Origin of the sequence: Hydrogenophaga borbori, from assembly GCF_003417535.1 — a bacterium.
In the GTDB taxonomy this organism is placed as follows: domain Bacteria; phylum Pseudomonadota; class Gammaproteobacteria; order Burkholderiales; family Burkholderiaceae_C; genus Hydrogenophaga; species Hydrogenophaga borbori.
This window is the reverse complement of sequence record NZ_QVLS01000006.1, coordinates 1-54,288: the sequence shown is the minus strand read 5'-3', so window position 1 is coordinate 54,288 and position 54,288 is coordinate 1. Positions and strand designations below refer to the sequence as shown.

Annotated in this window: 58 protein-coding genes and 3 tRNA genes (1 of these 61 only partly in view); 38 read left to right on the top strand and 23 right to left on the bottom strand. The window is 71.3% G+C overall.

Features of this window, described 5'->3' with window-relative positions; all coding sequences use genetic code 11:
- From DY262_RS10815 to DY262_RS10790, 6 genes are all read left to right on the top strand, one after another.
- On the top strand, positions 1–741 hold the 3' portion of the coding sequence (locus DY262_RS10815) for an aldolase/citrate lyase family protein (RefSeq protein ID WP_116958889.1). It extends 87 nt beyond the left edge of the window; only the last 741 of its 828 coding nucleotides appear in the window; its start codon lies off the left edge, out of view; its stop codon occupies positions 739–741.
- Positions 742–778: 37 nt separating this feature from the next.
- Complete coding sequence (locus DY262_RS10810; RefSeq protein ID WP_116958888.1) at positions 779–1,573, top strand: class II aldolase/adducin family protein; 795 nt, start codon at positions 779–781, stop codon at positions 1,571–1,573.
- Positions 1,570–2,589, top strand: coding sequence for a 2-dehydropantoate 2-reductase (locus DY262_RS10805; RefSeq protein ID WP_245980933.1), 1,020 nt, complete (start codon positions 1,570–1,572; stop codon positions 2,587–2,589). The genes DY262_RS10810 and DY262_RS10805 overlap by 4 nt, the downstream gene beginning before the upstream one ends.
- Before the next feature lie 60 nt (positions 2,590–2,649).
- Positions 2,650–3,474, top strand: coding sequence for a response regulator transcription factor (locus tag DY262_RS10800; RefSeq protein ID WP_116958886.1), 825 nt, complete (start codon positions 2,650–2,652; stop codon positions 3,472–3,474).
- 130 nt (positions 3,475–3,604) lie between these two features.
- On the top strand, positions 3,605–4,696 hold the full coding sequence (locus DY262_RS10795) for an aromatic ring-hydroxylating oxygenase subunit alpha (RefSeq protein ID WP_116958885.1): 1,092 nt from the start codon (positions 3,605–3,607) through the stop codon (positions 4,694–4,696).
- Positions 4,697–4,719: 23 nt separating this feature from the next.
- On the top strand, positions 4,720–5,739 hold the full coding sequence (locus tag DY262_RS10790; protein WP_116958884.1) for a TRAP transporter substrate-binding protein: 1,020 nt from the start codon (positions 4,720–4,722) through the stop codon (positions 5,737–5,739).
- A 22-nt stretch (positions 5,740–5,761) separates the two neighbouring features.
- Here DY262_RS10790 and DY262_RS10785 read toward each other — a convergent pair whose 3' ends face one another.
- The 3 genes from DY262_RS10785 to DY262_RS10775 are packed head-to-tail and all read right to left on the bottom strand — an operon-like array spanning position 5,762 to position 7,648.
- Entirely contained in the window at positions 5,762–6,382 is a 621-nt protein-coding gene (locus DY262_RS10785) for a MarC family protein (protein WP_116958883.1), read from the bottom strand.
- Positions 6,383–6,419: 37 nt separating this feature from the next.
- A complete protein-coding gene (locus tag DY262_RS10780) occupies positions 6,420–6,899 on the bottom strand; it encodes a MaoC family dehydratase (protein WP_116958882.1) in 480 nt (159 codons plus the stop codon).
- Entirely contained in the window at positions 6,899–7,648 is a 750-nt protein-coding gene (locus DY262_RS10775) for an SDR family oxidoreductase (protein ID WP_116958881.1), read from the bottom strand. Before DY262_RS10775 ends, DY262_RS10780 begins: the two co-directional genes overlap by 1 nt.
- Before the next feature lie 91 nt (positions 7,649–7,739).
- On the opposite strand from DY262_RS10775, the gene DY262_RS10770 reads away from it, so the two are divergent.
- The 4 genes from DY262_RS10770 (at position 7,740) to DY262_RS10755 (ending at position 10,703) form a co-directional block, all read left to right on the top strand.
- The gene (locus DY262_RS10770) at positions 7,740–8,339 is read left to right on the top strand and encodes a 2-hydroxychromene-2-carboxylate isomerase (protein WP_116958880.1); all 600 of its coding nucleotides are present in this window, start codon (positions 7,740–7,742) and stop codon (positions 8,337–8,339) included.
- Between the two features lie 33 nt (positions 8,340–8,372).
- On the top strand, positions 8,373–9,059 hold the full coding sequence (locus DY262_RS10765; protein WP_116958879.1) for a dienelactone hydrolase family protein: 687 nt from the start codon (positions 8,373–8,375) through the stop codon (positions 9,057–9,059).
- Between the two features lie 97 nt (positions 9,060–9,156).
- Positions 9,157–10,044 (top strand): amidohydrolase family protein, encoded by an 888-nt coding sequence (locus tag DY262_RS10760; protein ID WP_245980931.1) that lies wholly within the window; start codon positions 9,157–9,159, stop codon positions 10,042–10,044.
- Positions 10,041–10,703, top strand: a complete 663-nt coding sequence (locus tag DY262_RS10755) for a glutathione S-transferase family protein (RefSeq protein WP_116958877.1) — start codon at positions 10,041–10,043, stop codon at positions 10,701–10,703. The genes DY262_RS10760 and DY262_RS10755 overlap by 4 nt, the downstream gene beginning before the upstream one ends.
- Positions 10,704–10,706: 3 nt before the next feature.
- Here the strand turns inward: DY262_RS10755 and DY262_RS10750 are convergent, their stop codons facing one another.
- Both DY262_RS10750 and hemB read right to left on the bottom strand, forming a co-directional pair.
- The gene (locus tag DY262_RS10750; RefSeq protein WP_116958876.1) at positions 10,707–11,816 is read right to left on the bottom strand and encodes a magnesium transporter CorA family protein; all 1,110 of its coding nucleotides are present in this window, start codon (positions 11,814–11,816) and stop codon (positions 10,707–10,709) included.
- Positions 11,817–11,829: 13 nt separating this feature from the next.
- The gene (hemB, locus tag DY262_RS10745) at positions 11,830–12,831 is read right to left on the bottom strand and encodes a porphobilinogen synthase (RefSeq protein WP_116958875.1); all 1,002 of its coding nucleotides are present in this window, start codon (positions 12,829–12,831) and stop codon (positions 11,830–11,832) included.
- A 212-nt stretch (positions 12,832–13,043) separates the two neighbouring features.
- Between hemB and DY262_RS10740 the strand changes: the two genes are divergently transcribed.
- Positions 13,044–14,165 carry a sensor histidine kinase family protein gene (locus DY262_RS10740; RefSeq protein ID WP_116958874.1) on the top strand — a complete coding sequence of 374 codons (1,122 nt, stop codon included), beginning with the start codon at positions 13,044–13,046 and terminating at the stop codon, positions 14,163–14,165.
- 83 nt (positions 14,166–14,248) lie between these two features.
- On the opposite strand, the gene DY262_RS10735 is transcribed toward DY262_RS10740, so the two are convergent.
- Together DY262_RS10735 and DY262_RS10730 are read right to left on the bottom strand one after the other, a co-directional pair.
- The gene (locus DY262_RS10735; RefSeq protein ID WP_116958873.1) at positions 14,249–16,447 is read right to left on the bottom strand and encodes a malate synthase G; all 2,199 of its coding nucleotides are present in this window, start codon (positions 16,445–16,447) and stop codon (positions 14,249–14,251) included.
- Positions 16,448–16,484: 37 nt separating this feature from the next.
- On the bottom strand, positions 16,485–17,180 hold the full coding sequence (locus DY262_RS10730; RefSeq protein ID WP_116958872.1) for a haloacid dehalogenase type II: 696 nt from the start codon (positions 17,178–17,180) through the stop codon (positions 16,485–16,487).
- A gap of 106 nt (positions 17,181–17,286) precedes the next feature.
- On the opposite strand from DY262_RS10730, the gene DY262_RS10725 reads away from it, so the two are divergent.
- On the top strand, positions 17,287–18,492 hold the full coding sequence (locus DY262_RS10725; RefSeq protein ID WP_116958871.1) for a CaiB/BaiF CoA transferase family protein: 1,206 nt from the start codon (positions 17,287–17,289) through the stop codon (positions 18,490–18,492).
- 5 nt (positions 18,493–18,497) lie between these two features.
- Positions 18,498–19,427, top strand: a complete 930-nt coding sequence (locus tag DY262_RS10720; RefSeq protein ID WP_116958870.1) for a LysR family transcriptional regulator — start codon at positions 18,498–18,500, stop codon at positions 19,425–19,427.
- Here the strand turns inward: DY262_RS10720 and DY262_RS10715 are convergent.
- From DY262_RS10715 to DY262_RS10705, 3 genes are read right to left on the bottom strand one after another with little or no spacing between them, the layout of a single operon-like run.
- Complete coding sequence (locus tag DY262_RS10715) at positions 19,384–20,142, bottom strand: nitrilase-related carbon-nitrogen hydrolase (protein ID WP_116958869.1); 759 nt, start codon at positions 20,140–20,142, stop codon at positions 19,384–19,386. The genes DY262_RS10720 and DY262_RS10715 overlap by 44 nt on opposite strands.
- Before the next feature lie 4 nt (positions 20,143–20,146).
- A complete protein-coding gene (locus DY262_RS10710; RefSeq protein ID WP_116958868.1) occupies positions 20,147–21,808 on the bottom strand; it encodes a flavin monoamine oxidase family protein in 1,662 nt (553 codons plus the stop codon).
- A gap of 5 nt (positions 21,809–21,813) precedes the next feature.
- Positions 21,814–22,440, bottom strand: a complete 627-nt coding sequence (locus DY262_RS10705; RefSeq protein WP_116958867.1) for a LysE/ArgO family amino acid transporter — start codon at positions 22,438–22,440, stop codon at positions 21,814–21,816.
- 104 nt (positions 22,441–22,544) lie between these two features.
- Between DY262_RS10705 and DY262_RS10700 the strand changes: the two genes are divergently transcribed.
- The 10 genes from DY262_RS10700 (at position 22,545) to DY262_RS10655 (ending at position 32,501) form a co-directional block, all read left to right on the top strand.
- Positions 22,545–23,477: an HTH-type transcriptional regulator ArgP gene (locus tag DY262_RS10700; protein WP_070400281.1), complete on the top strand. Its 933-nt coding sequence runs from the start codon at positions 22,545–22,547 to the stop codon at positions 23,475–23,477.
- A gap of 9 nt (positions 23,478–23,486) precedes the next feature.
- On the top strand, positions 23,487–25,160 hold the full coding sequence (gene argS / locus DY262_RS10695) for an arginine--tRNA ligase (protein WP_116958866.1): 1,674 nt from the start codon (positions 23,487–23,489) through the stop codon (positions 25,158–25,160).
- A gap of 8 nt (positions 25,161–25,168) precedes the next feature.
- On the top strand, positions 25,169–25,846 hold the full coding sequence (locus tag DY262_RS10690) for an SPOR domain-containing protein (RefSeq protein ID WP_116958865.1): 678 nt from the start codon (positions 25,169–25,171) through the stop codon (positions 25,844–25,846).
- Between the two features lie 78 nt (positions 25,847–25,924).
- Entirely contained in the window at positions 25,925–26,545 is a 621-nt protein-coding gene (locus DY262_RS10685) for a thiol:disulfide interchange protein DsbA/DsbL (protein ID WP_116958864.1), read from the top strand.
- Between the two features lie 142 nt (positions 26,546–26,687).
- Positions 26,688–27,311, top strand: coding sequence for a lipopolysaccharide transport periplasmic protein LptA (lptA, locus tag DY262_RS10680; RefSeq protein WP_116958863.1), 624 nt, complete (start codon positions 26,688–26,690; stop codon positions 27,309–27,311).
- Complete coding sequence (gene lptB / locus DY262_RS10675) at positions 27,308–28,102, top strand: LPS export ABC transporter ATP-binding protein (RefSeq protein ID WP_181936470.1); 795 nt, start codon at positions 27,308–27,310, stop codon at positions 28,100–28,102. The genes lptA and lptB overlap by 4 nt, the downstream gene beginning before the upstream one ends.
- Entirely contained in the window at positions 28,102–29,730 is a 1,629-nt protein-coding gene (locus DY262_RS10670; protein WP_116958862.1) for an RNA polymerase factor sigma-54, read from the top strand. The genes lptB and DY262_RS10670 overlap by 1 nt, the downstream gene beginning before the upstream one ends.
- A 172-nt stretch (positions 29,731–29,902) precedes the next feature.
- Positions 29,903–31,189: a THUMP domain-containing class I SAM-dependent RNA methyltransferase gene (locus DY262_RS10665; protein ID WP_116958861.1), complete on the top strand. Its 1,287-nt coding sequence runs from the start codon at positions 29,903–29,905 to the stop codon at positions 31,187–31,189.
- A gap of 2 nt (positions 31,190–31,191) precedes the next feature.
- Positions 31,192–31,617 carry a putative toxin-antitoxin system toxin component, PIN family gene (locus DY262_RS10660; protein WP_116958860.1) on the top strand — a complete coding sequence of 142 codons (426 nt, stop codon included), beginning with the start codon at positions 31,192–31,194 and terminating at the stop codon, positions 31,615–31,617.
- The gene (locus DY262_RS10655) at positions 31,614–32,501 is read left to right on the top strand and encodes a toxin-antitoxin system YwqK family antitoxin (protein ID WP_116958859.1); all 888 of its coding nucleotides are present in this window, start codon (positions 31,614–31,616) and stop codon (positions 32,499–32,501) included. The genes DY262_RS10660 and DY262_RS10655 overlap by 4 nt, the downstream gene beginning before the upstream one ends.
- A 9-nt stretch (positions 32,502–32,510) precedes the next feature.
- Here DY262_RS10655 and DY262_RS10650 read toward each other — a convergent pair whose 3' ends face one another.
- Positions 32,511–34,133 (bottom strand): FMN-binding glutamate synthase family protein, encoded by a 1,623-nt coding sequence (locus DY262_RS10650; RefSeq protein WP_116958858.1) that lies wholly within the window; start codon positions 34,131–34,133, stop codon positions 32,511–32,513.
- Positions 34,134–34,290: 157 nt separating this feature from the next.
- Between DY262_RS10650 and DY262_RS10645 the strand changes: the two genes are divergently transcribed.
- Positions 34,291–34,494, top strand: coding sequence for a hypothetical protein (locus tag DY262_RS10645; protein ID WP_070400291.1), 204 nt, complete (start codon positions 34,291–34,293; stop codon positions 34,492–34,494).
- A gap of 104 nt (positions 34,495–34,598) precedes the next feature.
- The gene (locus DY262_RS10640) at positions 34,599–35,393 is read left to right on the top strand and encodes a UPF0149 family protein (RefSeq protein ID WP_116958857.1); all 795 of its coding nucleotides are present in this window, start codon (positions 34,599–34,601) and stop codon (positions 35,391–35,393) included.
- A 53-nt stretch (positions 35,394–35,446) separates the two neighbouring features.
- Here the strand turns inward: DY262_RS10640 and DY262_RS10635 are convergent, their stop codons facing one another.
- From DY262_RS10635 to apaG, 10 genes are all read right to left on the bottom strand, one after another.
- Positions 35,447–36,109, bottom strand: coding sequence for a glutathione S-transferase (locus tag DY262_RS10635; protein WP_116958856.1), 663 nt, complete (start codon positions 36,107–36,109; stop codon positions 35,447–35,449).
- Between the two features lie 19 nt (positions 36,110–36,128).
- Entirely contained in the window at positions 36,129–36,545 is a 417-nt protein-coding gene (locus DY262_RS10630) for a DUF3597 domain-containing protein (protein WP_116958855.1), read from the bottom strand.
- Positions 36,546–36,649: 104 nt separating this feature from the next.
- Positions 36,650–37,792: a DNA alkylation repair protein gene (locus tag DY262_RS10625; protein ID WP_116958854.1), complete on the bottom strand. Its 1,143-nt coding sequence runs from the start codon at positions 37,790–37,792 to the stop codon at positions 36,650–36,652.
- A gap of 18 nt (positions 37,793–37,810) precedes the next feature.
- Complete coding sequence (locus DY262_RS10620) at positions 37,811–38,293, bottom strand: CinA family protein (protein WP_116958853.1); 483 nt, start codon at positions 38,291–38,293, stop codon at positions 37,811–37,813.
- 2 nt (positions 38,294–38,295) lie between these two features.
- Positions 38,296–38,802 carry a phosphatidylglycerophosphatase A family protein gene (locus DY262_RS10615; RefSeq protein ID WP_116958852.1) on the bottom strand — a complete coding sequence of 169 codons (507 nt, stop codon included), beginning with the start codon at positions 38,800–38,802 and terminating at the stop codon, positions 38,296–38,298.
- Between the two features lie 99 nt (positions 38,803–38,901).
- Positions 38,902–39,537, bottom strand: coding sequence for a hypothetical protein (locus tag DY262_RS10610; protein WP_116958851.1), 636 nt, complete (start codon positions 39,535–39,537; stop codon positions 38,902–38,904).
- A 13-nt stretch (positions 39,538–39,550) separates the two neighbouring features.
- Positions 39,551–40,123, bottom strand: a complete 573-nt coding sequence (locus DY262_RS10605) for a hypothetical protein (protein ID WP_116958850.1) — start codon at positions 40,121–40,123, stop codon at positions 39,551–39,553.
- Between the two features lie 183 nt (positions 40,124–40,306).
- Positions 40,307–41,275, bottom strand: coding sequence for a thiamine-phosphate kinase (gene thiL, locus DY262_RS10600; RefSeq protein WP_116958849.1), 969 nt, complete (start codon positions 41,273–41,275; stop codon positions 40,307–40,309).
- Complete coding sequence (locus DY262_RS10595; RefSeq protein WP_116958848.1) at positions 41,268–43,262, bottom strand: site-specific recombinase; 1,995 nt, start codon at positions 43,260–43,262, stop codon at positions 41,268–41,270. Before DY262_RS10595 ends, thiL begins: the two co-directional genes overlap by 8 nt.
- Positions 43,263–43,283: 21 nt before the next feature.
- A complete protein-coding gene (gene apaG / locus DY262_RS10590; protein ID WP_116959244.1) occupies positions 43,284–43,682 on the bottom strand; it encodes a Co2+/Mg2+ efflux protein ApaG in 399 nt (132 codons plus the stop codon).
- 115 nt (positions 43,683–43,797) lie between these two features.
- Here apaG and rpe point away from each other — a divergent pair, with 115 nt between their 5' ends.
- Both rpe and gph read left to right on the top strand, forming a co-directional pair.
- On the top strand, positions 43,798–44,475 hold the full coding sequence (gene rpe / locus DY262_RS10585; RefSeq protein ID WP_116958847.1) for a ribulose-phosphate 3-epimerase: 678 nt from the start codon (positions 43,798–43,800) through the stop codon (positions 44,473–44,475).
- The gene (gene gph, locus DY262_RS10580; protein WP_116958846.1) at positions 44,475–45,146 is read left to right on the top strand and encodes a phosphoglycolate phosphatase; all 672 of its coding nucleotides are present in this window, start codon (positions 44,475–44,477) and stop codon (positions 45,144–45,146) included. The genes rpe and gph overlap by 1 nt, the downstream gene beginning before the upstream one ends.
- Before the next feature lies 1 nt (position 45,147).
- On the opposite strand, the gene DY262_RS10575 is transcribed toward gph, so the two are convergent.
- Positions 45,148–46,269 (bottom strand): ABC transporter substrate-binding protein, encoded by a 1,122-nt coding sequence (locus DY262_RS10575; protein WP_116958845.1) that lies wholly within the window; start codon positions 46,267–46,269, stop codon positions 45,148–45,150.
- A gap of 106 nt (positions 46,270–46,375) precedes the next feature.
- On the bottom strand, positions 46,376–46,984 hold the full coding sequence (locus DY262_RS10570; RefSeq protein ID WP_116958844.1) for a chalcone isomerase family protein: 609 nt from the start codon (positions 46,982–46,984) through the stop codon (positions 46,376–46,378).
- A gap of 398 nt (positions 46,985–47,382) precedes the next feature.
- On the opposite strand from DY262_RS10570, the gene trpE reads away from it, so the two are divergent.
- The 11 genes from trpE to DY262_RS10515 all read left to right on the top strand — a co-directional run.
- On the top strand, positions 47,383–48,882 hold the full coding sequence (gene trpE / locus DY262_RS10565) for an anthranilate synthase component I (protein ID WP_116958843.1): 1,500 nt from the start codon (positions 47,383–47,385) through the stop codon (positions 48,880–48,882).
- A gap of 5 nt (positions 48,883–48,887) precedes the next feature.
- Complete coding sequence (locus DY262_RS10560) at positions 48,888–49,472, top strand: anthranilate synthase component II (RefSeq protein WP_116959242.1); 585 nt, start codon at positions 48,888–48,890, stop codon at positions 49,470–49,472.
- Entirely contained in the window at positions 49,469–50,545 is a 1,077-nt protein-coding gene (gene ltaE, locus DY262_RS10555; RefSeq protein WP_116958842.1) for a low-specificity L-threonine aldolase, read from the top strand. Before DY262_RS10560 ends, ltaE begins: the two co-directional genes overlap by 4 nt.
- Before the next feature lie 14 nt (positions 50,546–50,559).
- On the top strand, positions 50,560–51,207 hold the full coding sequence (locus tag DY262_RS10550) for a LysE family translocator (protein ID WP_116958841.1): 648 nt from the start codon (positions 50,560–50,562) through the stop codon (positions 51,205–51,207).
- A gap of 11 nt (positions 51,208–51,218) precedes the next feature.
- On the top strand, positions 51,219–52,265 hold the full coding sequence (gene trpD, locus DY262_RS10545) for an anthranilate phosphoribosyltransferase (protein WP_116958840.1): 1,047 nt from the start codon (positions 51,219–51,221) through the stop codon (positions 52,263–52,265).
- Between the two features lie 10 nt (positions 52,266–52,275).
- Positions 52,276–53,076 carry an indole-3-glycerol phosphate synthase TrpC gene (gene trpC / locus DY262_RS10540; protein ID WP_116958839.1) on the top strand — a complete coding sequence of 267 codons (801 nt, stop codon included), beginning with the start codon at positions 52,276–52,278 and terminating at the stop codon, positions 53,074–53,076.
- On the top strand, positions 53,073–53,762 hold the full coding sequence (locus DY262_RS10535) for a uracil-DNA glycosylase (RefSeq protein ID WP_116958838.1): 690 nt from the start codon (positions 53,073–53,075) through the stop codon (positions 53,760–53,762). The genes trpC and DY262_RS10535 overlap by 4 nt, the downstream gene beginning before the upstream one ends.
- Positions 53,763–53,825: 63 nt before the next feature.
- A tRNA-Tyr gene (locus DY262_RS10530) sits at positions 53,826–53,911 on the top strand.
- A gap of 30 nt (positions 53,912–53,941) precedes the next feature.
- Positions 53,942–54,015: transfer RNA gene (locus DY262_RS10525), tRNA-Gly, on the top strand.
- A 58-nt stretch (positions 54,016–54,073) separates the two neighbouring features.
- A tRNA-Thr gene (locus tag DY262_RS10520) sits at positions 54,074–54,148 on the top strand.
- Between the two features lie 47 nt (positions 54,149–54,195).
- Positions 54,196–54,288 (top strand): GTP-binding protein (locus tag DY262_RS10515; protein WP_018003793.1); only part of this gene is annotated, 93 nt, incomplete at its 3' end.

Genomic DNA, 54,288 nt, shown 5'->3' with positions numbered 1-54,288 from the left:
AGCACCGAACTCATCGCCGGCACGGGCTACGACTGGCTGCTGCTCGACGGCGAGCACGCGCCCAACGACGTGCGCAGCACGCTGGCGCAGCTGCAGGCGGTGGCCAGCGCCCAGCAGGGCTTCGGCGACCTGCGCTCGCACCCGGTGGTGCGGGTGCCCGTGGGCACCGGCGACGTGGGCACCGCGCTCATCAAGCAGTACCTGGACATCGGCGCGCAGACCCTGCTGGTGCCCATGATCGACACGCCCGAGCAGGCCGCCCAGGTGGTGGCCGCCACGCGCTATGCGCCGCAGGGCGTGCGCGGCATGGGCAGCGCCCTGGCGCGCGCCTCGCGCTGGCAGGCGCACGCGCGCTACGTGCACGAGGCCGACGAGCAGGTCTGCGTGCTGGTGCAGGCCGAGACCGTGACGGCCATGAAGCACCTCGACGCCATCGCCGCCACGCCGGGCGTGGATGGCGTCTTCATCGGCCCCGCCGACCTGAGTGCGAGCATGGGCCACCGCGGCAACGCCGGCCACCCCGAGGTGCAGGCCGCCATCGCCGACGGCATCCGCCGCATCCGCGCCGCGGGCAAGGCCCCGGGCATCCTGGCCACCACCGAGGCCGGCGCGCGCCAATGGCTGGACGCCGGCGCGCTGTTCGTGGCCGTGGGCGCCGACAGCATGCTGCTGGCGTCCGCCGCCGCGCAGCTGCTCGCGACGTTCAAAGGACCGCGCGAGCAGGGCCCGAACACCTACTGATCCCACACCCGATCCCCACAGACCCAGGAGACGAGACATGAACGCTGCCCTGCAAACCAGCACCGTGCTGCCGCCCGGCATGCACGCCGACGAATGGGCCGCGCGCCTGGAGCTCGCCGCCTGCTACCGCGTCTTCGCCATGCTGGGCTGGACGGAGATGATCTACAACCACATCACGCTGCGCCTGCCCGACAGCGTGACCGGGGGCGAGAAGCACTTCCTCATCAACCCCTTCGGCCTGCACTACAGCGAGGTCACGGCAAGCAACCTGGTGAAGATCGACCTGCAGGGCAAGGTGCTCGACGGCTCCACCCACCGCGTCAACCCGGCCGGCTTCGTGGTGCACGCGGCCATCCACGACGGCCTGGAAGGCGCGCACTGCGTGATGCACACGCACACCACGGCCGGCGTGTCCGTGGCCTGCCTGAAGGACGGCTTGCAGCAGACCAACTTCTACACCGCGCAGCTGCACGGCCTGGTGGCGTACCACGACTTCGAAGGCATCACCATCCACGCCGACGAGGGCCCGCGCCTGCTGCAGAGCATCGGCGACAAGCCCGCGGTCATCCTGCGCAACCACGGCCTGCTGGCCTGGGGCGGCACGCTGCCGCAGACCTTCGCCATCCTCTGGACGCTGCAGCGTGCCTGCGAGATCCAGCTCGCCACCTTCAGCATGGGCGGCCCGCAGGCCGCGATCCCGGTGTCCGAGGCCATCGCCGCCAAGTGCACGCGCGACTCCTTCCAGTTCGACCCCAAGCACGGCGCCGGCCGCGACGTGTTCGACGCCCTGGTGCGCCAGGTCGACCGCATCGATTCGAGCTACCGGGCATGAGCGACACGATGAACCTGCCCACCGAGATCCGCAGCGTGGCGATTGTTGGCGCCGGCGCCATCGGCGGCTGGCTGGGCACGCGCCTGGCGCGTTCGGGCCGCCCGGTCAGCGCGCTGGCGCGCGGCGACACGCTCGCCGCGCTGCGCGCGCACGGCCTGCGCCTGCAACAGGGCGGCGAGCTGCTGCAGGCGCCGGTGCGCGCGTCCGAGCGGGCCGACGAGCTCGGCGCGCACGACCTCGTCGTCCTCGCGGTGAAGGCGCCCGCGCTGCCCGGCATCGCGCCCGCCATCGGGCCCTTGATCGGCCCCGGCACGGTGGTGCTCACGGCCATGAACGGCGTGCCCTGGTGGTTCTTCGAAGGCTTCGGCGGTGCCTTGCAAGGCACGCCGCTGCCCGTGGTGGACCCGGGCGGCGCCATGGCGCGCGCCGTGCCCGGCCGCCAGGTGCTGGGCGGGGTGGTGCACGCCAGCTGCTCGCTCGACGCGCCCGGCCTGGTGCGCCACCACTTCGGCAACGGCCTGCTCGTGGGCGAGCCCTCCGGCGAGCCGAGCGCGCGCGCCCGGGCCGTGGTGGCCGCGCTGGGCGAGGCCGGCGTCGAGGCCAAGCTGTCGCCGCAGATCCAGAAGGACATCTGGTACAAGCTCTGGGGCAACATGACGGTCAACCCGGTGAGCGCCATCACCGGCGCCACCACCGACCGCATCCTCGACGACCCGCAGGTGCGCGGCTTCATCAGCGCGGTGATGCTGGAGGCCAAGGCCATCGGCGCGAGGCTGGGCATCCCCATCGACCAGCAGCCCGAGGACCGCCACGCCGTCACGCTCAAGCTCGGCGCCTTCAAGACCTCCATGCTGCAGGACGTGGAGGCCGGGCGCCCGGTGGAGCTGGACGCCCTGGTGGCCGTGGTGGCCGAACTGGGCCGCCTGACCGAGGTGCCGACCCCCTTCACCGAGGCGCTGCTCGGCCTGGCGCGGCTGCGCGCGCGCACGTTGGGCCTGTACCCGGCGCCGGCGTAACGCACGCCGGCAGGGTTAGCCCGCTGGCGCGGCGGGCGGGCGTGTTTCCAGAATGGGTGCATGCCTGCCATCTGGTCCTTCGATGCCCCCGCGCCCGGCCAGGCCCTGAGCCCAGCCGCGGTCTCGGCCCTGCTTGACTGCGCGAGCGCGCCGCCCAGCGCCGCGCGGCTGCTGCGGGCCATCGACACGGTGGTGCCGGTGGAATACCTCTCGCTCGTCAACTTCCGGCGCGACACGCCCGAGCTGATCGAAGGCAGCTCGCGCCATCCCCACGAAGGGCACGGCCGCGACGTGGTGGCCGAGTGCTTCGCCATCTACCGCCGCAGCTACTGGCGCGCCGACGCGGTGATGCGCCTGGCCGACCGCGTCTCGCAGCGCCCGGCGCGCGAGGTGGCGGTGTTGCACTGCCGCGCCGACGAACTGCCGGTGGCGGGCTGGCGCAACGAGATCTACAAGCGCGAGCGCCTGACCGAGCGCTTCACCCTGCTGCACGCGCCGGCGCGCGGGGCCGTGCAGGCCATCCACCTGTACCGCGACGAGCGCCAGGGCCTGTTCCGGCCCGATGAGATCCAGCGCCTGCTGGGCCTGGCGCCGCTGCTGCGACAAGCGCACCAGGCGGCCCTGAACGCCGAGGGCGTGGCGGCCGACCGCGAGGCGCAGGTCGCGCTGTCGCGGCAGCGCCTGGCGCGGTTGGTGCCGGCGCTGTCGCCGCGCGAGGCCGAGGTGGTGGCGCGCATCGCCCACGGGCTCAGCGCGGACGGCATCGCGGCCGAGCTGGACGTGGCGCCGTCGACCGTGGTGACGCTGAGAAAGCGGGCCTACGCCAAGCTCGCCGAGGCGGGGCTGCCGGCGGACCGGCTGCGGCTGGCGCGCTGGCTGGGCTGACAAGGCGCGGCCTGCCAGCGGCGCGGCGTGGGCTTCCGCAATCCCCCGTCCATCCCCTTCGCAGGGGACAGGCCGTCCCCCGGCGCCTCCTAGCATGGCCTTCCCATCCCCACGAGGAGGAGACAAGGCCATGTGGCTGCGCAACTGCTGGTACGTCATCGCCTGGGACCACGAGATCCCGCCGGCCGATTCGCCCACCCTGTTCACGCGCACCGTGCTCGGCGAGCCGGTGCTGGTCTACCGCACGCAGGCCGGCGAACTGGTCGCCCTGGAGGACCGCTGCTGCCACCGGCACGCGCCCCTGTCGGTGGGCCGGCGCGAGGGCGACTGCGTGCGCTGCGGCTACCACGGCCTCATGTTCGATCGGATGGGGCAGTGCGTGGAGGCCCCGGGCATCGAGATCATCCCCGCCAAGGCGAAGGTCAAGCGCTACCCGCTGGTGCTGCGCAACAAGTGGGTCTTCGTGTGGATGGGCGACCCCGCGCTGGCCGAGGACGCGCTGCTGCCCGACAACTTCAGCTGCGACTCGCCCGACTGGCAGAACCAGCCCGGCTACCTGCACTACGACACGCCCTACCTGCTGATCTGCGACAACCTGCTCGATTTCTCGCACCTGAGCTACGTGCACGAGAAGTCGCTCGGCGGCTCCACGCGCATCGCGCAGGCGCGCCCCACCATCGAGCCCGTACCCGGCCCGAACGCCGACTGGCCGCAGCTGGGCATCAAGGTCTCGCGCCAGGTGAACGACGTGCCGGCGCCGCCCTTCTACCAGCGCTTCCGCCGCTTCGACACCCACCTGGACCGCTGGTTCGTCTACGAATTCCTGCTGCCCGGCACCCTGCTCATGCACTCGGGCGGCCGCCCCACGGGCAGCGCGCCCGACGCGCCCGGTCCTTCGGTGCGCCTGCATTCCTGCCAGACGCTCACGCCCGAGACGGCCACCACCACGCACTACTTCTTCCAGCAGTCCCACCCCACGGGCGAAGGCGATCAGACCGTCACGCAGAGCATCTACGACAGCCTGATCGGCGCCTTCAACGAAGACCGCGACATGATCACCGCGCAGCACCGCAACATCCAGCACAACCCCACGCTGTCCATGCTGCCCTTGGCCATGGACGCCGCGCTGATCCAGTTCCGCCGCCTGCTCGAGGCGCGCGTGCGCGCCGAGCAGCAGGCGCAGCAGACCCTTTCCCCCACCCAACCGGCCGCCCTGGCCTGAGCCGACACCACGGAGACAGACACATGACCCGCCAGACCTTCCGCCTTGCCCCGTTCGCCGCCGCCGCCCTGTTCGCCGCCAGCGGCGGCGCGCTCGCGCAGACCGTGCTCAACGTCTCCACCTGGCTGCCGCCCGCGCACGGCGCCACCATGGCGCAGAACCAGTGGTGCGAGGCAGTGGAGAAGGAGACCAAGGGCAGCGTGAAGTGCCACCTGCTGCCCAAGGCCGTGTCCGCGCCGCCCGGCACCTTCGACGCGGTGCGCGACGGCCTGGCCGACGTGTCGTACACGGTGGACGGCTACACGCCCGGCCGCTTCATCTTCACGCAGGTGGCCGAGTTCCCCTTCCTCGGCGACACCTCCACCGCCACCAGCGTGGCCTACCAGCGCATCTACGACAAGTACTTCGCGCCGCTGGGCGAGCACCGTGGCGTGAAGACCCTGGCGGTGTTCACGCACGGCCCGGGCATCATCTTCACGGTCAAGCAGCCCGTGACCAGCGCGGCCGAGGCCGCCAAGCTCAAGTTCCGCATCGGCGGCGGCAACATCAACGAGCTGTCCAAGCTCATGGGCTGGAACACCACGCTCAAGCCCGCCACCGATTCCTTCGAGCTGCTGTCCACCGGCGTGATGGACGGCACCTTCTTCCCCGACGAGTCGCTGCAGTCCATGCGCCTGGGCATGGTGAAGTACGCCACCACCTTCCCGGGCGGGCTCTACAACACCAGCTTCGTGTTCATGATGAACCAGGCCAAGTTCGATTCGCTCAAGCCGGAAGAGAAGGCGGCGATCACCAAGGTCTCGGGCGAACACGCCGCGCGCCTGTTCGCCGCCGGCTGGGACCGCACCGACGCCGCCTCGCGCGACATCCAGAAGACCACCGGCGTGCAGCGCCAGATGGCCAACGAGGCCTTCGTCAACGACGTGAAGGCCAAGCAGGCCCAGCTGGAGGACAAGTGGGTGGCGGCGGCCGAGGCGCGCGGCCTCAAGAACGCGCGCGCGGTGCTGGCGGAGTTCCGCGCGGAGACGCAGAAGCTGAAGTGAGCCGCCAACCCCTCGCGCTGGGCTAGCTCCCCAGCGCGGGAAACAGCTTCACCAGGCCCGCGGCCATCACCTCCACCGACAGGGCCGCGAGGATCAGGCCCATCAGGCGCGTCATCACGTTGATGCCGGTCTGGCCCAGGCCGCGCGCGATGGGCTCGGCCAGCGCGAAGCAGACCGCCGTGGCCAGGGCGATGACCACGCCGTAGCCCACCAGCATGGCGTGCTGGAAGAAGGTCTTGGCCTGGTCGGCGTAGATCACCACGGTGGACATGGTGGCCGGACCGGTGAGCAGCGGAATGGTCAGTGGCACCACGGCGATGCTGGTGCGCGGGGAGTCGGCGCTGAGGTCCTGGTCGGTGGCCTTGGCCTCGGCCGGGCGCGCGTTCAGCATGGACAGCGCCGAGGTCAGCAGCAGCATGCCGCCGCCGACCTGGAAGCTGGCCAGCGAGATCGAGAAGAACTCCAGGATCTGCAGGCCCACCAGCGCGCAGGTGGCGATCACGGCGAAGGCGCTGAAGGCCGAGATCATCACCGTGCGCTGGCGCTGCTGGCGGCTGAAGCCCTGCGTGTAGTGGATGAAGAAGGGCACGATGGCCAGGGGATTGACGATGGCCAGCAGGGTGATGAGGGGTTTGAAGTCCATGGCGGCGGCGGATGAACGCGCCGCATTGTGGCCGCCTTCAGGCCGTTTGGGCAGGGTGCCTGAGCCGGAACATGCCGTAGCCTTCCATGCGCAGCACCGGCTCGTCCCGCTGGTTCACCATCTCCCAGACGGTGCGCACCAGGCCCACGTCGGGGCGCTTGCCCATCACGCGCTTCTCGGTGATGGTGTGCCTGAGCGTGAGTGTGTCGCCGGGGAACACCGGCTTGAGCCACTTCAGGCTCTCCAGGCCCGGCGAGCCCAGGCTGGAGGTCTCGTGCAGGAAGTTGGTGACCATGAGCCGCATGGCCATGGCGCAGGTGTGCCAGCCACTGGCGCACAGGGCGCCGAAGACCGAGTCCTTGGCAGCCTCGGGGTCCAGGTGGAAGGGCTGCGGGTCCCACTGGCTGGCGAAGGCCACGATCTCCTCGGCCGTGGGCGAGAGGCTGCCCAGGTCGCGCGTCTCGCCGACGCTCAGGTCTTCCCAGTACAGGCGAGGTTCTTTCTTCGGTGCGGTCATCAGCGGGCTCCGGACACGTCGATCAGGCTCATGGTGGTGTAGCTCGCGGCGTCGGACAGCAGCCAGACGATCAGGCTGGCCACCTCGTCGACCTGGCCGCCTCGCTGCATGGGCACCTGCGGCGCGAGCTCGCGCAGGCGGTCGGGCCGGCCGCCGCTGGCGTGGATGTCGGTGTCGATCAGGCCCGGGCGCACCGCGTTGACGCGGATGTTCTCGGCCGCGACCTCCTTGGCCAGGCCCAGGGTGAACGTGTCGATGGCGCCCTTGGACGCCGCGTAGTCCACGTACTCACCCGGCGAGCCCAGGCGCGCGGCCGCGCTGGACAGGTTGACGATGGCGCCGCCCGAGCCGCCGTGCCGGGGGCTCATGCGGCGCACGGCCTCGCGGGCGCAGAGCAGGCTGCCGATGACGTTGATGTCGAACATGCGCCGCCAGCGCGCCACGTCCATCTCGTCGAGGCGCGCGCGCTGGTCCACCACGCCGGCGTTGTTCACCAGGCCGCCGAGGCGGCCGAGCGTGGCGTCGACCTGCTCGAACAGGCGCAGCACCTGGGCCTCGTCCGCCACGTCGGCCTGCACGGCCATGGCGCGCCCGCCGTCGGCGCGGATGGCGCGCACCACCTCGTCGGCCGCGAGCGGATTCGCCGCATAGTTCACCGCCACGGCCCAACCCGCCTTCGCGGCCAGCCGGCAGGTGGCCGCGCCGATGCCGCGCGAGCCGCCCGTGACCAGCAATACCTTGTCGCCCATTCCCGATCTCCTGCAACAGCCATTGCGCTTGCCGTACAAGGACAGCTTCGTCCTCGAACGAGGTCCATTACAACAGCCAAACGGAGACGGCATGCGTCGCACGGTCGACTACTACTTCGCCACCATGAGCCCCTGGGCCTACCTGGGCCACGAACGCTTCGTGCGCCTGGCCAGCGCCGCCGGCGCCGAGGTGCGCGTGCGGCCCATGGACCTGGGCAAGATCTTTCCGCTCTCGGGCGGCTTGCCGCTGGGCAAGCGCGCGCCGCAGCGCCAGGCCTACCGCCTGGTGGAGCTGCGCCGCTGGAGCGAGTGGCTGAAGCTGCCGCTCAACCTGCACCCGAAGCATTTCCCGGTGTCGGGAGACGCTTCGTGCCGCTTGATCAGCGTGGTGGCCGAGCGCGACGGCACCGAGGCCGCGCTGCGGCTCACGGGCGCGGTGCTCGCGGCCGTGTGGGCGCAGGAGCGCGACATCGCCGACACCGCCACCCTGGCCGCGCTGCTGCGCGAATCTGGCCTGGACGCCGCGCGGCTCGCACAATCGCAGGCCGAGGAAGGCCAGGCCCTGGCCGACGCCCACACCCAGGCCGCCATCGACGCGGGTGTCTTCGGGGCGCCGGCCTACGTCATCGATGGCGAGGTCTACTGGGGCCAGGACCGGCTCGATTTCGTTGAACGCCGCCTGCGGGCCTGAACGACCCATTCCGCACCAACCAGGAGCACACGCATGAGCGAAACCACCACCCTCAAGGCCGCCGACGGCCACGCCTTTCCCGCCTACATCGCCCGCCCCGCCGGCCCGGCCAAGGGCGGCGTCGTGGTACTGCAGGAAATCTTCGGCGTCAACTCGCACATCCGCTCGGTGGCCGACCGCTATGCCGCAGCGGGCTACTTCGCCGTGGCGCCCAGCACCTTCTCGCGCATCGGCAAGGGCGATCTGGAGATCGGCTACACGGAGGCCGACATGAAAGAGGGCATGGGCCTGAAGGCCGCCGTGGAGGCGCTGCCCGCGCCCGGCGTGATGCCGGACATCCAGGCCGCGATCGACCACGCCGCGCAGGCCGGCAAGGTGGGCATCGTGGGCTACTGCTGGGGCGGCCTGCTGACCTGGCGCGCGGCCTGCACGCTCAAGGGCCTGAGCGCGGCCGCGCCCTATTACGGCGGCGGCATGACCATGCCCGACGAGGCCGCGCGAAAGCCCCAGGTGCCCGTGATGGCGCACTTCGGCGACCAGGACCACTGGATCCCGCTCGACAGCGTGGAGGCCTTCAAGAAGGCCCAGCCCGGTGCCACCGTGCACGTCTACCACGCCAACCACGGCTTCAACTGCGACCAGCGCGGCTCGTACAACGAAGCGGCCGCCACGCTGGCGCGCGAGCGCACGCTGGCCTTCTTCGCTCAGCACGTGGGCTGACATGGCGCGCCCCCGCCGCGCTTCGCCCGTCCCCCCTCCCGGGGGCGGCACCCGCGGCCCGGCAGCGCCGGTTCCGCGGAGCCGCTGGCTGGGGCTTTTGCTGGCGGGTGTCGTCGGCAGCGCCGCCGCGCAGTACCGCGGTCCCCTGTTCGACGCCCACCTGCACTACAACGTCGAGGCCTGCGGGCACGCCGCCGCGGCCACGACCACGACCGAGTGCCCGCACCCCCTGCCCGACGTGCTGGAGCGCCTGCAGCGCAACGGCGTGCGCGCCATCGTGGCCAATTCGCGCCCCAACGACGGCACGCGCGCGCTGGCCCAGGCGGGCGAGCAGGCGCGTGCCGCTGGCGTGGCCGTGGTGCCCTTCGTGCGGCTCTACCGTGACCGCGCCGACTACAACAACTGGTTCCGCGACCCGAGCATCTTGGACATGGTGAACACCGAGCTGGCGCGCGGCACGCCCGCCGGCCCCTACCGCGGCCTGGGCGAATTCCACCTGTACGACAGCGGCAACGCCGACGGCCCGGTGGCCAGGCAGCTCATGGCCCTGGCCGATCGGAAGGACCTGGCGATCCTGGCCCACGTGGACGACGTGGCGGTGGAAAAGCTCATGGGCCACACGCCCTCCAAGGGGCAGTCGACGCGCCTGATCTGGGCGCACACGGGCATCGGCGGATCGTCCGTGGCGCGCGTGGACGCGCTCTTCGCGCGCTTTCCGCGCTTGCACGGTGAGCTGTCCTACCGCCCCGGCCTCACCTGCGGCGAGGGCACGCTGTGCCCCGAGTGGCGCGCGCTGCTGCTCAAGTACCCCGACCGCTTCCTCATCGGCTCGGACACCTGGGTCAACCAGCGCTGGCTGCAGTACGACGGCCTGATGCAGGGCTACCGCGCCTGGCTCGGCACACTGCCGCCCGAGGTCGCGAAAAAGATCGCCTGGGACAATGGCGCCGCGCTGTTTGGCCTCACCGAACCAAGCCCCCGATGATCCGACTGCACTTCTACCCCAGCACCGCGGCCATGGTGCCGCACATCCTGCTCGAAGAGCTTGGCGTGCCCTACGAGCGCCGGCTCATCGACCGCGAACACGGCGCGCTCGATTCGCCCGCCTACCGCGCGCTCAACCCCAATGGCCTGATCCCCGTGCTGGAGGACGGCGACCTGGTGCTCTACGAAACCGCCGCCATCGGCCTGCACCTCGCCGACACGCACCCCGAGGCGAAGCTGATGCCGGCCCTGGGCACGCGCGAGCGCGCGCAGGCCTACAAATGGCTCATGTGGCTCACCAACACCCTGCAGGCCACGCTCATCGTCTACTTCTACCCGCACCGCTGGGTGAACGAGGCGGGCGGTGCCAGCGAAGCCGAGGTGAAGGCCGTGGCCAAGCGCCGCGTCGGCGCGCTGCTCGACCTGCTCGACGCCGAACTGGCGCGCCACGGCGGCCCCTGGTTCCTGGGCGAGGCCCATTCGCTGCTGGACGCCTACGTCTTCACCCTGTGCCGCTGGACGCGGCACTTCTCGCCCGATTCGCCGGTGCGCCCCGCGCGCGAGCGGCCGCACCTGGGCCCCTACCTGCGGCGCGTGCTGGAGCGCCCGGCGCTGCGCCGCGTGATGGCCAATGAGGGCCTGGCCGAGCCCTACGTCTGAACCTCAGCGGCCCGAGGAGCGCAGGTAGCGCTTGCGCCAGAAGTAGACACTGAGCGCCACGGCCACGAAGGCCATCGAGCCCATGGCCCACCAGAAGCCCGTGCGTTCGTGAACGAAGGGGATGAACTCGAAGTTCATGCCGAAGATGCCGGCGATGAGGTTCAGCGGCAGGAATACCGCGGTGAGCGCGGTGAGCGTGCGCATGATGTCGTTGGTGCGGTTGCTCTGCGCCGAGAAGTGCATCTGCACGGCGGTCTCGGCGTTCTGCTCCAGCCGGCGCACGTGGTGCACCACGCGCTCGATGTGCTCCAGCACGTCGCGGCTGCGCACCTTGAGCAGCTCCAGCCCGCGCTGCCCGCCGATGGCGTCCAGGGGCTCCCAGTCCTCCAGCGCCTCGATCCAGTCCTGGATGGCGCTGCGCTGGTCCTCGCAGATTTCGTCGAGCTGGTGCAGCGAGATGCGCGCGTCCAGCAACGAGTTCCAGTTGGTGAAGCGGGTCTTGGGCTGCAGCAGCTCGGACTGCCAGTGGTCGAGCTGGCGCGTGAGTTCGCGCCGCAGGTCCAGGTAGCCGTCCACCATCTGGTTGACGATGCGCAGCATCAGGTCGGCCGGGCTGGTGGGCAGGCCGGCACCGGCGGCGCGCGGCGCCACGCCGGCGCTGGCCAGCAGCCGCGCCGAGTACTGGTCGAGCACGCCGCAGCCGGCCGGGTGCACGGTCACCAGCACGCGGTCGAACACCGCGAAGCCCACGGGGCTGGTGTCGATGCGCCGCAGCACCGGCGGGCCGCTGCGCTTGACGGGTTCGGTGAGCACCGCGCCGGGCTGCGACATGTCGGTCTCGGCCTGTCCCGCGGCCAGGCGGCGGAACACCAGGATGTCGTATTGCGAGGTGTAGTCGTAGTGCGAGGGCAGCTGGTTGTTGAGCAGGTCGCTCACGTGCAGGTCCACCAGCGTGGTGCCGCACATCACCTGCAGCGCGGCCTGCACGTGGCCGTGCTCCAGCTCGAATTCGCGCCGGCCGCAGGCCACCCAGAGGAAGCCGCGCGCGGGCAGCAGCATGGGCAGCCCGGCGGTTTCGCTCACCGACCCGGGCTGCACGTGAAAGACCCGCATCGCCCGGTCCGCTTCAGCCGCGCAGCAGCCGCGCGGCGTCGCGCGCGAAGTAGGTCAGCACGCCGTCGGCGCCGGCGCGCTTGAAGGCGAGCAGGCTTTCCATCATCACGGCGTCGTGGTCCAGCCAGCCGTTCTGCGCGGCGGCCTTGAGCATGGCGTACTCGCCGCTCACCTGGTAGACGAAGGTCGGCATGGCGAACCCGTCCTTCACGCGGCGCACGATGTCCAGGTAGGGCATGCCGGGCTTGACCATCACCATGTCGGCGCCCTCGGCGATGTCCATCGCCACCTCGCGCAGGGCCTCGTCGCTGTTGCCCGGGTCCATCTGGTAGACCTTCTTGTCGGCCTTGCCCAGGTTGGCGGCCGAGCCCACGGCGTCGCGGAACGGACCGTAGAAGGCGCTGGCGTACTTCGCGCTGTAGGCCATGATGCGCGTGTGGATGCGGCCGTCGGCCTCCAGCGCCTGGCGGATGGCACCGATGCGCCCGTCCATCATGTCGCTGGGCGCCACGATGTCCACGCCCGCGGCCGCCTGCGTCAGCGCCTGGCGCACCAGGATGGCCACGGTCTCGTCGTTGATGATGTAGTTCGCCTCGTCGAGCACGCCGTCCTGGCCGTGGCTGGTGTACGGGTCCAGGGCCACGTCGGTCATCACGCCGAGTTCGGGGAAGCGCTGCTTGAGCGCGCGCACCACGCGTGGCACCAGGCCGTCGGGGTTGGTCGCCTCCTGGCCGTCGGGCGTTTTCAGCGCCGGGTCGATCACCGGGAACAGCGCCAGCGCCGGAATGCCCAGCTTCACGCAGTCCTCGGCCACGGGCAGCAGCAGGTCCAGGCTGAGGCGCTCGACGCCCGGCATGGAGGCCACGGCCTCGCGCCGGTTCGCGCCGTCGAGCACGAACACGGGGTAGATCAGGTCGGACGGGTGCAGGCGGTGCTCGCGCACCAGCTCACGCGTGAAGGTGTCGCGGCGCAGGCGGCGTGGCCGGGCGGCGGGGAAAGGGGCGGGATTCTGCATGAGGGCTATTGTGGCAAACGGCCCATGGCCCCGACGCGGGGGCGCCCGGCGTGCCGCTTTCCACGGAAAAGCGAGCTTTTCGACTACACGGGGGAGTACACCCCCTTCAACATGGTGCAAATTTCGTACATGGCCCGATGTGAGGGCTTCCAGGGCGCTCCCGGAGCCCCCGTCCCACCTTCCAGCGGATCACCGACGTGTTGAAACAAACCATGGCCACTCCGAAGAAAAACCAGCCCGAGGCGGCGGGCACTGCGGGCCAGCAGCAGGCCGACGAACCCTGGTCCCTGGCCCAGCAGTGCGGGGCCTTGCTCGGTTCCGCGGCGGGGCAGATCAGCGACGCGCTGCAGGCGCTGCAGAGCGGCGTCGACCGGCTCCAGGCGCAGGGCCGCCTCGACAAGCAGGAGCAGTGGGCGCTGAGCGTGCCGCTGGAGCGGATCAAGCGGCTGACGGTGGTGATGCAGCAGCTGCAGCGCTTCCACGCGGGGCACATCCGCCAGTCGCACGAGCGGCTCGACCTGGCCGAGCTGGCCGAGGCCTGCCTGCAGGAGCGCCGCAAGGAGTTCGCGCTGATCGGCGTGGACATGCGGCGCAAGCTCAGGCCTGTGGAGGTGCTGATCGATCCCACCGTCACCCACGCCTTTTTCAACGCCCTGGTCGACTGGGCCCTGCCGCTGGGCCGCCGCATCGACGTGCGTGTGGACGTGAACGACTGGCCGCCGCACGCGCGGCTGCAGGTGCGCGTGCATGGCGAGGAATCGCCTTCGTCCCGCACGCCCGAACTCGACAACATCGACTGGGCGCTGGTGCGCCAGATCGCCGCCTCCGTCGGCGGCATCGAACTGCAGCGGCGGGTGACGCCCGAGGGCATCACCGCCGTCGCGATGTTCCAGCGCACGGTGCAGGCCATCGACGGGATGTCGGCCATCGACATCAGCGAAGACCCGTCCTCGGCCTTCAAGACGCTGCAGAACATCTATGCCCTGGTGGTGTCGCCGTCGCTGCAGATCCGCGCCGACGTGCGCGAGGCGCTGCGCGAGATCGGCGTGAACGCCGACAGCGTGGTCGACCTCGACCAGGCCCGCGAGGTGGCGGCGCACCGCATGCCGGGCATCGTGGTCATCGATTCCACGCTCAAGGGCCCGGCCTTCGAGCAGTTCCGCCGCGGGCTGCTGCGCGAGGCCATGGACATGCCCTTCGTCGAGATTTCCTCGGACGACACGTCGTTCGACATGTCGGGCTTCGGCGAGTTCTCCATGGCCAAGGTGGGCCGGGGCAACATCCGCGAGTCCCTGGGCACGGCGGTGATGTTCGAACTCGCGAAAACGATTTAAGCGGTTGATGCGCGGCCACCAAGGGCCGCCAAAGAGAAGGGCGCCCCAACGGCGCCCTTCTCGCCTTCTGGCGGTGCCCGCCGTCAGGCCGCGGCCTTCACCTTCAGGCGCCAGGCGTGCAGCAGCGGCTCGGTGTAGCCGCTGGGCTGCTCCTTACCCTTGAACACCAGGTCAAGCGCGGCCTGGTAGGCCTTGCTGGTCTTGGCGCGACCGGCCATGGGCTGGTAGAGCTTGTCGCCCGCGTTCTGCTTGTCCACCTTGGCGGCCATGCGCTCGAAGGTCTCGCGCACCTGTTTCTCGGTGACCACGCCATGGTGCAGCCAGTTGGCGATGTGCTGGCTGCTGATGCGCAGCGTGGCGCGGTCTTCCATCAGGCCCACGTCGTTGATGTCGGGCACCTTGGAGCAGCCCACGCCCTGGTCGACCCAGCGCACCACGTAGCCCAGGATGCCCTGCGCGTTGTTGTCCAGCTCCTGCTGTTTCTCGGCCGCGCTCCAGTTCGGGTTGGCGCTCACAGGCACGGTGAGCAGGCCGGTGAGCAGGGTGTCGCGCTCCTTGTCGGCGTCGATCTTTTCCAGGTCCTTCTGCACCTCGCTCACCAGCACCTGGTGGTAGTGCATGGCGTGCAGCGTGGCGCCGGTGGGGCTGGGCACCCAGGCGGTGTTGGCGCCGGCCTTGGGGTGGGCGATCTTCTGTTCCAGCATGGCCTTCATGAGGTCGGGCATGGCCCACATACCCTTGCCGATCTGTGCCTTGCCGCGCAGGCCGCAGGCCAGGCCCACCAGCACGTTGTTGCGCTCATAGGCCTGGATCCAGGCGCTGGCCTTCATGTCGCCCTTGCGCACCATGGGGCCGGCCAGCATGGCGGTGTGCATCTCGTCGCCGGTGCGGTCGAGGAAGCCGGTGTTGATGAAGGCCACGCGGCTGGGCGCGGCGGCGATGCAGGCCTTCAGGTTGACCGAGGTGCGGCGCTCCTCGTCCATGATGCCCAGCTTGACCGTGCTGGCCGCCAGGCCCAGCAGCTGTTCGACGCGGCCGAACAGTTCGTCGGCGAAGGCCACTTCGCGCGGGCCGTGCATCTTGGGCTTGACGATGTAGACCGAGCCCTTGCGGGAGTTGCGCAGGGGGTGCTTCTTGTCCTTCTTCAGGTCGTGCACCGCGATGGCGGTGGTGATCACCGCGTCCATGATGCCCTCGGGGATCTCCTGGCCCTCGGGGCCCCACAGAATGGCGGGGTTGGTCATCAGGTGGCCCACGTTGCGCACGAAGAGCAGCGAGCGGCCGTGCAGGCGCACCGCTTTCTTGCCTTTGGGCGCCGTGTACTCGCGGTCGCCGTTGAGGCCGCGGGTCAGCGTCTGGCCGCCCTTGTCGAAGGTTTCGGTCAGCGTGCCCTTGAGGATGCCCAGCCAGTTGCGGTAGGCCAGCAGCTTGTCCTCGGCGTCCACGGCGGCCACGGAGTCTTCCAGGTCGAGGATGGTGGACAGCGCGGCCTCGACCACGAGGTCGCTCACGCCCGCCGGGTCGGTCTTGCCGATCGCGCTGTCGGGGCGGACCTGGATTTCCAGGTGCAGGCCGTTGTGCACCAGCAGGATCGCCGACGGCTTCTTGGCGTCGCCCTGGTAACCCACGAACTGCTGCGGGTCGGCCAGCTTGCTGGTGCCGCCGCCGGCCAGCGAGACCACCAGTTCACCGTCCTTCACGCGGTAGCCCGTGGAGCCCACGTGCGAGCCCTTCTTCAGCGGGCAGGTGCGGTCCAGCACGTGGCGCGCCCATTCGATGACCTTGGCGCCGCGCTTGGGGTTGTAGCGCGTGCCTTTCTCGCAGCCGCCGTCCTCGGCGATCACGTCGGTGCCGTAGAGCGCGTCGTACAGCGAGCCCCAGCGCGCGTTGGCGGCGTTGAGCGCGTAGCGCGCGTTCAGGATGGGCACCACCAGCTGGGGGCCCGCCTGCACGGCCAGCTCGTCGTCCACGTTCTTGGTGCTCGCCTTCACCTTGCCGGGGTCGGGCACGAGGTAGCCGATGGTTTCGAGGAACTTGCGGTAGGCCGCCATGTCGCGCACCGGGCCGGGGTTGGCGCTGTGCCAGGTGTCCAGCTCGGCCTGCAGGCGGTCGCGCTCGGCCAGCAGGGCGGCGTTCTTGGGCGCCAGGCCGCGCACCAGGGTGTCAAAGCCCTGCCAGAAGGCGGCGGGTTCGGTGCCGGTGCCGGGCAGCACCTCCTCGTTGATGAACTGGTACAGCGCGGTGTCGACCTGCAGGCTGTGGATCTGGGTGCGTTGGGTCATGCAAGGGCTCCGGAAGAAAAAGGCGAAAGGGTGGGTGTCAGAAGAAGTCGAGCACCGCGCGCAGGTGGGTGCCGGTCGCGGTGGGCTGGGTGTCGAGCTGTTCGAAGGGCAGGTTGGCGCGGTTCACCCAGAGGGTCTGGTAGCCGAACCAGGTGGCGCCCAGCGCGTCCCAGGCGTTGCTGCTCACGAAGACGATCTGCCCGCGCGGCAGGCCGGTGGCCTGCTCGCCCAGGGCGTAAAGGGTGGGCGAGACCTTGTAGGCGCGCGCCGCGTCGGCGCTGATGACGTGGTCGAGCAGGCCATCGAGTCCGGCGCTGCGCAGGGCGATGCCCAGCATCTCGGGGTCGCCATTGGACAGGATGCCGGTGGTCACGCCCTGCGCGCGCAGGGCCTGCAGCACCTCGCGGTTCTCGGGAAAGGACGAGAGGTGGCGGTACTGGTTCATCAGGCTGGCGGCCGCCTCGGCGTAGTCGTCCCAGCGCTCGGCGGCCTGCGGCACCAGGGCCTGGATGGCGTAGCGCAGCGCGCGCTCGGTCAGTTCCCAGAAGGGCCGGTAGCGGGCCGGGTCGCCGCTCATGGTGACCAGGCGCGAATAGTCCAGCTGGCGCTCGCGCCAGAGCACGGCCAGGCGCGCCCCCCGGCCGGGGAACAGCTGCTCCGCGCGCAGGCCCACGCTGTACACGTCGAACAGCGTGCCGTAGGCGTCGAAGAGCACGGCGCGGGGTTTGGCCATGGGAAGGCACTGTATTGCAAACATCGGCGCGCATTGAGACGCTCGCGCGCCATGGATCCATGACTTTTTTGTGTGTAATCTGCGCCTGTTTGCCCAGGAGACCCGATTGAGCCCCGATACCCCCACCACCCCGCCCCTGCCGCTCGCCGGCATCCGCGTCGCCGAGTTCTCGCACATGGTGATGGGCCCCATGTGCGGCATGGTGCTGGCCGACCTGGGCGCGGAGGTGATCAAGGTGGAGCCGCCGGCGGGCGACAACACGCGCCGCCTGCTGGGCTCGGGCGCCGGATTCTTCCCGCTGTTCAACCGCAACAAGAAGAGCCTGGTGCTGGACCTGCAGACCGAGGAGGGCCGCGAGGCCGCGCTGCGCCTGGTGGCCACGGCCGACGTGCTGGTGGAGAACTTCAAGCCCGAGACCATGCGCAAGCTGGGTCTGGACCATGAGAGCCTGAGGGCGCGCTTCCCGCGCCTGATCCACGTCAGCCACAAGGGCTTCCTGCCCGGGCCCTATGACCACCGCACCGCGCTCGACGAGGTGGTGCAGATGATGGGCGGCCTGGCCTACATGACCGGGCGCCCCGGCGACCCGCTGCGCGCGGGCAGCAGCGTCAACGACATCATGGGCGGCATGTTCGGCGCCATCGGCGTGCTGGCCGCGCTGCGCGAGCGCGAGCGCAGCGGGCGCGGCCAGGCGGTGCAGAGCGCGCTGTTCGAGAACAACATCTTCCTGGTGGCCCAGCACATGCTGCAGTACGCGGTGACGGGCGTGGCCGCCAACCCCATGCCGCAGCGCATCTCGCCCTGGGGCATCTACGACGTGTTCACCGCGGCCGGGGGCGAGCAGATCTTCCTGGCGGTGGTGAGCGACACCCAGTGGGCCATCTTCTGCAGCGCCATGGGCTGGGCCGACTGGCGGGACGACGCTCGGCTGCGGACCAACAACGACCGCGTGCGCGCGCGCGACTGGCTCATCCCCGAGCTGCGCGCGCGCGTGGCCGAGCGCCCGGCGGCCGAACTGGCCGAGCTGTTCGAGCGCCACGGCCTGCCTTTCGCGCCCATCGCCAAGCCGCACGAGCTGCTGGACGACCCGCACCTGCGGGCCACCGGCGGCCTGGCGCCCATCACCCTGCCGGACGGCGAGCGCGCCGGCCAGTCCGTGATGACCGTGCCGTTGCCTTTCACGCTGGGCGAGCAGCGGTTGCCGGTGCGCAGCCCGCCGCGCCTGGGCGCCGACAGCGCCGAGGTGCTGCGCGCTCTGGGTTACGACGCGGCAAGCGCGGAGCGCCTGTCGCGCACCACGACAAAAGGCTGAGGGCCGTGGACAAGCTCAAGCAGCTCGAAACCTTCGTCTCGGTGGCCACGCGCGGCAGCCTCACGGCGGCGGCGCGCGCCGAGTCGGTGGCGCCGGCCATCATCGGCCGCCGGCTCGACGCGCTCGAGTCGCGCCTGGGCGTGAAGCTGCTGGTGCGCACCACGCGGCGCATCTCGCTCACGCACGAAGGCAGCGCCTTCCTGGAGGACTGCCAGCGCCTCTTGACCGACCTGTCGAACGCCGAGGCGAGCGTGAGCGCGGGTGGCGTGAAGGCCAGCGGGCACCTGCGCATCACCGCGCCGGCGGGCTTCGGCCGGCGCCACGTGGCGCCGCTGGTGCCGCGCTTTCGCGACCTGCACCCGGAGGTGACGGTCTCGCTCAACCTGTCCGACCGCGTGGTGGACGTGGCCGGCGAAGGCTACGACTGCGCGGTGCGCGTGGGCGATCTGCCGGACTCGTCGCTGGTGAGCGTGCGCCTGGCCGACAACCGCCGCCTCTGCGTGGCCGCGCCGGCCTACCTGCAGCGGCGCGGCACGCCCGAGACCCCGGCCGACCTGGCGCGGCACGACTGCCTCACCCTGTCCAGCGACGCCTCGCAGACGCGCGGCTGGGCCTTCTCGCAGCCGGCCGAGGGCGGCGGGGACGGGCGCGAGATCCACTACCTGCGCCCCGGCGGCCCCATGGACTGCAGCGACGGCCAGGTGTTGCACGAGTGGTGCCTGGCGGGCCAGGGCATTGCCTGGCGCAGCACCTGGGAGGTGGAGGCCGATGTGGCGGCGGGCCGCCTGGTGCGCGTGCTCGACGACTTCGCCGCACCGCCCAACGGCATCTACGCGCTGTTCCCGCAGCGCAAGCACCTGGCGCTGCGCGTGCGGTTGTGGATCGACTACCTCAAGCACGAGTACGGGCGGGGGGAGTACTGGGCGGGGCGCTGAGCGCGGCGGCCAGCAGGGCTTCGCCGCGTCCGGCCATGCCCAGGCCTTCGCCTTCGCCCGTGCACACGCACGACCAGCCGTTGTAGGCCGTCCCGCCCTCGCGCCCGCAGGCGTTCGCGTAGGCGATCGCCAGACCGAAGCGCCGGGCCGCCTCGGGCAGGCGGGTCTGTTGCACGGCGTCGTAGCCGACCATGTTGGCCGTGGGCACCAGCGCCGCGCGCGCGCCCGCGGCGGCGAGCTGGCGCAGCGGTTCGTCGTGCTCCACGTCGAAGCAGATCAGCAGGCCCAGGCGCCAGCCGCGCCAGTCGAACCACGCGGGCGGCGCGCCGCCGGGCATGAAGCGCTGGGCGTCGCCGTCACCGAACAGGTGGATCTTGCGGTGCACCGCGAGCGGCGCGCCGGTGCCGTCGATCGCGACGGCGCTGTTGAAGGGGCGTGCGCCGCCGCTTGCCTCGGGCCAGCCGGTGACGATGCCCAGGCCATGGCGCCGCGCCAGGTCGCGCACCGCCCGCAGCAGCGGGCCGTCGGCCGGTTCGGCGAGCGCGCACAGGCGCGCGGGATCGATCAGGTAGCCGGTGAGGAACATTTCGGGCGTGATGAGCCAGTGCGCGCCCAGGGCGGCGGCTTCGCCCGCGGTGGCGTCGAGCCGCTGGAGCGCTTCGTCGCTGTCGCGGGGGTGCGGCGTCTGCCAGAGTGCCAGGCGCAGCGGTTCCATCGCCTCAGTCCCCCAGCGCCACCGGCCCGATGCCCGGCCAGGCCTCGCAAGGCCCGGGGTTGTCGGCGTGGCAGGCGCCGCCCAGGTGGCGCACCATGCCCGCCACCGCGTTCAGCGCGGTCTGCACGGCACCCTCCACCCAGGCCGGCGTGAAGGACACGTCGTCGCCGGCCAGGAAGAGGCCGCGCTCGGCCTCGGGCAGGGCTTCCTGCATGAAGTGACCAACCATGCGGTGGTTGTAGCGGTAGTGGCCCGGCAGCGCGCCTTTGAAGGCGCCCAGGAAGTAGGGGTCGGCCTCCCAGGAGACGCTGATCGGGTCGCCGATCACGTGGCTGGCGATGTCCACGTCGGGGTAGATCTGCTTCAGCGCCGACAGCGCCAGCTGCACGCGCCGGGCGGTCGGGTGCGGCAGCATCTTGAGCGCGTCGCTCATCCAGGCGTAGCTCAGGCAGATCACGCCGGGCTTGTCCGGGCCGTTGTCGAACAGGTAGGTGCCGCGCGTGAGCCGGTCGGTGAGCGTCATGCCCATCACCGGCCAGCCGTCGGCGCGCAGGTCGTTCCAGAACGGCCGGTCCACCATGACGAAGGTCTTGGACGACTGCATGTAGCGCGTGCGGTCCAGCGCCATCCAGAGCTTGTGCGAGAGCAGCGACTCCTCCACCGCGATCTGCGTGGTGAGCAGCCAGCTCTGGCAGGTCACCAGCACGGCCGGGTAGCGGCGCGTAGTGCCGAGCACGTCGGTGACGGCGATCTGTCCGTGCGGCGCGCGCGCGATGGCTGCCACGCCCGGGCGCGGCGCGCCGCCGTGCAGCTGCGCGAGCGAGGTGCCGGCCCCCCAGTGCCGCAGTTCGCGGGCCGCCGGCGCGCGCAGCCACAGGCCCTGCGGCACCTGCTGCACGCCGCCCACCACCAGGTGCTGGTCCTCGTCGCAGCCGGTGAGCACCACGCGCAGGATCTCCAGCATGGAGTTGGGGAAGTCCGAGTCCCAGCCGCCGGTGCCGAAGCCCACCTGGCCGAAGACCTCGCGGTGGTGGAAGGACAGCTGCTGGAAGGCGCTGGACTGGGCGACGAAGTCGTAGAAGGTGCGGTCGTCCCAGCGCGGCACCAGGGCGTCCCACAGGGCCTTGAGGCGCGGCACGTCGCGCTCGCGCAGGGCGTCCTGCAGGCCGGTGAAGCCGGCGCCTTCTTCCAGCGCGTCGGTCCAGGCCCGGGCCACCTCGGCGAACAGTGGCGGCAGGTCGGCCAGGCGGCGCGCGCGGTGCGTGCGGCCTTCGAGGTCGATCACCGTGCAGCCGGCGGCCGGTGTGAGCGGGTTGGGGAAGGGCGCGGTGGCCAGGCCGAGTTGGTCCACGTAGTGGAAGAAGGCCGTGCCCGAGCGCGGAAAGCGCATGCCGCCGAGTTCGGCCACCACGCCCTGGCCGCCCTCGAAGGCCTGGGAGCGCAGCCGACCGCCCAGTCGCGAGGCCTCGTACACCACGGGCTTGAGGCCCAGCTTCATCAGCTCGTGCGCAGCCGTCAGGCCGGCCATGCCGGCGCCGACGATGGCCACCTCGCTGCCCAGCCGCTCGCGCGGCAGCACGCCCAGGCCCGCGGGATGGCCCAGCCAGTCGTCGTAGGCGAAGGGGAAGTCGGGGCCGAAGACGGTGACGGGTTTCTTCGATGGCATGGTGTTCAGAACAGCGAGGCCAGCAGCCAGGCGGCCGTGCCCCACATCATGAGCGCCACCAGGCCATCCAGCACGCGCCAGATGTGCAGGGAGTTGAGCCGGCGGCCGGCCCAGAAGGCGGCCGCGCCCAGGGCGGTGAACCAGATCAGCGAACCCGTGGCGGCGCCCAGGCCGAAGACCTCGCTCGCCGGGCCGTAGGCCAGCGAGGCGGTGCCGATCAGCACGGCGGTGTCCAGCCAGGCGTGCGGGTTGAGCCAGGAAAAGGCCAGGGCCGAGAACACCGCCTGGCGGCGCGTGGTGGGCGGTGGCGCCAGCGGCTGGCCCTCCAGCGTGCGCGCCAGCGGCGAGCGAAAGCGCTGGAAGGCCTGCCAGCCGTAGACCGCCAGGAACAGCACGCCCGCGCCGATCAGCGCGCCCTGCAGCTTGTCCGACAGGCCGCCGAGCTGGGCCAGGCCCAGCACGCCCAGGGCGATGAGCGCGATGTCGGACAGGGCGCACAGGGCCACCGTCAGCCACAGGTGCTGGCGCTGCAGGCCCATGCGCAGCACGTGCGCGTTCTGCGGGCCGATGGCCATGATCAGCGACAGGCTCAGCACCATGCCGGCGGAGAAAACGGGAAAGCTCAGGGTCATGGACGTCTCGGGTGAGGGTGACAGCGGGGCGCATGGTGCCGCAAAGCCGGTTGGTGTTTAATCAAGTTGATTCGAAATCCAATCACTCAAATTCGGTTTAAGCGATGCTCGACCCCCGCCCACTGGAAGCCCTGGCCGCCGTGGTGGAGCACGGCGGCTTCGGTCCGGCCGCGCGCGCGCTCCAGCTCACGCTGGCGGCGGTGTCGCTGCGCATCAAGTCGCTGGAAGACCAGCTCGGCCAGCGGCTGCTGGTGCGCGGCAAGCGCGTGCGCGCCACGCCGGCCGGCCAGGCCCTGCTGGGCCACGTGAAGCAGGTGCGGCTGATGGAGGCCGACCTGCTGGCCGGCCTGGTGGGGGGCGAGGCGCGCGCGGGCGAGCGCTGGCAGAGCCTGTCGGTGGCGATCAACGCCGACTCGGTGTCGAGCTGGTTCCTGCCCGCCGTGGCGCCGCTGCTGGCGCGCCAGCGCCTGCTGCTGGAGGTGGTGATCGACGACCAGGACCACACCCACGACGCCCTCAAGCGCGGCGACGTGGTGGGCTGCGTGACCACCCGCGCCGACGCCATGCGCGGCTGCGTGGCCGAGCCCCTGGGCGTGATGCGCTACCACTGCGTGGCCACGCCCGCCGTGGTGCAGCGCTGCCGCACGCCGCGCGGCGCGGTCTCGCCGCACCGGCTGCTGGCCCAGCCGGCCGTCATCTTCAACCGCAAGGACGCGCTGCAGGACGCCTTCCTGGAGCAGCACATCGGCCTGCGCCAGCCGGCCTACCCGCGCCACTACGTGCCCGCGGTGGAGGCGTTCGAAACCGCCATCGAACTGGGCATGGGCTGGGGCATGGTGCCCGAGCAGCACCTGCCCAAGCACCCGGCCCTGACCGAACTGCTGCCCGGCGCCACGGTGGATGTGGCCCTGTACTGGCAGCACTGGACGCACGAACCGCCGTCGGCCCAGCGGCTCACGGCGGCGGTGAAGGCGGCCGCGCGCGAGCGCCTGGCCCCGCTGGCGGGTCCCGCGGGCCCGGCCCGGGCCGCCACCTAAAATCGCGCGATGCTCCAGATCCAACAAGACCTGCTCTCGGCCCTGCGCGACGAGCTGGACAAGCTCAGCCCCGGCGCGGGCGAGAAGGCCGCCTTCGAGTCGCCCAAGGTGGCGGCCCATGGCGATTTCGCGGTCACCGCGGCCATGCAGCTGGCCAAGCCGCTCAAGCTCAACCCGCGCGCCGTGGGCGAGCAGCTGCGCGCGGCCCTGCTGGCCCAGCCGGTGGTCCAGCGCTGGGTCGAGGCGATCGAGATCGCCGGCCCGGGCTTCATCAACATCCGCTTGAAACCCGAGGCCAAGCAGCAGGTGGTGCGCGAGGTGCTGTCGGCGGGCGAGGGCTTCGGCCGCCAGCCGGCCAACGGCCAGCGCCTGATGGTCGAGTTCGTCTCGGCCAACCCCACTGGCCCGCTGCACGTGGGCCACGGCCGCCAGGCCGCGCTGGGCGACGCCATCTGCAACCTGTACCAGACCCAGGGCTGGGACGTGCACCGCGAGTTCTATTACAACGACGCGGGCGTGCAGATCAACACCCTGGCCACGTCCACGCAGCTGCGCGCCCAGGGCGTGAAGCCCGGCGACGCCGGCTGGCCCGAGTCGGCCTACAACGGCGACTACATCCAGGACATCGCCAACGATTTCCTGGCGAAACGGACCGTGACGGCCGACGACCGCGCCTTCACCGCCAGTGGCGACGTGCAAGACCTCGACGGCATCCGCCAGTTCGCCGTCGCCTACCTGCGCCACGAGCAGGACCTCGACCTGCAGGCCTTCGCGGTCAAGTTCGACCACTACTACCTCGAGTCCAGCCTGTACACCAGCGGGCGCGTGGAGGCCGCGGTGAACCGGCTGGTCGCCAACGGCAAGACCTACGAGCAGGACGGCGCGCTGTGGCTGCGCAGCACCGACTACGGCGACGACAAGGACCGCGTGATGCGCAAGTCCGACGGCTCGTACACCTACTTCGTGCCCGACGTGGCCTACCACATCGCCAAGTGGGAGCGCGGCTTCAGCAAGGTCATCAACATCCAGGGCACCGATCACCACGGCACCATCGCGCGCGTGCGCGCCGGGCTGCAGGCGGCCGACGTGGGCATTCCCGCCGGCTACCCCGACTACGTGCTGCACACCATGGTGCGCGTGGTGCGCGGCGGCCAGGAGGTGAAGATCAGCAAGCGCGCGGGCAGCTACGTCACGCTGCGCGACCTGATCGAATGGACCAGCAAGGACGCGGTGCGCTTCTTCCTGCTGAGCCGCAAGCCCGACACCGAATACACCTTCGACGTCGACCTGGCCGTGCAGCAGAACAACGACAACCCGGTCTACTACGTGCAGTACGCGCACGCGCGCATCTGCTCGGTGCTGGCGGGCTGGGGCGGCGACGCCGCCACGCTGTCCGGTGCCGACCTGTCGCCGCTGGACACCCCGGCCGCGCAGGCGCTGATGCGCCAGATCGCCAAGTACCCCGAGATGCTCAGCGCCGCCGCGCGCGACTTCGCGCCGCACGACGTCACCTTCTACCTGCGCGAGCTTGCCGCGAGTTACCACAGTTACTACGACGCCGAACGCATCCTGGTCGAAGATGAAGCGGTCAAGCTCGCCCGCCTGGCGCTCGTCGCCGCCACCCGGCAGGTGCTGCACAATGGCCTGGCCGTGCTGGGCGTGAGCGCGCCGCAGAAGATGTAAGAGCCACCATGAGCAAAAAATCCTCTTCCACCAAGTCGTCCCGCAGCAGCCTGGGCGGCACGCTGGTGGGCTTCATCGTCGGCCTGCTGGTCGGCCTGGCCGCGGCGCTGGCCGTGGCGGTCTACGTGACCCGCGTGCCCGTGCCCTTCGTCGACCGTGGTCTGTCGCGCAGCGCCGAGGACGACGCCAAGGAAGCCGAGCGCAACAAGGGCTGGAACCCCAACCGGTCCGTCGGCGGCATGCCCGCCCCGGCGACCCCCGCGCCCGGCAGCGAAGGTGCCATCACCGCGCCGGGCACCGCCGGCACCCTGCCGCCCGCCGGCGCCCCCGCGCCCTCGGCCGACCCGCTGGGTGACCTGGCCCGTTCGCGCACGGAGCAGCAGGCCCCGGCGGCCGCGCCGGCCAAGCCCGGTGCGGCGCCCGCCGAAGCCCCCGCGCCCGGCGCCGACCCCTACACCTATTTCGTGCAGGCCGGCGCCTTCCGCAACGCGCCCGACGCCGAGGCCCAGCGCGCGCGCCTGGCCATGCTGGGCATCGCCGCCACGGTGGACGAGCGCGAGAACGCCGGCCGCACCCTGTACCGGGTGCGCGTGGGCCCCTTTGCCCAGAAGGCCCTGGCCGACCTGACGATCGAGCAGTTGCAGGTCAACGGCGTCGAGTCGGCCCTGGTGCGCGTGCAGCGCTGACCCGCGCCGGGCGCGCGGGAACTTCCCGTGCCCGGCCAGGCCCCAAACGCTGGTTCATACCCCTTGGAGTGCCATCCCATGCTTCGTCGCGATTTCGCCCTGTCCCTGCTCGCCACCGGCGCGGCGCTGCCGGCCCTGGCCCAGCGGGTCGCCCCGAAAGAGGGCACCGAGTACCTGCGCCTGGGCAAGCCCGTGCCCGTCGAGGCGCCGGCCGGCAAGGTGGAGGTGGTGGAGTTCTTCGCCTACTCCTGCATCCATTGCTTCAACTTCGAGCCGCTGCTGCAGGACTGGGAGAAGCGCAGGCCCGAGGGCGCGGTGCTGCGCCGCGTGCCGGTGGCCTTCAGTCCGGCCTTCGTGCCCATGCAGCGCCTCTACTACACGCTGGAGGCCATGAACCTGGTGGAGCGCCTGCACGCCGAGGTGTTCAAGGCCATCCATGTGGAGCGGCTGCCGCTGACCACGCCGGCGCCGATCACCGACTGGGTGGTCAAGCAGGGCGTGGACCGGGCGAAGTTCTCCGAGATCTTCAACCACGCCGACACGCAGAAGAAGGCCGAACGCGCGGCAGCGCTGCAGGACGCCTACGGTGTCGAGGGCACGCCAGCGCTGGGCGTCGCCGGCCGCTACTACGTTCCCGGCCAGGGGCCCAAGACGCTGACCATCGCCAACTGGCTGATCATGGAAGCGCGCAAAGCGTGATGCACCCCCGCCGCGCTTCGCGCGGCCCCTGAGGGGAGGGCCTGCGGCCCCACACTGCGGGCTCGGCGCTGTCTCTGGCGGGCACCTGGCAAGACCGGGGCATGTGGGTGTTTAGAATGCATGCAAGTTTCGTGCCCTTGACATGCCACACGCCCTTCCTCCTTTGCACCGCCTCACCCTTGGCCTGCTGACCGCCTGCGCCTTGGCGGGGGCCGCCCAGGCCGAGCAGGCCGACCGGCTCAAGCCCATGAACGCCGAGTCGGACAACCTGCGCTACGACGACGCGCGCCAGCTCAGCATCTTCACCGGCAACGTGGTCATCACCAAGGGCACCATCGTGATCCGCGGCGCCCAGGTCGAGGTGCGGCAGGACGCGCAGGGCAACCAGTTCGGCGTCGTGTTGGGCAGCCCGGGCTACTTCAAGCAAAAGCGAGAAGGCCTCAACGAGTTCATCGAAGGTGAGGCCAAGCGCATCGAGTACGACAGCAGCGCCGACAAGGTGCGCTTCATCGGCGACGCCGTGCTGCGCCGCTACCTGGGCACCCAGCTCAACGACGAGACGCGCGGTAGCGTGATCGTCTACGACAACCGCAGCGAGGTGTTCACCGTCGAGAGCAGCCCGGCCGGCGCCACGCCCGGCAATCCATCGGGCCGTGTGCGCGCCACGCTCACGCCGGTGCCGCGCGAAGGCCAGCCCGCCCCGGCGCCCGCGCCCGCCCCCACGCCGCTGCGCCCGTCGGGCGAGCTCGGCGGAGGACGCCCGTGAGCGCGAGCGAGTCGCCCTCGACCAGCTTTCCCGACACCCAGCTGCTGACCACCAGCCGGCTGGAGGCCACGGGGCTGAAGAAGTCCTACGGCAGCCGCCTGGTGGTCAAGGACGTTTCGCTCGCCGTGGACAAGGGCGAGGTGGTGGGTCTGCTGGGCCCCAACGGCGCCGGCAAGACGACCTCCTTCTACATGATCGTCGGCCTGCTGCGCGCCGACGGCGGGCAGATCCTGCTCGACAACCAGTCCATCGAGCGCCTGCCCATCCACCGCCGCGCGCGCCTGGGCCTGGGCTACCTGCCGCAGGAGGCCTCCATCTTTCGCAAGCTCAGCGTGGCGCAGAACGTGCGCGCCGTGCTGGAGCTGCAGGTGGACGCGCGCGGCCGTCCGCTGAGCGCCGCCGCCATCGACGAGCGCCTGGACACGCTGCTGCGCGACCTGCACGTGGACCACCTGCGCGATTCGCCCGCGCCGGCGCTGTCGGGCGGCGAGCGCCGCCGCGTCGAGATCGCGCGTGCGCTCGCCACCGATCCGCGCTTCATCCTGCTCGACGAACCCTTCGCCGGCATCGACCCGATCGCGGTGATCGAGATCCAGCGCATCATCGGCTTCCTCAAGTCGCGCGGCATCGGCGTGCTCATCACCGACCACAACGTGCGCGAGACCCTGGGCATCTGCGACCGCGCCTACATCATCAACGACGGCCACGTGCTGACCAGCGGCACGCCGTCGGACATCGTCGAGAACGCCGACGTGCGCCGGGTCTACCTCGGCGAGCATTTCCGGATGTGATGAAGCAGAGCCTGTCGCTACGCGTCTCGCAGCACCTGGCGCTGACGCCCCAGCTGCAGCAGTCGATCCGTCTGCTGCAGCTCTCGACGCTGGAGATGGCGCAGGAAGTCGAGCAGATGCTCGATGAGAACCCCTTCCTGGAACGCGCCGACGAAGGCCTGGAGCGCGAGGAATTCGGCCTGGCCGCGACCGATGCGCCGGTGAGCGCGGGCGAGCAGATCGCCGACGCCGCGTCCGTTGCCGGCCCGGGCGCCGACGCAGGCGAGGGACGCAACGAAGACAAGGCCAGCGCCACCGACGGCGACGCGGTGGAGGCCAGCGTGGACGGCGCCCCGCCGGTGGAGGAGAGCTGGGACGGCGACGGCACGGTGGAGATGGCGCCCGACGACAGCGAATGGGGCGGCGACGCGCCGCCGCGCGGCAGCGGCTCCGGCGACGACGAAGAGACCGCCAGCGCGGCCGACCTGGCGCGCGCGCTGGTGTCGCTGCAGGACCATCTGCATGAGCAGGCGCGCTGCCTGCGCCTGTCCGAGGCGGACGCCGCCGCGCTGCACTTCCTGATCGAATCGCTGGACGAGGACGGCTACCTTGCCGATCCGCTGCCCGAACTCGCGCTGGCGCTGCTGCGCCTTCAGGGCGAGGCCGCCCCGGAGGCCGACCTGTCCGACGCCGCCGCCACCGAACGCCTCGAGGCGGCCGAACAGCTGCTGCGCACCGCCCTGCAGCTGCTGCAGCACATGGACCCGCCCGGCGTGGGCGCGCGCGACCTGGCCGAGTGCCTGAAGCTGCAGATCCTGGAGCTGCGCAACACGCCCGAGGCGCGCGCCGCGCTGGCGATCTGCGCGCAGCCGCTGGAGCTGATCGCCAAGCGCGACGTGCGCAAGCTGGTGCAGCTGTGCCGCGCCGACGAAGACAGCGTGCGCGGTGCGCTCGCGCTCATCGCGAGGCTGGAGCCCAAGCCCGGGCGCCGCTTCGCGGACGTCGAGCGCAACATCGTCGTGCCCGACGTCATCGTCACGCGCGCCGGCCGCGGTTTCAAGGTGGTGCTCAACCCCGACGTGATGCCGCGCCTGCGCGTGCACGACGTGTACGCCAACGCCATGCGCCAGAACCGCGGTGGGCGCGATGGGGGCGAAGGTGGCCATGCCGCCATGCAGCAGCGCCTGCAGGAGGCGCGCTGGTTCATCAAGAACATCCAGCAGCGCTTCGACACCATCCTGCGCGTGTCCAGCGCCATCGTCGAGCGCCAGCGCAACTTCTTCATGCACGGCGAGCTCGCCATGCGCCCGCTGGTGCTGCGCGAGATCGCCGACGAGCTGGGCCTGCACGAATCCACCATCAGCCGCGTGACCACGGCCAAGTACATGGCCACGCCCTTTGGCACCTACGAGCTGAAGTACTTCTTCGGCTCCTCGCTGGGCACCGAGACCGGCGGCAACGCCTCCAGCACCGCGGTGCGCGCGCTGCTCAAGCAGTTCATCGCGGCCGAGGCGCCGGCCAAGCCGCTGTCGGACAATCAGCTCTCCGACCTGCTCAAGGAGCAGGGCATCGAGTGCGCGCGCCGCACCGTGGCCAAGTACCGCGAGGCCATGCGCATCGCCCCGGCCAACCTTCGAAAATCGCTTTGAATAGGGTCCCCACGTTCCACCGCTTCGCGGGTCGCGAGGCCTTGCAGGCCGCGGCGTTGTCGGAGACAAGGCCTCTTCGCCCGTCCAGGCCTGCCTGCGCAGGCCTGGAGCCGCGGGGCTCAGCCCCGAGGGGGCCGATCCGGCTTGGGGCGGCCCGGCGGCGACACGATCCATGAACTCGCTACAACTGTTTCTCCCCTGCGCCGCCGGCGTGGAGGACTTCCTCGCCGCCGAGGTGCAGCGCATCACCGGCATCGCCGCGCTGCGGCGCTCGCGCGGCGGCGTCTCGCTCGAGGCCTCGTGGCGCGACGCGCTGCGCCTGAACCTGCACAGCCGGCTCGCGCAGCGCGTGCTGGCGCGCCTGTGGCACGGCCCCTACCGGGCCGAGCAAGACCTCTACGCAGCCGCCGCCGAAGTGGCCTGGGAGATTTGGTTCACGCCGCGCCAGACCATCAAGGTCGAACTCACCGCGCAGCACAGCCCGCTCAAGAGCCTGAACTTCGCCGCCCTCAAGATCAAGGACGCCGTCTGCGACCGCTTCCGGGACAAGCGCGGCGAGCGCCCCAGCGTGGACACCCAGCGGCCCGACGTGCGCCTGTTCGGCCACCTCACCGCCGAGACGCTCACGCTCTATATCGACACCACCGGTGAGCCGCTGTTCAAGCGCGGCTGGCGCGAGGACAAGGGCGACGCGCCGCTGAAGGAAACCCTGGCCGCCGCCATGATCGCCGCCACCGGCTGGGACGCGCAGGCGCGCGAGGCCGCCACGCTGGCCGAGGTGCCGCCGCTGGCCGACCCCTGCTGCGGCAGCGGCACGGTGCCCATCGAGGCCGCGCAGATCGCGCTGAACATCGCCCCGGGCGGCCAGCGCCGCTTCGCCTTCGAGAAGCTGCTGCCCTTCCAGCCGCACGTGTGGCAGGGCCTGCGCGACGAGGCGCGCGCGGCCGAGCGGCCCTGGCCCGCCGGCCAGGCGCCCATCGTCTTCGGCAGCGACGTGGCCTTCCGCATGGTCGACTTCGCCAGGCGCAATGCCGAGCGCGCGCGCGTGGCCCAGGCGATCGAGCTGCGCGGCGGCGACGCCCTGCAGCGCCTGCCGCCCAGCCCGCGCGCGGGCGTGCTGCTGCTCAACCCGCCCTATGGCGAGCGCATCGCCGCCGCCGGCGTGGCCGGGCGCAACGCCGCCGAACGCGCCGCCGGTGCCGCGCGCGCTGGCCGCGAACAGGCGCGCGACGAGGACGGCCACACCGCCGACGCCTTCTTCGAGCGCCTGGCCGCGCACTGGAAATCGCACTACGCCGGCTGGAGCGCCTGGTTGCTCACGCCCGACCTGAAGCTGCCGGGCCGCATGCGGCTCAAGGAGTCGCGTCGCGTGCCGCTGTGGAACGGCCCCATCGAATGCCGCCTGTTCCGCTTCGACCTGACCGCGCGCGGGCCGCGCCCGGCCGAGACCGGGGCCTGAGCATGGACACGGTCGTCATCGACACCAATGTCGTGCTCGACCTGTTCGTCTTCGACGACCCCGCCGTGGCGCCGCTGCGCGCCGCCCTGGCGCAGGGCCGCGTGGCCTGGATCGCGAGCGAGGCCATGCGCGAGGAGCTGCGGCTGGTGCTGGACTACCCACACCTCGCGCGCCGCCTGGGCGAACGCGGACCGCAGGCCGTGCTGGCCGCGTTCGACCGCCACGCGCGCCGCGTCGAGCCCGCGGCCAAAGCCGCGTTCACCTGCCGCGACCCCGACGACCAGCGCTTCATCGACCTGGCCGTGGCGCATGGCGCCGCGCTGCTCAGCAAGGACGCCCAGGTGCTGGCGCTGGCGCGCCGCCTCGCGCGCATCGGCGTGTCCGTGCGCCGCGTCTGGGCGCCGAGCGCCGAGGGGGCCGTGGCGTGAACGCCTGGCCCGCGGCCGCGCTGCTCGCGCTGTTGGCGGGGCTGTCGCCGGCCCGGGCGCAGGACGCGCCGCGCTGTGGTCCCGTGGGGCCGGCCGGCCAGCAGCGCTGTGCCTGGTCCGATGGCGCCAGCCTGCTGCGCGTGATGAGTGCGGACGGCCGCCGCGCCCTGGTGCTGTTGCGCCGTTGGGCCGACGGCAGCCTGGCCGAGCTGCGCTGCGCGCCCACCAGCCTGCTGCCCGAGGACCGCGAGCCGTGCGGCCATGGCGGCGCGCTCGCCGAGGTCACGCTTTACCGCGAACCCGGCAAGCCGCTGGGCACCGTGAGCCACCGGCGCGGCGTGCTGATGCGCCAGGTGATCGTGAATCCGCAGGGCGGCGTGGTGCGCAGCGAGGAGCTCGTCGAGAACAGCGTCGGGCCCGACCGCCGCATCAAGCGCGTGTACTACCCCTCGGGGCGGTTGCGGCACGAGATCGACCTGGCCGAGCCGCCGCCCGAGCAGTACCACGGCCGCGAGGGTGTGGGCCGCGAGTTCGCCGAGTCGGGTCAGTTGACGCAGGAGGTGGAGTGGGCCGCGGGGCGCGAGCGGCGCATCCGCCAGTGGCACCTCAACGGTCAGCTCAAGATGGAGCAGACCATCCGCCGCCTGGGCCGCGACGAGCTGCGCGAGACGCGCAGCTTTTACGAGGACGGCGCGCAGGCGGCGCTCAACCGCGAACGCAACGGCCGGCTGTTCGGCTGGCAGCAGTACCACGCGCCCGGCGGCGCGCTGCAACGCGAGGAGGAGTACGGGGAACGCGGCCTGTTGCTGCGCCTCAGGCTCCACGACCCCAGCGGCCGGCTGCTGCGCGATGAGCGGGTGAACGAGGACCCGTCGAGCAGTTGAGGCGCCGCCTCAGACCTGCGCAAAGCTCTCCGCGCGCGCCCGCCGCCACCAGGTCGTGAACACCGCGTGCTCCCCCTCGGCGTCGTCGTCCAGCAGCGAACCCGGCGAGGTGGTGGGCAGCAGGTTGGCCAGCAGGCGCACCTCGTTGTCGCTCACGCGGCGCACCAGGTGGTGCGCGCTGATCTCGCCCGGGTGCTGCAGGCCGGCGGCCTGAACCAGCTCCTTCAAGGCCTTGAGCGTGTTCTGGTGGAAGCGCCACACCCGCTCGGCCTTGTCGGGCACCACCAGGGCCTGCTGGCGCACCGGGTCTTGCGTGCTCACGCCCGTGGGGCAATGGCCGGTGTGGCAGGTCTGCGCCTGCAGGCAGCCCAGCGCGAACATGAAGCCGCGCGCGCTGTTGCACCAGTCGGCGCCGATGGCCAGCGCGCGCGCGATGTCGAAGGCGCTCACCACCTTGCCCGCGCAGCCGATGCGGATGCGATCGCGCAGGTTCACGCCCACCAGGGTGTTGTGCACCAGGCGCAAGCCTTCCTGCAGCGGCGCGCCGACGTGGTCGGTGAACTCCAGCGGCGCCGCACCGGTGCCGCCCTCGGCGCCGTCGACCACGATGAAATCGGGCGTGACGCCGCTCTGGCGCATGGCCTTGACGATGGCGAACCACTCCCAGGGGTGGCCGATGCACAGCTTGAAGCCCACCGGCTTGCCGCCCGAGAGCGCGCGCAGCTTCTGGATGAAGGCCATCAGCTCCAGCGGCGTGGAGAAGGCGCTGTGCGCGGCCGGCGAGATGCAGTCCACCGCCTCGGGCACGCCGCGCGCGGCGGCGATCTCGGCCGTCACCTTGGCGCCCGGCAGCACGCCGCCGTGGCCGGGCTTGGCGCCCTGGCTCAGCTTGATCTCGACCATCTTCACCTGCGGGTCGAGCGCGTTCGCGCTGAAGCGCTCCTCGCTGAAGCGACCCTCGTCGTCGCGGCAGCCAAAGTAGCCCGATCCGATCTCCCAGATCAGGTCGCCGCCGTGCAGGCGGTGCCAGGCGGAGATGGAGCCTTCGCCCGTGTCGTGCGCGAAGCCGCCGCGCTGCGCGCCCGCGTTGAGGGCCTGGATGGCGTTGGCCGAGAGCGCGCCGAAGCTCATGGCCGAGATGTTGAACACGCTGGCCTCGTAGGGCTGGGTGCAGTCGGGCCCGCCGATGCGCACGCGGAAATCGTGGGTGGGCAGGCTGGTCGGCGCGATCGAGTGGTTGATCCACTCGTGGCCGTTGCTCAGCATGTCGAGCTGGCTGCCGAACGGGCGCTTGTCGGTCTCGCCCTTGGCGCGCGCGTACACCAGGCTGCGCTGCGCGCGCGAGAAGGGTTGGGCCTCGGTGTCGCTTTCCAGGAAGTACTGGCGGATCTCGGGCCGCACGAACTCCAGCATGAAGCGCAGGTGGCCGATCACCGGGTAGTTGCGCAGCACCGAGCTGCGCGTCTGGCGCAGGTCCCACAGGCCCACCAGCGTGAGCGCGCCGAACAGCAGGAACCAGAAGCCGCCGACGCCGAAGGCCACCAGGGCGAACAGGCTCAGCAGCGCGACGAAGGCGCACAGGCCCAGGGCCGTGTAGCGCACGGGATAGAGAGCGTTGAGTCGGTCAAGCATCGGCGTTCGTCGTCTGGTCGAAGGGGCAAAAATCCTGCGTCTGCATTATTGGGGCGTGTTTTGAACGAGCGAACAATGACTTGAATCCCCCTACCGCACGCGCCCAGGCAGGCGACGCGGGGTCGGTTTTCCAGGGCCTGCCGCGAAGGATGTCGCCATGTTCCCGATCATGATGGACGAGCCCGATTCGATGACGGTCGCCCCCAGCGTGTGGCAAACCCTGCAGAACGCCTGGCGCAGCGTGTACGAGGCCCCTGCGCCCGCCACGCACCTGGAGCCGGCGGAGCGGCCGCCGACGCCCAGCGCGCTGGCCTCGCTGGCCATGGGCACGGTGGACCCGTCGGGCCAGACGCACCACTGATGCGCCGCGGGGGCGCGCCCCCCATGGAAGCCCGCGCCGCGGCCGGCGGTGGCGCGGTGGGCGGCACTACACTGGCGGCCCTTTTCCCGCCCGAGCGCCTCCCGATGACCCCCGACAGCGACAGCCCCTTGCAAGCCAGCGATTTCGACGAACTCGACGCCATCCTCGTCGACCTCGCCTCGCGCGACGACGCGGTGCCGCCCTGGGAATTCCTGGAAGGCGCCATGGCCGCCCTGATCTGCACCCGCCGGCCCATCGAGGCGAGCGAATGGATGCCCGCGCTGCTGGGCACCGGCCCGCTGCCCACGGTGCCGCACGGCGACGGCACCCACTTTCCCAGCACCGAGCGTTACGAACGTTTCATGGCGCTGTGGGCCCGCCGCGAGGCCGAGGTGCGCGCCGCCTTGCTGGCCGACGTCGACAGCCTGGCGGACGAGCGCAGCTACCACCCCGAGCTGGTGGACCTGCGCGGCGCCGTGGCCGCCATGCCCGAGGCCGAGCGGCCCCGCACCGACGGCGAACCCCTGCCCGCGTTCGGCCAGGCCTGGGCCGAGGGCTTCCTGGCCGTGGTGGAACTCTGGGAGGACGATTGGGTGCCGCCGCGCGACAAGGAAACCGCCGGCTGGATCCACGACGCGCTCGACGCCATCGCCGCGGTGGTCGAGGACGACCGCGGCACGCCCGAGCTGAACCTGCACGAGGAAGAGGCGCCGCCCAGCGTGAGCCAGGCCCGCCTGGACGAACTGGACGCCGCCATCTGGGCCGTCTACGAGCTGCGCCGCATCTGGACCAGCCTGGGCCCGCGCAGCGAGCCGGTGCGCCAGGCGGCCACGCCCGGGCGCAACGACCCCTGCCCCTGCGGCAGTGGCAAGAAGTACAAGAAGTGCCACGGGGCCTGAGGCCCGCGGCAGGCGGCGCGGCGAACGGGGCCCCGCGGGCTCGTTTGGCCGTGTCAGCCCAGGACCTCGAACGGTCCGCCCTTGTCGAGCGCGCGGCGGTAGGCCGGGCGGTCGTGGATGCGGCGCAGCCAGTCCATCAGGCGCGGGCGTGAGGCGTCCAGCCCGCCGCGCGCGGTGGCGGCCTCTACCGGAAAGCTCATCTGCACGTCGGCGGCGCTGAAGGCCGGGCCGGCGAACCAGGGGCTGCCGGCCAGTTCGGCCTCCAGGAAGTCCAGGTGCCGCGTGAGGTTGGGCGTGATGACGCGCGCCTTCACCATCGCCGAGATGGCCTTGGCCACCGGCCGCACGAGCAGCGGCGCCTTCTCCACGCGGTCGAACACCAGCTTGAGCAGCAGCGGCGGCATCAGCGAGCCTTCGGCGTAGTGCATCCAGTAGCGGTAGCGCAGGAACTCGGGTGTGCCGGGCTCGGGCCGCAACCGCGGCCCGTGGCGCTCCACCAGGGTTTCCAGGATCGCGCCCGATTCGGCCAGCACCAGCGCGCCATCCACCACCACCGGCGACTTGCCCAGCGGGTGCACCCGCTGGAGCTCGGGCGGCGCGAGCAGGGTCTTCGGATCGCGCTCGTAGCGCACGATCTCGTAGGGCAGGCCCAGCTCCTCCAGGAGCCAGAGCACGCGCTGCGAGCGCGAGTGGTTGAGGTGGTGGACGCGGATCATGGGCTGGGTGGTCCCGGTCTCAGTCGAGCAGCTCCTTGGGCACGTTGCCGCCGTTGGCCGCGATGTGGGCGAGCACGTTCTTGTGCAGCCAGACGTTCATCTTGGCGGAGTCGTTCATGAACTCGTCGGGGCAGTAGAGCTCCTTGGCCAGCTCCTTGCGCGCCTGCAGGCTGCTGTCCATGTCGAGCAGCTTGAGCAGGTCGACGATGGAGGTGCGCCAGTTGAGCTTCTGCGGGTTGGCCGCCGCGCGCTTTTCCATCTGGGCGACCACGTCCACCATGGCGATGGGGTTGACCACGGCCGGCGCGGGTGCGGCGGCGGCTGGGGCCGGGCTGGGCGCCGCCGCCGGGGCGGGCGCTGGCGCGGCGGCGGGCGGTGTGGCGGCCTGGGCGGTGGACAGTCCGAGCTTGTCGAGGATGGTGCTGAAGAATCCCATGGCGGTCTCCTGAGGTCGTTGGTCGGCCGGCCAGTATAGGAGGGGGGTATGACGACCGGGCGCCCATGGCCTCTTTCGACCGGGCGCCATGGCCCCGGACCGGCTCAGGGCCGCAGATCGAAGGCCGCCGCGGCCACGGCCACGCCGTTCACCAGCAGCTCGACGCGGTGGCGGCCCGGGTAGAGCCGGCGCGTCGTCACCTCGCGCAGCGAATGCGCCTTGTCGAGCTCACGCGATTCGTCGGGCGCGAGCTCGATCTTCCAGCCCTTGAAAACCTTGGGCGACGCCGACCCATTGGCCTTGACGTGGTGCACCGCGTAGTCCACCACCAGCGATTGGGCCGTGCGCGCGCGCGAACGCAGCGTGGCCTGCAGCCGCACCTGGCCCCCCACCGCCACTGTCGCGGGGGCGATGCGCAGCGTGGCCTCGCCGTCGAAGCCATGGCGCAGGCCCCAGGCCGCCAGCGTGGGCGCATGGCCGGCCTTGATGAGGCCGCGGCTGGCGTGGCGCAGCAGGGCCTCGCGCGCCGCATCGGCGCCCACGCGGTGCTCGCGCACCCAGTCGGCTACCCGTTCGGGGTGGTCCTTGGCGATGTCGTTGAGGTGGTTGGCCACGCTGCGGCGCACATAGGCGCTGGCGTCGTTCTGCAGCGCGCGCAGCAGCGGCAGCGTGGGCGCGGGGTCGGCCACCAGGGCCTGCAGGCGCAGGCCCCAGGGCAGGCGCGGGCGGCTGCCTTCGCTCACCAGCCGGCGCACGTGGGCGCTGGCGTCGCCGGTCCAGCGCGACAGCAGGGGGAACACCAGCTCGGGGCGCCGCGCGATGAAGGGGCGGATGGCGAACTCGGCCGTGAAACGCTGTGTGAGCTCGCGCAGGCAGAGCAGGGCGCGTTCGGGCTCGTCCAGGCCGGCGCGCGCCACCCATTCGCCCGCGCCCCACAGCGCCCAGCCGCCCACGCCCTGCGGCGGCAGGCCTTGAAGGCCCACGGGCTCGCCGTCGGCGTCCAGCGCCAGCGGCGGCGCGAGCGCGGCCTCCAGCACGCCGCAGGCGCGGTCGAAGTCGGCGGGCAGCGTGGCCTGCAGCGCGTCGGCCAGGCGGTGGGCGCGGGCCTTGAACTCCAGGCCGTCCTGGCCCTCGAGCGCGATGGCCGAGAAGCGCTCGGCGTCGAAGCCGCGCCAGGCGCGGCGCAGGTGGCGCGCGGTGTGCGCCACGGTGTCGGGGTTGATGAGCAGCTTGAAGGCTTCGGCCATGCGTGGGTCCAGGGGTTGTCAATCCAGCCGCTGCAGCAGGCCGGCCAGGGCGTGCCGCACGGCCTGCGCGCGCACGGCGGCGCGGTCGCCATCGAAGCGGCGGTGCTCGCTGGCCACGCCGGCCGGCGTGCACCAGCCGAACCACACGGTGCCCACCGGCTTGTCCGCGCTGCCGCCCGTGGGGCCGGCGACGCCGGTGACCGCCAGCGCGACGCGCGCCGCCGAATGCGCCACCGCGCCCGCGGCCATGGCGCGCGCCACGGGCTCGCTCACCGCGCCATGCGCGGCGATGAGCGCGGCGGGCACGCCCAGCGAGTCGGTCTTGGCGGCGTTGGAGTAGGTGACGAAGCCGCGCTCGAACCAGTCGCTGGAGCCGCTGAGTTCGGTGCAGGCGGCGGCGACCAGGCCACCGGTGCAGCTTTCGGCGCTGGCCATCAGGGCGCCGCGCGCGCGCAGGCGGGCGGCCAGTTCGGTGACGAGGGTGCGCAGTTCGGCGTCCATGCTCAGAAGCGCCAGAGCGCGATGACCAGCAGGGTGCACAGCGCGGCCGCGAAGTCGTCGAGCAGGATGCCGAAACCGCCGCGCGGGCCGAAGCCCTTGAAAGCCCGGTCGGCCCAGGCCATGGGCCCCAGCTTCACGGCGTCGAAGAAACGAAACAGCGCGAAGGCCACGAGCTGTGCCCAGAAGCCGGCGGGCGCGATCAGCCAGAGCACGAGCCAGAAGGCCACCACCTCGTCCCACACGATGTGGCCCGAGTCGGCCACGCCCAGGTGCCGCGCGGTGACGGTGCAGGCCCACCAGCCCAGCAGCGTGGCCGCGGCGAGCAGCAGGCCCCAGGCGCTGTGCGGCAGCAGGGGTTCCAGCACCAGCCAGGCGACCCAGGCCCACAGCGTGCCCGAGGTGCCCGGCGCCAGCCGCGACAGGCCCGCGCCCGCGCCGAGCGCGATGAAGTGGGCGGGGTGGGCGAAGAGGAAGCGCCAGGTCGGGCGGGCGGGGGCGTCGGAGGGCATCGCCCGATGATAGGTGGGCGGCGGTTTCAAGCGGTTCAGCCCGCGCTGCCGGGCGCCTCGTCGTCCAGCCAATCCGGCTCGGTGGCCGAGAGCGCGACCTCAGGGCGCTGTGCCGCCGGCCGCACGCGCGGCCGTGCTCCAGCGTCGCAGCGCGTCGCTCTGTTCCTGAATGGCCTTGAGCATGCGCGCGAGCGCGTCTTGGGCGGCGCGTTTGGCGGACAGCGAGAAATCGCTTTTGAATTCGTCGAACTCCGCGCGGCCTTCGCCCTGCACACGGACGGTGGCCAGGGTGCGCGCGCCGCTGGTGTCGCGAAACGCGAACTCGAGCGAGACCGTGAAGACCGTCGGCGGCCAGGTGAGCAGACTCGGCGAGTGGGACGTCGTGGTGATGGTCGGTGTGACGACGACGGTGGCGGGGTCGGTGCCGATGCGCGGATCTTGCGGGCTGTTGGCCAGGCGGGTGGTGCTGAACACCTCGCCCAGCACGATGTACATGCCGGTCTGCAGGTCTTTGTAGGGCTTGTAGCTGACCTTGTCGCCGCCACCGCCTGGTGAAACCACCTCCTGCGACAGCTGGGCGTCCGTGACCATGAGAACCACGGGGCGGTCGATCTTGTTCGCGCCCCCTTGTCCGACGAGCTGGGTGGGCTCGGGCACGAGCTGTATGGGGTGGGCGCAGCCCCCGAGCAGCAGCACAAGGGCGAGGGTGGCCAAGGCCAGCAGGCGGGATCGCATGGTCGGAAGTCCTTTACTTCAGGGCCGCAAGGAACAGGGGATCGGCCCAGAGCGTGCCGATCAGTTGCTGCACCAGCACCGGGTACTGCTGTTGCGCGCGCGGGATGGCGATGGCGCCGACGAGGGACGAATCCCAGCTCGCTTCGGCGCGCTTGACGGCCTCGTAGCGCGTCTGGCCCGCGTGCTTCACGACGAAGCTGGCTTCGATGTAGCCGCTGTTGGTCGAGAAGCCGCCAGCCGCAATGTCGTTGCCCAGCAGCTGGCCGCTGATCTCGAGCCGGGATTGGGGGTCGAGCTTGCCCGCGAGCCGCAGCTCGGTCCGCAGCGCCTCGGCGAGGTAGGCGGCGTAGTTGCCACCCACGGGCGAGGCCATCGTATTGCCGCGCAGGCTGATGCTGTCGGCGCCGGTGGCGCCGGGCTTGATGGTGAAGCCGCCGACCGTGGCCGGCTGGATGCCGCTGTTGCGCGCCCGCTCGACGGCGTCGGCGCTGGGAGAGTAGGCGGGGGCCTGGATGGCGCAGCCGTGCAGCAGGGCCGCCAGCAGCACGAGCACGGCGGACGACAGGCGGGGCAGGGTGAATGTCATAACGGTGGTCTCCTCCTGGCGCGGACCGGTGAATGGCTCTGAGCGGCTTTCGGTCGGGGCGGTCGCGCGGCGGGCGCATCGTAGGCGACATCGGCGCGTTTGCGGGGACCGCGGCGGCGCAATGTGGGGCCGATTCGACACCGCCTGACGCGGGCGTGACAGACCCCACGCCGGTGCCGGCGCTCAGGCGCCGGCGAAATGGTCGAAGCCGCGCGCGCGGATGGTCAGGTCGTGGCCCTGCGCATCGAGCACCCGCCACCCCGGTGCGCTCCGCAGGCGCCCGATGCGCGTGACCGCCACGCCGGCGCTGGCGCCAGCCGCCAGCACGGCCGCGTGGGCTGAAGGATCGGCGGTGAACAGCAGCTCGTAGTCGTCGCCGCCGGCGAGCAGGCAGTCCAGGCGGTGCTCGGCGTCCAGCGCCGCCAGCGCGGGCGCCACCGGCAGCGCCTCGGCGTCGATCGCCGCGCCCAGGCCGCTGGCCTGCAGGATGTGGCCGAGGTCGCCGAGCAGGCCGTCGCTCACGTCGAGCGCGGCGCGCACGCCCTCGGTGGCGGCCAGGGCCTGGCCCAGCGCCAGGCGCGGCGTGGGGCGGTCCATGCGGTCCTGCACCGCGGCCAGTTCGCCGCGCGCCCAGGGCTCGCCGCGCCGCAGGGCCAGGGCCAGGCGGGCCTCGCCGGTGCGCCCGCTGAGCCAGAGGTCGTCGCCTGCGCGCGCGGCGTCGCGGCGCAGCGCGCGCCCAGGCCGCACCTCGCCGAACACGGTGAGGCTGAGCGTGAGCGGGCCGCGCGTGGTGTCGCCGCCCACCAGCGGGCAGTGGTGCGCGTCGGCCAGCGCGAACAGGCCGCGCGCGAAGGGCGCCAGCCAGGCCTCGTCGGCCGCCGGCAGGGCCAGCGCCAGCGTGAAGCCCAGCGGGCGCGCGCCCATGGCGGCCAGGTCCGACAGGTTGACCGCCAGCGCCTTGTGGCCCAGGGCCTCGGGCTCGGCGCCAGCGAAGAAGTGGCGGCCTTCGACCAGCATGTCGGTGCTGACGGCGAGCTGGTGGCCGGGCGTGGGCTGCAGCAGGGCGCAGTCGTCGCCCACGCCCAGCACCACGGCGCCGCCGGCCGGTGCGGCGCGCGCGAAGTGGCGCGCGATCAGCTCGAACTCACCCATGCGCGGAGGGCTCGGCGGCTTCGTCGTCCGGGCCCGGGCGCTCGCGCGGCGGCAGCAGGAAGCTCAGCGGCGCGGAGCGCAGGCGCCGGCGCATCGCCTGGCGGATGAGCTGGCGGTTGCCGGTGCTGATGGCCTGCGCGCGCAGCGCCAGGCGGAAAGCCAGGTAGAAGCTCACCGTGAGGTTGAGCGGGCCCACCACCAGCACGCCGGCCACGGCCCACCAGAAGGCCGGCTCGCGCAGCACCTCCAGGCCCAGCGAGAAGCCCGCGGCCGCCAGCTGGCCGGCCGAGAGGGTGACGTGGCGCACGTCCAGGCCCAGGCCGAAGAACTGCGCGAACACCGGCACCAGGCCCAGCATGAAGCCCAGCGACACGTTGGCCGCCAGGCCCGACACGTTGGCGCGCGCGAAGCCGGCCCAGCGCGCGGCGCGCGCGCGGCCCAGCACGCGCGTGAAGCGCGGGTTGTGGGCGATGGCGGAGTCCAGCTTGTGGAAGACGAACCAGTTCTCCACCCAGCCCGCGATGATGCTGCTGGCGAACAGCAGCACGCCGGTGAAGGCGGCGAACAGCGCGGTGGGGCCGAGCAGGTGCAGGTCGTGCAGCACGTGGCGGGCCTTGTCGGCGTCGATCATGGCCTCGCCGCCCAGAAACCACAGCAGCGAGCTGATCAGCAGCACCGTGGGCACCACCATGCCGACGTTGCCCAGGATGGCCGCGATCTGCGAGCGGAACAGGTTGGCCACCTCGTCGACGAAGCGGCGCACCGCGCCCGTGGCCTTGATGTCGCGCAGCTTGGCCACCATGGCCGGCGCCGTCACGGCGGGCTGCTTGGTGGCCACCGTCCATTGCAGCAGCATGATCAGGACGAAGCAGGCCGCGTAGTTGAAGCCGGCCGCGAAGCCGCCCCAGAAGGCCGACAGCCCCACGCCATAGAGCGCGAACTTGATCCAGGTGGTAAAGCCCAGCACGAAGCCGCCGCCCGCGGCCTTGCCCAGCATTTCCTTGTACTCGGCGGCATCGCGGGTGATGTAGTGCTCGCCGCTTTCGGCGCTGCGCTCGGCCACCTTGGCGGCCGTGAGGTGCGAGCTGGCGGCGATGAGCGCGCGCACGCTGCGGTTTTCGATGCCGACCTGCACCAGGTCGGCCAGCAGGGCGGCATTGGCGCGGCCGGGCTGGGCGGCCAGCAGGCAGTCCAGCAGCTGCTTGATGCGCACGATGCGCTCGCGCAGCTGGCGCAGGCGGAACACGATGCCCACCGACACGCCGTGCTCCTCCAGGTGCTGGTAGACGGTGTAGGCCGCGTGCCGGCAGGCGTCGAGCTGGCCGCGCAGGCGCTCGGCGGCCTGCTCGGCCTCGGCGCTGCGCGGGCCATGCACGCGCAGCTCGCGGCGCAGCGCCTCGAACACGCTGGGCAGTTCGTGGAAGGGGCGCTCGGACTGCGCCTCGGCCGACATGCGGATGCGGATCTCGGAGGCGAAGCCGGTGGCGCTGACCTGGCTGGTGCAGAAGGTCAGCGCGTCCAGCAGCGACTGATTCCACACGTCGGTGCCGCGCTCGGGCGTGAGCGCGGCCAGCCGCTCCAGCGTGGCCGTGTCCAGCGCCTTGATCCAGCGCACGTCGAAGGGCGAGGGCAGCAGCAGCGAGAACAGTTCGGCCAGGTCGCGCGTCTCGGGCGTGCCGGGCAGCAGCTTGCGGCGCAGGCGGTGGCCGAGTTCGCTCAGGAAGGCGGTGCGCGGCGCGAAGCCGAAGTCGGCCAGCAGCGGGGTGATGTCGACACCGGCCACGAAGGCGCGCAGCCAGGTGTGCCAGCGCTCGCGCAGCGCCGGGTCGGCCTCCAGCGCGCCGACGAACAGGCGCACGCGCGAAAGGGCGGCGGCCACGTCGATGGCGTCGCCGCGCACCCAGGCCAGCGCGTCGGCCAGCCAGAGGTGCCGCTGCGCCAGCGGCGCCTCGGGCGCCATCGAGTCGAGGAGCTGTTGCAGGTCCATGCGGGCCAGGGAGTGGAGGCGTCAGTGCAGCACGCGCGGGGCCTGCGCGCCACCGGCGCCACCCGCGCGCAGTTCGAACTCGGGCACCGCGGCCTCGAAGCGCTCGCCGTCCTCGGCCACGCAGAAGAAGCTGCCGCGCATGGCGCCGGTGGGCGTGCGCAGGCGGGTGCCGCTGGTGTACTGGAAGGACTCGCCCGGGCGCAGCAGCGGCTGATGTCCTACCACACCCAGGCCCTTCACCTCCTCGGTGTGGCCGTGCGCGTCTTCGATGATCCAGTGCCGCGAGATCAGCTGCGCGGGGGCCTCGCCGTGGTTGGTGATGGTGATGGTGTACGCGAAGGCGTAGAGCTCTTCCTCGGGCGCGGATTGCTCGCTCAGGTACTGAGGTTCGGCCTCGCAGGTGAAGAGGTACTTGGGCATGGGCGGCATGTTACCCGTGGCCCGTGCGCGCCGCCGGGGCCTGACCTCCCTTGGGGCGGCCCGGCGGGAGGCCTGAGACAATGCCGGGCTCCGATCCCGCCGCCCCACGCCCGCCATGACCACGTACCGCATCGCCCCCTCCATCCTCTCCGCCGACTTCGCCCGCCTGGGCGAGGAGGTGCGCAACGTCGTGGCCGCCGGCGCCGACTGGATCCACTTCGACGTGATGGACAACCACTACGTGCCCAACCTCACCTTCGGACCCATGGTGTGCCAGGCCCTCAAGCCGCACGCGAAGACGCCCGACGGCACGCCGGTGCCCATCGACGTGCACCTGATGGTGCGGCCGGTGGACGCGCTGGCCCAGGCCTTCGCCGACGCCGGCGCCGACCTCATCAGCTTCCACCCCGATGCGAGCACCCACGCCCACCGCAGCGTGCAGGCCATCAAGGCGCGCGGCGTCAAGGCCGGGCTCACCTTCAACCCCGCGGCCTCGCTGGACGTGCTGGACTGGCTGATCGACGACATCGACCTGATCCTGATCATGAGCGTCAACCCCGGTTTCGGCGGCCAGGGCTTCATCGACTCGGCGCTGCGCAAGATCGAGGACGCGCGCCGGCGCATCGAGGCCAGCGGCAAGGACATCCGCCTGGAGGTGGACGGCGGCATCAAGCCCGACAACATCCGCCGCGTGGCCGACGCTGGTGCCGACACCTTTGTGGCCGGCAGCGCGATCTTCGGCAAGCCCGACTACCGGGCCGTGATCGAGCAGATGCGGGCCGCGCTGGCGTGATGCGCGGCATCCGCGCGGCCATCGTCGACCTCGACGGCACGATGGTCGATACCCTCGGCGATTTCGACGCCGCGCTCAACGCCACCCTGCGCGAGCTCGGCCGACCGGCCGTGGCCCGCGCCGACATTGAGCGCATGGTGGGCAAGGGCTCGATGCACCTGATCCGCGCCGCGCTGCGGCATGGCGGGCTGGACGAGGCCGGGGCGCAGGCGCGGCTGGACGAGGCCTGGGCCAGCTACCAGCGGCACTACGCGGTCGCCAACGGCGCGCACAGCGCCGTCTACCCCGGCGTGGTGGAAGGCCTGCACGCCCTGCAGGGGCGCGGCCTGGCACTGGCCTGCGTCACCAACAAGCCGCTGGCCTTCGCGCGCGATCTGCTGCACGCCAAGGGCCTGGCGCCGTTCTTCGCGCAGGTCTTCGGCGGCGACAGCTTTGCGCGCAGCAAGCCCGACCCGCTGCCCCTGATCGAAACCTGCCGGGCGCTGGCGGTGGCGCCCGCGCACACGCTGATGGTGGGCGACTCGCAGAACGACGCCCTGGCCGCGCGCGCGGCGGGCTGCCCGGTGGCGCTGGTGAGCTACGGCTACAACCGCGGCGAGCCGGTGCGCGGCGTGGACGCCGACGCCTACCTCGACCGGCTCGACGAGCTGCCGGCGCGTCTGCTGCCCTAGATCAGTACAGCAGCCGGCCCTCGGCGGTGGCCACGCCGATGTCGACCCACTGGCTGCCCTCATTGCCCTTGCTGAAATCCACGCGGAAGCCGCCGAGGTCGAGTTCGCCCATGCGGCGCAGGGCCTCGGCCAGGCCGCTGGGGGTGAGCGGGCGGGCGCGGCGCGCGGCCTCTGAGAAAACCTGGGCCGTCACATACCCTTCGAGATGGAACGGGGTGTAGGTCTTCACCTCGGGGTGCGAGCGCTGCATCGCCGCGCGGAAGGCGCGCTGCAGCGGGGAGGTCACGCCGTTCGGGTTGGGGAAGGTCTGGGCGATGCCCACGCCGCGCGCGCCCGCGCCGGCCAGGGCCTTGAGCGCCGGCGCCGGCAGGTAGGACAGCGAGAACAGCTGCTGCGAGACGCCCGCCGCGCGCAGCGCGGCGATGCTCTGGCCCATGAACTTGGGCGAGCCGATGACCATGGCCGAATGCGGGTTGCGCGAGGCGATGGCCTGCGCGGCCTTGGTGATGTCGGCCAGCTCCGTGCCCGACTCGGCGCCGATGATCTCCAGCCCCGTGCCCTGCGCCGCCGCCTTGGCCGAGGCCAGGCCGGACGAGCCGATCGGGATGTTCTGGTACAGCACGCCCATGGACTGCACGTTCAGCGCGCGCGCGTGCGACACGATCTTGCGGATCTGCTGGTCGTCGCCGGCGCGGATGTGGAACAGCTTCGGGTGGCCGGGGTCGCGCAGCACGGCGGCACCGGGCACGGCGTTGATGACCACCAGGTCCGTGCTGTCCAGCAGCTTGCTGTCCAGCATGTGCTTGAGCGTGGCCGAGCCCAGGGGCGTCAGCAGCGCCAGGGGCTTGCGCGGCATGGCCTCGGCCAGGCGGGCCTTGAAGCCGTCGAAGGTGTAGGTGTCGTCCAGCCGCAGCAGCTCCACCTTGCGGCCGGCGATGCCGCCCCTGCCGTTGAGGTCGTTGAAGGCGGCCGAGGCCCCTTCGTGCAGCTCCTTGGCGTCCGGCGCGGGCAGCACGGTGAACGGGCCGATGTGGGCGACAACCAGGTCGCTGGATTCCTGGGCCCGCGCGATCAGCGGGACGGCGCCAATGGCGGCGGCTTGGAGGACGTGACGGCGGCGCATGGGTCTCGGTGACGGGTTGGAACGAGGGGAACCCCATACCGTACCCAGGATGCCGCCGCCCGTCGCGCGGCAAGGCCGTTTCGGGGGATGGCCGGCGCTCAGCCCGTCATGGGCGGTTGCCGGTGCGGGCTTTGCCCAACAGCGCGTCCTTGAGTTGCCAGTCGGCCGGCTTGGGGCCGAGCCAGATGCGCAGCAGCGCGTCGAAGAACTCCGGCTCCTTGAAGGGCTCGCCCTCGATCTGCCCGCGCACGGTCAGCACCGCGCCCGTGCCCGGCACCCAGTCCACGGTGAAGGTGTCGCCCTTGTTGAGCTTCTTGTGGGTGGCGAAGATCTGGCTCATGCGCATCACGCCGGGGATGAGCTTGGAGAAGGCCGCACGGTCCATGTTGTCCTCCATGCCGCGCGAGAACAGCTTGCCCAGTTCGGACGCGTCGATGTCGCGCAGCATGGTGATGCCGATGCGCTTGGGGCCCGTGCTGGCCAGCACGCCTTCGGGCGTGTCGGCCTTGGCCGTGAGGTACAGGCCTGCCGTGTAGACCTGGAACACCGCCTTGTAGCGCACGCCCGCGCCATTGAGCACCAGGGGCTTGCCGGCCACGGTGATCCGGTCTTCCAGCGGCACGCCGGCCACATCGACGGTGGTGGCCCCAGCCGGAAAGCCGCTGCAGAACAGGGCGCCGGCCAGGGCCAGCGCGCGCCAGGAAGGGGTCCGCATCGGGTGCATTTCAAAAAAGTGAACGATCGTTCGATTTTTGGGATTGTCCCCGCGCCACCGGTCCCGGTCCAGCGGGTAAGGCTCTAGAACGAAAGCTTGGCGGCGTGATCCGCCGCACGCCCGATGGGCCCGTCACGGGGCTTTGATATAGTGCGCCCACCATGTTTCGTCCCTGCACGCTCACCCACGGCTCGCTGCCGCGCCTCTTCGGCGGGGGAGCCTGGCCCTGGCGCAAGCCAGCCTGAACGTGCACCCTTCCCCCCGCGGGGACCGGCCGGGCGCCTGAGCGCCGCCGCTCCCCGCAGCGCCTCCCGGCAGCCCGCCTGCCGGACCGATGGAACCCCCCGGCCGCCAGCCCCCCCACCGCTTCGCGGCGGCCCCGGACGGATGGAACGAACATGATCACCGAACTGGAATTCAAGAGCCTGGCCCAGCAGGGCTACAACCGCATCCCGCTGATGCTCGAGGCCTTTGCCGACCTCGAAACGCCGCTCTCCCTCTACCTCAAGCTGGCCCACGGCCGTGGCGACGGCCGCCACAGCTTCCTGCTCGAGTCGGTGGTCGGCGGCGAGCGCTTCGGGCGCTACAGCTTCATTGGCCTGCCCGCGCGCACCCTGCTGCGCGCCAGCGGGTTCGGCGCCGAGGCCCGGACGGAGGTGGTGCGCGACGGCGAGGTGGTCGAGACCGCGCACGGCAACCCGCTGGACTTCATTGCCGCCTACCAGCAGCGCTTCAAGGTGGCGCTGCGCCCCGGTCTGCCGCGCTTTTGCGGCGGCCTGGCCGGCTACTTCGGCTACGACGCGGTGCGCTACGTCGAGAAGAAGCTGGAAGCCGGCTGCCCGCCCGACACCCTGGGCTGCCCCGACATCCTGCTGCTGCAGTGCGAGGAGCTGGCGGTCATCGACAACCTCTCGGGCAAGCTCTACCTCATCGTCTATGCCGACCCCGGTCAGCCCGAGGCCTACAGCGGCGCCAAGAAGCGCCTGCGCGAACTGAAGGAGGCGCTCAAGTACTCGGTGAGCGCGCCGCAGGTCAAGCCCACCCAGCACCACCCGGCCGAGCGCGGCTTCGCCAAGGCCGACTACCTGGCGGCGGTGGAGCGCGCCAAGGGCCTCATCGCGGCGGGCGACTTCATGCAGGTGCAGGTGGGCCAGCGCATCCAGAAGCGCTACACCGAGTCGCCGCTGTCGCTCTACCGCGCGCTGCGCTCGCTCAATCCCTCGCCCTATATGTATTACTACCACTTCGGTGACTTCCAGGTGGTGGGGGCGAGCCCCGAGATCCTGGTGCGCCAGGAGCACACGGAAGAGGGGCAAAAGATCACCATCCGCCCGCTGGCCGGCACGCGCCCGCGCGGCGCCACGCCCGAGAAGGACAAGGCCACCGAGGCAGAACTGGTCAACGATCCCAAGGAGCGGGCCGAACATGTGATGCTGATCGACCTGGCGCGCAACGACATCGGCCGCATCGCCAAGACCGGCAGCGTCAAGGTCACCGAGGCCTTCGCGGTGGAGCGCTACAGCCACGTCATGCACATCGTGAGCAACGTCGAGGGCCTCCTGAACGAAGGCATGACCAACATGGACGTGCTCAAGGCCACCTTCCCGGCCGGCACCCTCACGGGCGCGCCCAAGGTGCACGCCATGGAACTCATCGACCAGCTGGAGCCGGTCAAGCGCGGCATCTACGGGGGCGCCTGCGGCTACCTCAGCTACGCCGGCGACATGGACGTGGCCATCGCCATCCGCACCGCCATCGTGAAGGACCAGGTGCTGTACGTGCAGGCCGCGGCCGGCGTGGTCGCCGACTCGGTCCCCGAGATGGAGTGGAGAGAAACCGAGCACAAGGCGCGCGCGCTGCTGCGCGCCGCCGAACTGGTGGAGGAGGGACTGGAATGAGCGCGATCAAAGTCCTGATGGTGGACAACTACGACTCTTTCACCTTCAACATCGTGCAGTACCTGGGCGAGCTGGGCGCCGAGGTCGAGGTGGTCCGCAACGACGAGGTCACGCTCGACGAACTGCAGGCGCGGCTCGACGGTGGCCGCATGGACCGGCTGGTGATCTCGCCCGGCCCCTGCTCGCCGGCCGAGGCCGGCATCTCGGTGCCCGCCATCCGCCACTTCGCGGGCCGCCTGCCCATCCTGGGCGTGTGCCTGGGGCACCAGAGCATCGGCGCGGCCTTCGGCGGCACCATCGTGCGCGCCAAGGAACTGATGCATGGCAAGACCAGCGAGATCAGCACCACCCAGCGCGGCGTGTTCGCCGGTCTGCCCGAACGCTTCACCGTCAACCGCTACCACTCGCTGGCGATCCGTCGCGAGGACTGCCCGGCCGATCTCGAGGTCACGGCCTGGACCGACGACGGCGAGATCATGGGCGTGAAGCACCGCACGCTGGCGATCGAGGGCGTGCAGTTCCACCCCGAGAGCATCCTCACCGAGCATGGGCACGCGATGCTCAAGAACTTCCTGGAGCAAAAACCATGAACACCGTGGACCTGCGCAGCGACACCGTCACCCAGCCCACGCCCGCCATGCGCGAGGCCATGATGGCCGCGCCCCTGGGCGACGACGTGTTCGGCGACGACCCTTCGGTCAACGCGCTGCAGGAGAAGATCGCCGCGCTCACCGGCAAGGAGGCCGCGCTGTTCATGAGCAGCGGCACCCAGAGCAACCTGTGCGGGATGATGGCCCACTGCGGCCGTGGCGACGAGTACATCGTGGGCCAGAACGCGCACACCTACCGCTACGAGGGCGGCGGCGCGGCGGTGCTGGGCAGCATCCAGCCGCAGCCGCTGGCGCAGGACCCGCAGGGCCTCATGAACCCGTCCGACGTGCGGGCCGCCATCAAGCCCGACGACCCGCACTTCGCGCGCACGCGGCTGCTCTGCCTGGAGAACACCTGGAACGGGCACCCCATGCCGGCGGCCTACCTGGACGAGATGGCCGAGCTGGCGCGTGGCCACGGGCTGGCCCTCCACCTCGACGGCGCGCGCGTGTTCAACGCGGCGGTGGCCGACGCCGGACCGGGCGGCGACGTGGTCGCTGCGCTGCGCGCCATCACCGGCCGCTTCGACAGCGTCTCGGTGTGCTTCAGCAAAGGCCTGGGCGCGCCCGTGGGTTCGGCGCTGTGCGGGCCGCGCGAGTTGATCGAGCGCGCGCGCCGCTGGCGCAAGATGGTGGGTGGTGGCCTGCGCCAGGCGGGCCTGCTCGCGGCGGCGGCCTCGCACGCGCTGGACCACCATGTGAACCGCCTGGCCGACGACCACGCGCTCGCGCAGCGGCTGGCGCAGGGCCTGGCGGCCATCGAAGGCCTGGCGGTGCGCTCGGCGCAGACCAACATTGTCTTCGTCGACGTCGCGAACGGCCGCGGCCCGGATCTGCTCGCCCACCTGGAGCGCCAGGGCGTTCTGGCCACCGGCCTGATCGGCCTGCGCTTCGTGACCCACCTGGGCGTGGACGTGGCGGGCATCGATCGGGCGCTGGCCGCCGTGCGCGGCTTCTTCGACCAAGCCCCTTCGGGCCAGGCGCCGCGCCCGAGCGGCGCCGCGGTCTACTGAACCGGAGCGAAGCCGTGCCCGACCTGCCGCAACTGCTCCTGTTCGTCGCGGCCGGCTGGCTGCTCAACCTCACGCCCGGGCCGGACGTGCTTTACATCGTGAGCCACGGCCTGCGCGGCGGCGCGCGCGCCGGCATGGTGGCCGCGCTGGGCATCGTCGGCGGCTGCTTCGTTCACGTGTTCGCGGCCGCCGCCGGCCTGAGCGCGCTGCTCGCCACCTCGGCAACGGCCTTCACGGTGGTCAAGTGGATCGGCGCGGCCTACCTGCTGTGGATGGGCGTGAAACTGCTGTTCTCGCGCACCGGCCGCCTGAACCTGGGGGACGGCGCGCCACCCGAGACCGACCTGTGGGCGGTGTGGCGCCGCGGCTTCCTGACCAACGTGCTCAACCCCAAGGTCGCGCTGTTCTTCCTGGCCTTCGTGCCGCAGTTCATCCGGCCCGACGCGGCGCACCCGGCGCTGAGCTTCCTGCTGCTGGGCGTGCTGTTCAACCTCAACTCCCTGCCCATCAACCTGGGCTACGCCTGGCTGGCCGCCTGGGCCGCGCGGCGCCTGCACACGCTGCAGCGCGCCATGGGCTGGATGGACCGCGCCGCGGGCGCTCTGTTCATCGGCTTCGGCCTGCGCCTGGCCTTCACCGATCACCCTTCTTCCCGCGCCTGAGGAGACGCCACATGCAACGCATCCACCACATCACGCCGCAGGAGGCACTGCAGCGCACCATCGAGCACCGCGAGATCTTCCACGACGAGATGCTGCACCTCATGCGGCTCATCATGAGCGGCGAGATGTCGCCCGTGATGATGGCCGCGCTCATCACCGGCCTGCGCGTGAAGAAGGAAACCATCGGCGAGATCACCGCCGCCGCGCAGGTGATGCGCGAGTTCTCCACCAAGGTGCACGTGGCCGACAAGACCCACCTGGTCGACATCGTCGGCACGGGCGGCGACGGTTCGCACACCTTCAACATTTCCACCTGCAGCATGTTCGTGGCCGCCGCCGCCGGCGCGCGCGTCAGCAAGCACGGCGGGCGCAGTGTCTCCAGCAAGAGCGGCAGCGCCGACGTGCTGGAAAGCCTGGGCGTCAACATCAACCTCACGCCCGAGCAGATCGCGCGCTGCATTGAACAGGTGGGCGTGGGCTTCATGTTCGCGCCCAACCACCACCCAGCGATGAAGAACGTCGGGCCGGTGCGGCGCGAACTCGGCATCAAAACCATCTTCAACATCCTGGGCCCGCTCACCAACCCGGCGTCGGCGCCCAACATCCTCATGGGCGTGTTCCACCCCGACCTCGTGGGCATTCAGGTGCGCGCGCTGCAGCGCCTGGGCGCCGAGCACGCGGTGGTGGTCTATGGCCGCGACGGCATGGATGAGGTGTCCCTGGGCGCGGCCACCATGGTCGGCGAGCTCAAGAACGGCGAGATCGTGGAATACGAGATCCATCCCGAGGACTTCGGCCTGACCATGGCCAGCAACCGCGCGCTGCGGGTGGAGACGCCCGAGGCCTCGCGGGCCATGCTGCTGGGCGTGCTCGAGCGCCGCGACGACCCGGCCTTCAGGGCCGCGAGCGAGATCGTGGTGCTCAATGCGGGCGTGGCGCTGTACGCCGCCAACGTGGTGGCGGATGTGGAGGCGGGCATCGCGCTGGCGCGGCGTACGCTGGACTCGGGCGCGGCGCTGGCCAAGCTCGAGCAGCTCAAGGCCTTCGCGGCGGCATGAAGGGGCGGGCATGAGCGACATCCTCGACAAGATCGTGGCGGTCAAGCACCAGGAGGTGGTGGCCGCGAAGAAGAAAAAGCCGCTGGAGGCCATGCGCGCCGACGCCGAAAGCCGCGTGCTCACGCGCGACTTCGTCGGCGCCTTGCGCGCCAAGGTTGCCGCCGGCCAGGCCGCGGTGATCGCCGAGGTCAAGAAGGCCAGCCCCAGCAAGGGCGTGCTGCGCGAAGACTTCATCCCGGCCGACATCGCGCAGAGCTATGCCGAAGGCGATGGCGCCATCGGCGCGGCCTGCCTGTCGGTGCTGACCGACCGCCAGTTTTTCCAGGGCTCGGCCGACTACCTCAAGCAGGCGCGAGCGAGCTGCGCGCTGCCCGTGCTGCGCAAGGACTTCATGGTCGATCCGTACCAGGTCTACGAAGCGCGCGCCATGGGCGCCGACGCCATCCTGCTCATCGCGGCCTGCCTGGACGACGCGCGCATGGCCGAACTCGAGGCCATCGCGATGGGGCTGGACATGGCCGTGCTCGTCGAAGTGCACGACCGCGAGGAGCTGCACCGCGCGCTCAAGCTCCGGACGCCGCTGCTGGGCATCAACAACCGCAACCTCAAGACCTTCGAGGTATCGCTGCAGACCACGCTGGGCCTGTTGCCCGAGGTGCCCGCCGACAAGCTGCTCATCACCGAGTCGGGCATCCTCTCGCGCGCCGACGTGCAGACCATGCGCGCGGCGGGCGTGAACGCCTTCCTGGTTGGCGAGGCCTTCATGCGGGCGCCGGAGCCGGGCCTGGCCCTGGCCGAGCTCTTCGCATGAGCCTGCACAGCGCCGACTTCGCCCACTGGCCGGTGGCGCCCGGCTGGTCGCCCGTGGTGGACGCCTTCGCCGCCTCGCCGGCCGCAGCGGCACTCATGGCCTTCCTGCGCGCCCGGCTGGCCGCCGGCGCCACCCTCTACCCGCCGGAGCCGCTGCGCGCGCTCGCGCTCACCCCGCCGGCGTCGGTGCGTGTGGTGATCCTGGGGCAGGACCCGTACCACGGCCCGGGCCAGGCGGAGGGCCTGGCCTTTTCTGTTGCCCCGGGCGTGAAGTGGCCGCCGAGCCTGCGCAACATCTTCCTGGAGCGCCAGCGCGACCTGGGCCTGCCGCCGCCCTTGAGCGGCTCCCTGGTCGGCTGGGCCGAGCAGGGCGTGCTGCTGCTCAACACCTGCTTAACGGTCGAGGACGGCGCTCCAGCCAGCCATGCTGGTCGTGGTTGGGAAGTGCTCACTGATGCTGTGATCCGCTATGTGGGGGCATCGACGGACCCCAAGGCCTTCTTGTTGTGGGGGGCTCACGCCCAGAAGAAAGCGGCCTTGATCGACGCCCGGCACCACGTGCTGCAAGCCAACCACCCGTCGCCCTTGTCGGCCCGCCGGGGGCCGCTGCCTTTCCTGGGATGCGGGCATTTCGGCGCCGTCAACGCCTGGCTGGCCGGCCAGGGCGCCGCGCCGATCCAGTGGTGAAGCCCTATCCGGGGTCACTGGGCGGTGGCCATATTTCCATGGCATAATCGTCGGCTGCGCTACGGAGGGGTGCCCGAGTGGCTAAAGGGGGCAGACTGTAAATCTGTTGGCTTACGCCTACGCTGGTTCGAATCCAGCCTCCTCCACCAAAGCGCGACCGATGTGGCATGCCAGCCCGGGCGGGAGTAGTTCAATGGTAGAACCCCAGCCTTCCAAGCTGATGACGCGGGTTCGATTCCCGTCTCCCGCTCCATGTCCTGTCGGTGGTGAGTGAAAGTATTCCAGGCGACGGTCTTGCCGCCGGCGCCTTGGCCCATGTGGCTCAGTGGTAGAGCACTCCCTTGGTAAGGGAGAGGTCGCGGGTCCGATTCCCGCCATGGGCACCAGTTGCTTGATTGGGTGTTTCGGCAATTTCGTTTTTGGAGCTGAAGAAATGGCTAAGGAAAAATTCGAGCGGACCAAGCCGCACGTGAACGTTGGCACGATCGGGCACGTGGACCACGGCAAGACGACGCTGACGGCGGCG

Coding starts and splice junctions, on each gene's coding strand:
- DY262_RS10810 (WP_116958888.1), top strand. CDS start 779: ATGAACGCTGCCCTGCAAACCAGCACCGTGCTGCCGCCCGGCATGCAC.
- DY262_RS10805 (WP_245980933.1), top strand. CDS start 1,570: ATGAGCGACACGATGAACCTGCCCACCGAGATCCGCAGCGTGGCGATT.
- DY262_RS10800 (WP_116958886.1), top strand. CDS start 2,650: ATGCCTGCCATCTGGTCCTTCGATGCCCCCGCGCCCGGCCAGGCCCTG.
- DY262_RS10795 (WP_116958885.1), top strand. CDS start 3,605: ATGTGGCTGCGCAACTGCTGGTACGTCATCGCCTGGGACCACGAGATC.
- DY262_RS10790 (WP_116958884.1), top strand. CDS start 4,720: ATGACCCGCCAGACCTTCCGCCTTGCCCCGTTCGCCGCCGCCGCCCTG.
- DY262_RS10785 (WP_116958883.1), bottom strand. CDS start 6,382: ATGGACTTCAAACCCCTCATCACCCTGCTGGCCATCGTCAATCCCCTG.
- DY262_RS10780 (WP_116958882.1), bottom strand. CDS start 6,899: ATGACCGCACCGAAGAAAGAACCTCGCCTGTACTGGGAAGACCTGAGC.
- DY262_RS10775 (WP_116958881.1), bottom strand. CDS start 7,648: ATGGGCGACAAGGTATTGCTGGTCACGGGCGGCTCGCGCGGCATCGGC.
- DY262_RS10770 (WP_116958880.1), top strand. CDS start 7,740: ATGCGTCGCACGGTCGACTACTACTTCGCCACCATGAGCCCCTGGGCC.
- DY262_RS10765 (WP_116958879.1), top strand. CDS start 8,373: ATGAGCGAAACCACCACCCTCAAGGCCGCCGACGGCCACGCCTTTCCC.
- DY262_RS10755 (WP_116958877.1), top strand. CDS start 10,041: ATGATCCGACTGCACTTCTACCCCAGCACCGCGGCCATGGTGCCGCAC.
- DY262_RS10750 (WP_116958876.1), bottom strand. CDS start 11,816: ATGCGGGTCTTTCACGTGCAGCCCGGGTCGGTGAGCGAAACCGCCGGG.
- hemB (WP_116958875.1), bottom strand. CDS start 12,831: ATGCAGAATCCCGCCCCTTTCCCCGCCGCCCGGCCACGCCGCCTGCGC.
- DY262_RS10740 (WP_116958874.1), top strand. CDS start 13,044: ATGGCCACTCCGAAGAAAAACCAGCCCGAGGCGGCGGGCACTGCGGGC.
- DY262_RS10735 (WP_116958873.1), bottom strand. CDS start 16,447: ATGACCCAACGCACCCAGATCCACAGCCTGCAGGTCGACACCGCGCTG.
- DY262_RS10730 (WP_116958872.1), bottom strand. CDS start 17,180: ATGGCCAAACCCCGCGCCGTGCTCTTCGACGCCTACGGCACGCTGTTC.
- DY262_RS10715 (WP_116958869.1), bottom strand. CDS start 20,142: ATGGAACCGCTGCGCCTGGCACTCTGGCAGACGCCGCACCCCCGCGAC.
- DY262_RS10710 (WP_116958868.1), bottom strand. CDS start 21,808: ATGCCATCGAAGAAACCCGTCACCGTCTTCGGCCCCGACTTCCCCTTC.
- DY262_RS10705 (WP_116958867.1), bottom strand. CDS start 22,440: ATGACCCTGAGCTTTCCCGTTTTCTCCGCCGGCATGGTGCTGAGCCTG.
- DY262_RS10700 (WP_070400281.1), top strand. CDS start 22,545: ATGCTCGACCCCCGCCCACTGGAAGCCCTGGCCGCCGTGGTGGAGCAC.
- argS (WP_116958866.1), top strand. CDS start 23,487: ATGCTCCAGATCCAACAAGACCTGCTCTCGGCCCTGCGCGACGAGCTG.
- DY262_RS10690 (WP_116958865.1), top strand. CDS start 25,169: ATGAGCAAAAAATCCTCTTCCACCAAGTCGTCCCGCAGCAGCCTGGGC.
- DY262_RS10685 (WP_116958864.1), top strand. CDS start 25,925: ATGCTTCGTCGCGATTTCGCCCTGTCCCTGCTCGCCACCGGCGCGGCG.
- lptA (WP_116958863.1), top strand. CDS start 26,688: ATGCCACACGCCCTTCCTCCTTTGCACCGCCTCACCCTTGGCCTGCTG.
- DY262_RS10670 (WP_116958862.1), top strand. CDS start 28,102: ATGAAGCAGAGCCTGTCGCTACGCGTCTCGCAGCACCTGGCGCTGACG.
- DY262_RS10665 (WP_116958861.1), top strand. CDS start 29,903: ATGAACTCGCTACAACTGTTTCTCCCCTGCGCCGCCGGCGTGGAGGAC.
- DY262_RS10660 (WP_116958860.1), top strand. CDS start 31,192: ATGGACACGGTCGTCATCGACACCAATGTCGTGCTCGACCTGTTCGTC.
- DY262_RS10650 (WP_116958858.1), bottom strand. CDS start 34,133: ATGCTTGACCGACTCAACGCTCTCTATCCCGTGCGCTACACGGCCCTG.
- DY262_RS10645 (WP_070400291.1), top strand. CDS start 34,291: ATGTTCCCGATCATGATGGACGAGCCCGATTCGATGACGGTCGCCCCC.
- DY262_RS10640 (WP_116958857.1), top strand. CDS start 34,599: ATGACCCCCGACAGCGACAGCCCCTTGCAAGCCAGCGATTTCGACGAA.
- DY262_RS10635 (WP_116958856.1), bottom strand. CDS start 36,109: ATGATCCGCGTCCACCACCTCAACCACTCGCGCTCGCAGCGCGTGCTC.
- DY262_RS10630 (WP_116958855.1), bottom strand. CDS start 36,545: ATGGGATTCTTCAGCACCATCCTCGACAAGCTCGGACTGTCCACCGCC.
- DY262_RS10625 (WP_116958854.1), bottom strand. CDS start 37,792: ATGGCCGAAGCCTTCAAGCTGCTCATCAACCCCGACACCGTGGCGCAC.
- DY262_RS10620 (WP_116958853.1), bottom strand. CDS start 38,293: ATGGACGCCGAACTGCGCACCCTCGTCACCGAACTGGCCGCCCGCCTG.
- DY262_RS10615 (WP_116958852.1), bottom strand. CDS start 38,802: ATGCCCTCCGACGCCCCCGCCCGCCCGACCTGGCGCTTCCTCTTCGCC.
- DY262_RS10610 (WP_116958851.1), bottom strand. CDS start 39,537: ATGCGATCCCGCCTGCTGGCCTTGGCCACCCTCGCCCTTGTGCTGCTG.
- DY262_RS10605 (WP_116958850.1), bottom strand. CDS start 40,123: ATGACATTCACCCTGCCCCGCCTGTCGTCCGCCGTGCTCGTGCTGCTG.
- thiL (WP_116958849.1), bottom strand. CDS start 41,275: ATGGGTGAGTTCGAGCTGATCGCGCGCCACTTCGCGCGCGCCGCACCG.
- DY262_RS10595 (WP_116958848.1), bottom strand. CDS start 43,262: ATGGACCTGCAACAGCTCCTCGACTCGATGGCGCCCGAGGCGCCGCTG.
- apaG (WP_116959244.1), bottom strand. CDS start 43,682: ATGCCCAAGTACCTCTTCACCTGCGAGGCCGAACCTCAGTACCTGAGC.
- rpe (WP_116958847.1), top strand. CDS start 43,798: ATGACCACGTACCGCATCGCCCCCTCCATCCTCTCCGCCGACTTCGCC.
- gph (WP_116958846.1), top strand. CDS start 44,475: ATGCGCGGCATCCGCGCGGCCATCGTCGACCTCGACGGCACGATGGTC.
- DY262_RS10575 (WP_116958845.1), bottom strand. CDS start 46,269: ATGCGCCGCCGTCACGTCCTCCAAGCCGCCGCCATTGGCGCCGTCCCG.
- DY262_RS10570 (WP_116958844.1), bottom strand. CDS start 46,984: ATGCGGACCCCTTCCTGGCGCGCGCTGGCCCTGGCCGGCGCCCTGTTC.
- trpE (WP_116958843.1), top strand. CDS start 47,383: ATGATCACCGAACTGGAATTCAAGAGCCTGGCCCAGCAGGGCTACAAC.
- ltaE (WP_116958842.1), top strand. CDS start 49,469: ATGAACACCGTGGACCTGCGCAGCGACACCGTCACCCAGCCCACGCCC.
- trpD (WP_116958840.1), top strand. CDS start 51,219: ATGCAACGCATCCACCACATCACGCCGCAGGAGGCACTGCAGCGCACC.
- trpC (WP_116958839.1), top strand. CDS start 52,276: ATGAGCGACATCCTCGACAAGATCGTGGCGGTCAAGCACCAGGAGGTG.
- DY262_RS10535 (WP_116958838.1), top strand. CDS start 53,073: ATGAGCCTGCACAGCGCCGACTTCGCCCACTGGCCGGTGGCGCCCGGC.